Source organism: Pseudarthrobacter sp. rb, from assembly GCF_056389225.1.
Genome location: NZ_JBWJAR010000002.1, coordinates 105,109 through 156,338 on the forward strand (window position 1 = coordinate 105,109; position 51,230 = coordinate 156,338).

The following is a 51,230-nucleotide window of genomic DNA, read 5'->3' on the forward strand; positions in this document are numbered from 1 at the left end:
CGCCAACAAATGCCCGCCGGCCCGGCCTGCCCGGGCTCACCCCGGGGCCCCCCGCCACGGGGGGGCCCCACTGTGCTTTAACGCGCCTGCTGTGCTTTAGGAGCAATAGGGGCCTTACGCCCTGACCGCCGTCTGGACGGGTCCCCGCCTCCGCGCTAAAGGTCGACGACGGCGAGGACCGTCCCGTCGTCGTCGTGCGTCAGTGCCGCGCCTGCTGCCGTGAGCAGCCGCTGGGCGCCCAAGTTCCCGGACAGGGTACGCGCGGTGACGCGTTTCAGGCCCGCCCGGCGGGCCTCCGCCAGGACGAGGTCCAGGGCGGCACCGCCGATCCCCCGGGAACGGAAGCTCCGGCCAAGCCAGATGCCGGTTTCCGCAGAGGGGATTTCAGCCGCGGGGTCGCGCTTGAGCCTGATAGAGCCGGCGATGTGGGGACCCTTGAAGACAGCCCAGGACTTTTCCGCCGCAGGTCCGTCCAGTCCTGCGGCTGCAGCGCGGTGATAACCGTAGAACCAGGCCGTGCGCTCCAGGTTCCAGCCGGGGCCTCCCAGCGGGGGTGCCACTTCATCGGGGGAGGCGTCGCGCTTGGCCAATTGGAGCAGCCGGTCCGCCACGGCCTCGTCGACGTCCGCCAGGGTCACATCAGTCGAGGGGCTCATCAATCCATTCCGTTCCGCCGGGAGTGAGCCCGGCGGACCCTGCCGTCAGCTGCAGCAGGCGGTCGGACGCGGCGGCGATGGCGTCAGCATTGTCAGCCACCGCAATCCGCAGCACCGTGTGCCGGTCCTGGTAGCTGGTGTCCGCCATGACCATGCCTGCGGCGCGCAGATCGTTCTCAAGCCGCCCCGCTGCCGCGTGCGGCACCGCCGTGGAACAGATCCGCCGCCTGCTGCGCCGGACAAGGGGTGCCAGGTCAAGGGCTGCGGAGACTGATTCGGAATACGCGCGGACCAGGCCACCCGCGCCGAGCAGGACGCCGCCGAAATAGCGGACGACGACGGCACTGATGTCGCTGAGGTCAGTCACCCCGGGGGCCGTTTCTCTTTTCAGCAGGGCTTCGAGCATGGGGATGCCGGCAGTCCCGGCGGGTTCGCCGTCGTCGCTGGAACGCTGGACGGTCCGGTCCGGCCCGATGACGAACGCCGAGCAGTGGTGGCGGGCATCGTGGAATTCGCGGCGAAGGCCGGCCACGAGATCGCGGGCCGCGTCTTCCGTGCCGGCCCTCCGGAGAACCGTGATGAACCTGGAGCGCTTGATCTCAAGTTCATGCCGGAAGTCCCCGCCCGCTGCCAGCGTGCTGTAGGAGGTGGCCCGGCTCTGCGCCTCTGCTGCTGGTTCTGCCGGTTTCCGCACCGGTTCAGTCTAAGGGACCCGGGTATGGGGGCTTAGGACTCATGACAGTGGAGGGTGTGGCCCCGAGAATTGAGCCATGTCCATACCTGTAACCATGTCCAGGCGAGGGAAACCGCGGCGGCTTGCCCTGCCAGCGGTGGTGCTTGCGGGGGTGGTGGCCCCGGCTGTGTGGTTCCCGAGGTACTACCTGCGCTGGGGCGCGACGGATGCGGAGGCAAACGGTGGCCTGCCAGGCGACGATTTCCTCCCGGTTGCTGACCTGCAGTCAACGCGGGCGGTCACCATCAAAGCCCCGGCGCATCGGGTCTGGCCCTGGTTGGCGCAGATGGGCCAGGGCCGGGGCGGACTTTACAGTTACGACGTCCTGGACAACCTCGCCGGCCTCGATATACACAGCGCGGACCGGATTCATCCCGAGTGGCAGGACATCAAAGCCGGTGACCGGTTTCACCTGGCACCGGATCCGTCCGCCGACCTGGAGGTGGGCGCCGTAGACCTTGGAAGCTCATTCGTCCTTCGAGTCCCGCCGGGCTCACCCGGCCCCTTCGACTTCTCCTGGGCGTTCGTCCTGCGGCCGCAGCCCGACGGCACCACCCGGTTGCTGGTCCGTGAGCGATATGCCTACCGCAGATGGTGGACGCTGCTCATGGTCGAGGCCGTGGAGATCGCGAGCTTCGTGATGTCCCGCCGAATGCTCCAGGGGATCAGGGACCGCGCCGAGAGCAGAGTCTAAGCCCTTGCGGCGGTGTGTGGATTCCGGCCCCCTGTGCCGTGCACCTCGGGAGGAATTCAGATGGTCGACCTGCCCCCACCCCGTTCGTGGCACGTGCCCGGCGGCTGATGCCGAAAGTGGATGCTTTGACGATTCCCGGTGCCGAACACGATTTGCCTGTCTCGAAGCCGGAACCCGTGGATGAGCTCATCATGGAGTTCCTGGCTGATGGCCGGGACTGTCCGGCTTTTGGCCCTAATGTGGGGGTGTGCTGAAGATCGGGTTGACGGGCGGGATCGCCTCAGGGAAGTCGGTGGTTGCCGCGCGGCTGCAGGAACGCGGCGCCGTGTTGGTGGATGCGGATGCGCTGGCCAGGGAGGTGGTTGAGCCCGGGACCGAAGGGCTGGAGCGCATCGTGGGGGAGTTTGGCGAAGGAATGCTCGGCGACGGCGGACGGCTTGACCGCGCGCGTCTCGGGGCGGCGGTGTTCGGCAATCCTGAGCGCCTCGCCGCTTTGAACGCCATCGTCCATCCCCTGGTGCGCGCCCGCGCCGCCGCCATCACGGCAGCAGCCCCCGCTGACGCCGTGGTGGTCCAGGACATTCCCCTCCTGGTAGAGACCGGCCAGGGGTCCGCTTTCCACCTGGTGGTGGTGGTGGATGCGCCGGACGACGTGCGGCTGCAGCGCATGCTCGAGCACCGGGGAATGACCGCGGAAGCAGCGCGTGCCCGGATGGACGCCCAGGCCACGCGCCAGGACCGGCTGGCCGCTGCCGACGCGGTCCTGGACAACTCCGGTACCGTTCAGCACCTGCTGGACCAGGTGGACCGGCTTTGGGATGAGCGCCTGGTGCCCTTCGCCCGCAACCTGGTGGCGGGGAAACGCGCACCCCGGAACGGGGGACCGGTCCTGGAACCGTACCGGACGGACTGGGCGCAGCAGGCGGCCAGGATAGCGGCACGGCTGGTGGCGGCCGCACCCGGGCTCATCCTGGCCGTGGACCACATCGGCTCCACATCTGTTTCCGGCCTGGCGGCGAAGGACGTCATCGACCTGCAGGTGACGGTGCCTGACCTTGCGGTGGCGGCCACAATTGCACCGCTCCTGGCCGCAGCAGGCTTTCCGGCAGTACGGGACGTAGAATCCGACACTCCAAAGCCCAATGCTCCGGACCCGGCAGCATGGTTGAAGCGGTTCCATGCCAATGCGGACCCGTGCCGCGCCGTCAACGTCCACGTCCGGGCGGCCGGTTCGGCCGGATGGCGCTTCGCGCTGATGTTCCGCGACTGGCTGCGGAACGATCCCTCCGCGCTCCGGCTGTACGCAGCGCACAAGGCTGACCTCGCGGCCCGGCACGCCGGTGCGGGGACCACCAGGTCCTACGCGGAGGCGAAGGAACCGTGGTTCACGGATGTCGCGTGGCCCCTGATGGCTGCGTGGGCCGAGGCAACCGGGTGGGAACCGCCGTCGTACGCGTCCTGACACCGGTCCGCGCACCGGCCGATGTTCGCCGGTAACGGACGGGGCCGTCCAGTGTCGGTGCCCGGCTGTAAATTAGATCCATGAGCCTTGCGCAGGAAATCAACCGTGTTGTAGCGCCCTTCGAAGTCATCAGCGAATTCAAGCCCGCGGGAGACCAGCCGGCCGCCATTGCGGAGCTGACCGAGCGCATCAACAACGGTGAGAAGGACGTGGTGCTCCTCGGTGCCACGGGTACCGGTAAGAGCGCCACCACCGCATGGCTCATCGAACAGGTGCAGCGCCCCACCCTGGTGATGGTGCAGAACAAGACCCTCGCCGCCCAGCTGGCCAACGAGTTCCGGGAACTCCTGCCCAACAACGCGGTGGAGTACTTCGTTTCTTACTACGACTACTACCAGCCCGAAGCGTACGTGGCACAGACGGACACCTTCATCGAGAAGGATTCCTCCATCAACGAGGAAGTGGAACGCCTCCGCCACTCTGCCACCAACGCGCTGCTGACGCGCCGCGATGTGATCGTGGTGGCCACCGTGTCCTGCATCTACGGCCTGGGAACCCCCGAGGAATACATTTCCGGCATGGTCACCCTCCGAAAGGGTGCCGAAATGAACCGGGACGACCTCCTCCGCAAGTTCGTCTCCATGCAGTATGCCCGCAACGACATGGACTTCCACCGCGGCACCTTCCGGGTGCGCGGCGACACCGTGGAAATCATTCCGATGTACGAGGAACTGGCCATCAGGATCGAGTTTTTCGGCGACGAGATCGAGAACATCCACACGCTCCACCCGCTCACCGGCGAGGTCATACGCGACGAGGAAGAGATGTACGTCTTCCCGGCTTCCCACTATGTGGCCGGCCCGGAACGGATGGCGCGGGCCATCAAACGGATCGAGGATGAACTGGCAGACCGGCTGAAGGTGCTGGAAAGCCAGAACAAGCTGGTTGAAGCGCAGCGCCTGCGGATGCGCACCACGTACGACCTCGAAATGATGCAGCAGATGGGGTTCTGCAACGGCATCGAGAACTACTCGGCGCACATTGACGGCCGCGGGCCCGGCACCGCGCCGCACTGCCTGCTCGACTACTTCCCGGACGACTTCCTGCTGGTGGTAGACGAGTCCCACGTGACCATTCCCCAGATTGGCGCCATGTACGAAGGCGACATGTCCCGCAAACGGAACCTGGTGGACTTCGGCTTCCGGTTGCCTTCCGCCATGGACAACCGGCCGCTGAAGTGGGACGAGTTCCTGGAACGCGTGGGCCAGACCATCTACCTCTCCGCCACCCCCGGCAAGTATGAGCTGGGCAAAGCAGACGGCTTCGTTCAGCAGATCATCCGTCCCACCGGCCTGGTGGATCCTGAGGTGGTGGTCAAGCCCACCAAGGGGCAGATCGATGACCTCCTCGGCGAGATCAAGACCCGGGTGGAGAAGAATGAGCGCGTCCTGGTGACCACGCTGACCAAACGTATGGCGGAGGACCTCACCGACTACCTGCTGGGCCACGGCGTGAAAGTCGAATACCTGCACTCCGACGTCGACACCCTGCGGCGCGTGGAACTCCTGCGTGAACTCCGGTTGGGGTCTTTCGACGTCCTGGTGGGCATCAACCTTCTTCGTGAGGGCCTGGACCTTCCCGAGGTGTCCCTGGTCAGCATCCTGGATGCGGACAAGGAAGGCTTCCTGCGCTCCTCCACCTCGCTGATCCAGACCATCGGACGTGCCGCCCGCAACGTCTCCGGCCAGGTGCACATGTACGCAGACCGGATCACCGACTCCATGGCCAACGCCATTGATGAAACCAACCGGCGCCGCGCCATCCAGGTCGCGTACAACAAGGAACATGGCGTCGATCCCCAACCGCTGCGGAAGAAGATCGCCGACATCACGGACCAGTTGGCCAAGGAAGACGCCGATACCGATGCGCTGCTGGGCAGCTTCGACTACGGCAAGGGCAAGCGTGGCATCACAGGGGCAAACAAAGCCGGGGCCAAGAAGGGCGCGGCCCAGGTCCGTTCCGACGGGCTGGCGGCCGCACCGGCGGAGGACCTGGTGGGCCTGATCGAGCAGCTGACGGAACAGATGCATGGCGCGGCGGCCGAGCTGCAGTTCGAGGTGGCGGCGCGGATCCGCGACGAGGTCAGCGAGCTGAAGAAGGAGCTGCGGCAGATGCAGGCGGCAGGCCACGCCTAACGTCCGCGGCCGGGTACCCGGCTGGGGTACAGTTAAAGCACGTAGGGGAGTATCCCAAGCGCTACGATCGTCAACACGCAGGGCACAGCTGCCCCGCCGGGCGTAGCGGGCCGCCACATCAGCACCAAGTGCACAGGCAGGCCGGAGAGACTTACACCACTTTGTGTACCCTGCGAAAGGCTGCCCTGTGCTCGACTTGCCCGTATGGTTCGAGGTTGGCTCATTTGCCGTCCTCGGCCTGATTCTCCTGATCGATCTCCTCCTGGTGGTGCGGCGCCCGCACGAGCCGTCCATGAAGGAGGCCGGTCTGTGGGTGGCCTTCTACGTCACCCTTGCCCTGGCCTTCGCCGGCGCCATGTTCGCCTTCACCGGCCCCGAATTCGGCAGCCAGTTCGTTGCCGGCTGGGTCACGGAGTACAGCCTCAGCATCGACAACCTGTTCGTGTTCATCATCATCATGGCCAGGTTCTCCGTGCCGAGGAAGTACCAGCAGGAAGTCTTGATGGTGGGCATCATCATCGCGCTCATCCTGCGCGGCATCTTCATCATGCTGGGTGCCATTGTCATCGAGCAGTTCAGCTGGGTCTTCTACATCTTCGGCGCGTTCCTGCTGTGGACGGCCTGGAAGCAGGCCCAGGACGAGGGCGAAGAGGAAGAGGACCGCGAGAACCCGCTGATTGCGAAGATCCGCAAGGTCATCCCGATGTCGGAGAAGTTCGACGGCGGCAAGCTGCGTACCGTGGTCAACGGCAAGAAGGTCTTCACCCCCATGGTGATCGTCTTCATCACCATCGGCCTCACGGACCTGCTGTTCGCAGTTGACTCCATCCCCGCGATCTTCGGCCTGACCCAGAGCCCCTTCATTGTCTTCACCGCCAACCTGTTCGCCCTGATGGGCCTGCGGCAGCTGTACTTCCTGCTGGGTGGCCTGATGAACCGGCTCATCTACCTCAAGCACGCCCTGTCCTTCATCCTGGCGTTCATCGGCATCAAGCTTGTCCTGCACGCCATGCACGTCAACGAGCTTCCCTTCATCAACGGCGGACAGCACATCGAGTGGGCACCTGAGATCCCCACCTTCGTCTCACTCGCCGTGATTGTGGGCACCATCATCGTCGCCGTCGTCGCCAGCCTGCTCAGCTCCAAGGCCCAGGCTGCCAAGGTGGATCCGCGGCTTGAAGAGGACGCCCGGAAGAGCCACAGCGACGCCGAGTAGGCGCGCCCCGGCGCATTCCCCTCCGGTAATCCCGGCCGCCTGAGCGGCCGGGATTACCCCCTTTAAGCCTCCGCAGCACGGACGGTTTCCACACCTCCACCGTGCTCTGGGCGGTAACAGCTCCTGTTCCCCGGTCTTCGCCCGGATCCGCTGCTGCTGGCGCGCCGGCTTGCCGCGGCCAGCCGTCCTGGCCGCCGCCGTCGTCACCCGCACCTCCCTCACGCGGTCAGCGGCCGCCTGAGCGGGCCATGCCCAGGAGGCGGGCGAAGATCCTCTCGCCGTCGTCGGCGATCCCGTCATGGTGGAAGTCGGCAGTCTCCCAGACCTGCAGCCCGCGCACCGCAGCCGCCGTGCGCAGGGAAAGGTCCCGGTCAACGTAGATATCGTGCGAGTAGACCGCCGCTGCCACGGGAACGGTGTTGGCGGCCAGCACTTCCGGGTCGTACAGCGGCTTCCAGTCCTGCTTTGCGGCGAGCAGGTCGGCCACCTCCCGCAGCGGCTGGAGGGCCGGGTCCTGCTCGAAGTACCACGGGTACACCATTTCGCCGGTCAGCAGCAGCGGTTCGGCGTCGGGCCTGAACCAGGGGTTCTCCCGGAGCATGCGCCAGGCTGACCAGTCGGTGGCCTGCTCCTGGCCGTAAATGGATTCATGCATGAGGGCGTACAGCGGGTTTGAACGCCGCGAGACCACACCCTGGAGCTGCTCCAGGAAAGTGTCGGACAGCCTGGGGCCACCCGCGGTGTCCACGAATGCGTCCTCCAGCAGGTAATGCAGGCTGTCCACCCGGGTGTTGCCGCCCAGGAATGCGCCGGCCATCTGGAACCGCTCCACGGTGAGGGGGCTGCCGTCGGGCAGGAGTTCCGGTGTGCAGCGCAGGTGGCGGGCAATCCGCTCCACCGCATCCCGGTCCTCCGGATACCAGCCGAAGTATTCATCGTTCCGTGCCGCTACGCGCTGGAAGGTGGCCCGGTATACGTCGTCCGCGCTGCCCGTGAGAGGTGCCAGGCCGCCAGTGATGAGGGCTTCGCGCAGTCCTTCCGGTGCGAAGGACAGGTATGTCAGGGCGCAGAAGCCGCCATAGCTTTGGCCGTAGATGGTCCAGGCGGGTGATTCCAGGGCACGGCGTATCAGCTCCGCGTCCGCCACGATCGAATCGGCCCTGAAGTGCTCCAGGTAGGCCGCCTGTTCGGCAGCGGACCCGCGGGCGGGCAAGGTCCCGCGGTCGACGGGCGTCGAGAGCCCGGTGCCGCGCTGGTCCAGCATCAGGATGCGGAAGTCCTGCGCTGCGGCCTTGCTCCAGCCGCCCAGGGAGCCCCATCTGTTGCCGCGGCCGCCCGGGCCGCCCTGCAGGAAGAGGAGCCAGGGCAGCTGTGCGGCCGCCTCCGCGCTGTGCGCCGCCGAGACATACTCGCGGGCGAACACCGTGATGGTCTCTGCGGAGCCGTCGGGCGGTGCGGAATGGTCCAGGGGGACCGTGAAGTAGTGCTCCACGGTGCGCATGCCACGGAATTCGTGCGTTGCCCTGACCTCATGGCCCGCGGCGGGGACCGCTGCCCGGCGCACGTCAGCCCTGGGCATGGGCGGAAAGGGAGCCGCGGGAGGCCGCACTTCCAAACTGGTCCAGCGCCTCGCCGGTGAGCCGGAAAGTGGACCACCCGTCCATGGGGCGGGCACCAAGGCGGCGGTAGAAATTGATGGAGGGCTCGTTCCAGTCCAGCACGCTCCATTCCACGCGTGCGTAGCCGTTCTCCACGGCGATGGCGGCAAGGTGCTGCAGCAGGGCCTTGCCATGCCCTTCTCCCCGTGCCTCCGGGCTGACGTAAAGGTCTTCCAGGTAGATCCCGTGGACGCCTTCCCACGTGGAGTAGTTCAGGAACCACAACGCAAAGCCCTGCACGGTGCCTGCCGCGTCCTCTGCCATGGCAGCGAAGATCCGTGGGTTGTCGCCGAACAGGGCCTGCTCCAGCAATTCCGGTGTGTTCCGGACGGCGTCGGGTTCCTTCTCGTAATGCGCCAGTTCGTGGATCATGCGGAGGATGGCGGGAACATCGTGCCGGGTTGCGGGGCGGATTACACTCATTGTTCGAGCTTACCGCCGGGTCCGGCGGTACCGCCGCAGGCAGGGGAAGGGCCGGTCCGGGGCTAGAGCCGGTTCACATCCGTCACCCTCACCACGGCTGTTCCGGTGGCGTCGGAGTCCGCCAGGTCCACCTCCGCCGAGATGCCCCAGTCATGGTTGGCCGCCGGGTCGTCGAAGATCTGGCGGACCTTCCAGGTCCCCGGTTCTTCGGTGATGATGAGCAGGCCGGGACCCCGCGCATCCGGTCCCGTCCCGATGTCGTCGTGTTCGTCGAAGTAGTCGTCCAGCGCATCTTCCCAGCGCTCGGCACCCCAGCCGGAGCCGGCGTCGAGCTCTCCCAGCGCGGTGGCGTCCTCGTCGGCGAAAAGTTCCACGCGGCGGAACATCTCGTTGCGCACCATCACCCGGAACGCGCGGATGTTCGAGGTGAGCGACGGCGGCGGGGGCGGCGGCGCGTCGTGGGGCGTGGGCGCCGCACCGGACGTCAGCTCCTCCCACTCGTCCAGCAGGCTGGAGTCCACCTGCCGGACCAGCTCACCCAGCCAGGCCACAAGGTCTTCGAGGTCCTCCCGGAGCATGTCCTGGGGAACGGTTTGGCGCAGCGCTTTGAAGGCATCAGCGAGGTACCGCAGGACGATGCCTTCGGACCTGGCCAGGCCGTAGAACTGGACGAATTCGCCAAAGTTCATGGCGCGCTCGTACATGTCGCGGACCACGGACTTGGGGGCGAGCTCAAAGTCGCCCACCCACGGTGCGGCCTTCCGGTACACCTCGAACGCTTCGCCCAGGATATCGGCGAGCGGCTGGGGGTAGGTGACCTCGTCCAGCATGGCCATCCGCTGGTCATACTCGATGCCGTCGGCCTTCATGGCCGCCACTGCCTCGCCGCGGGCCTTCTTCTGCTGCGCCGACAGGATCTGCCGCGGCTTCTCCAGGGTCGCCTCGATGACGGACACCACGTCCAGGGCGTACGACGGCGACTCCGGGTCAAGGAGGTCCAGTGCGGCAAGTGCGAAGGGGGAGAGCGGCTGGTTCAGGGCAAAGTTGGGCTGCAGGTGCACGGTCAGGCGGACCGTGCGGCCATCTGGCCCCTGTTCCTCCGGCGGGATCCGTTCGATGACTTCGGCGGCGAGGAGTTCGCGGTAGATGCCCAGCGCCTTCTTCATGAGCCGCAGCTGGAAGGAGCGCGGCTCGTGGTTTTCCGTGAGCAGCCGCCTGGCCGCGGCGAAGGGGTCGCCGGGCCGTTCCATCAGGTTCATCAGCATGGCGTGCGTCACCGTGAAGCTTGACGTCAGGGGGTCGGGGACAGATTCCACCAGCCGCTTGAAGGTGGGCTCACCCCACGAAACAAAACCCTCGGGCGGCTTTTTCTTGACCACCTGGCGGAGTTTCTTCTGGTCGTCACCGAACTTGGCCGTGGCCTTCGCCATGGCCTTGACGTTCTCGACCACGTGCTCGGGTGCCTGCACCACCACCGTCCCGGCGGTGTCATAGCCCGCCCTGCCGGCCCGGCCCGCAATCTGGTGGAACTCACGTGAGTTGAGCAGGCGGGTGCGGACGCCGTCGTACTTGCTCAGGGCGGTGAGCAGCACGGTACGGATGGGGACGTTGATACCCACGCCCAGCGTGTCCGTCCCGCAGATCACCTTCAATAGTCCTGCCTGGGCCAGCTGCTCCACCAGCCGTCGGTACTTGGGCAGCATGCCGGCGTGGTGTACGCCGATTCCGTGCCGCACCAGCCGGTTCAGCGTCTTGCCAAACCCGGCGGCGAACCGGAAATTGGCAATGAGCTCTGCGATCCTGTCCTTTTCCTCCCGGGTGCACACGTTGATGCTCATCAGGTTCTGGGCACGGTCAATCGCCTCAAGCTGGCTGAAGTGCACCACATAGACCGGCACCTGCTTCGTGGAGAGCAGTTCCTCCAGCGTCTCGTGGACCGGGGTCTGGTGGTAGTAGTAGTGCAGCGGAATGGGCCGCTCGGCAGAACTCACCGTGGTGGTGGCCCGGCCCGTCAGCGCCGTCAGCCCCTCCTCGAAGCGGCTGACGTCACCCAGGGTGGCGGACATCAGCAGGAACTGTGCCTGCGGAAGCTCCAGGAGCGGGACCTGCCAGGCCCAGCCGCGCTGCGGGTCGGAGTAGAAATGGAACTCGTCCATGATCACTGCGCCGAGTTCCGCAGCAGCGCCCTCCCGCAATGCGATGTTCGCGAGGATCTCCGCGGTGCAGCAGATGATGGGTGCATCCTGGTTGACCCCGGAGTCACCGGTGATCATGCCCACGTTCTCCGCGCCGAAAATGTCGCAGAGCGCAAAGAACTTTTCGGACACCAGCGCCTTGATCGGGGCGGTGTAGTAGCTCCGCCGTCCCTGGGCCATGGCCTGGAAGTGCGCGGCGATCGCCACCAGCGACTTCCCGGACCCCGTGGGCGTGGCCAGGATGACGTTCGCGCCCGTTGCCAGCTCCATGATGGCTTCGTCCTGGGCCGGGTACAGCGACAGGCCGCGGGTTTCCGTCCACTCCACGAACCGGGTGTAAAGGGCGTCGGGGTCGACGGCGGCGGTGTTGGGGACGGACAGATCGCTCAGCTGGTCAACGAGTTTCATTGACTTAAACCTTAGTGCCACGTTACGGGCGGATCAGGCGGTCCGGCCGGGTTAGGCTACGCCTGGCCGCCGTGCATGCCAGAACCTGGAGAAAATCGTGAAATGGGACCCCGCAAAGTACGTCAAATTCGATGACCACCGGAACAGGCCGTTCTTCGACCTGACTGGCCGGATCCATGCTGACCGCCCCGGGCGGGTGGTCGACCTTGGCTGCGGGCCGGGGAACCTGACAGCTGCCCTGGCCGAACGCTGGCCCGGCGCCCACGTGGTTGGCCTGGATTCCTCCGCGGAGATGTTGGCAAAGGCCGCCCCGCTGGCGCAGGCAGTCCCCGCCCTGAGGTTCGAACATGCCGACATCGCCGAATGGATGCCCACTGGGGAGACGGACGTCGTGGTGAGCAACGCAGCCCTGCAGTGGGTGCCGGACCACCAGGATCTGATGCGCAGGTGGCTGAAGGCCCTCCGCCCGGGAGCCTGGTTCGCCATGCAGGTGCCGGGCAACTTCAACGCCCCCTCGCATTCCCTGATGCGGGAACTCGCGGCGTCCGACCGTTGGGCGGCCAAGCTGGGCGGCGTGCTGCGCGGCGGGGAGTCGGTGGGGGAGCCCGCGGACTACCTGGGCATCCTGCTCGACGCCGGCTGTGCGGCGGATGCCTGGGAAACGAGCTACCAGCAGGTCCTGCAGGGGCCCAACCCCGTGCTGGAGTGGGTCCGCGGCACGGCACTGCGGCCGGTTATGGCCGTCCTTCGCGACGACGACGCCAGGCATTTCGAAGCGGAGTACGCAGCCGCCCTCCGGGAGGCCTACCCCCAGGGGGCGCACGGCACCGTATTTCCATTCCGGCGGATCTTTGCCGTGGGCCGCAAGGAGGAGTAGGGCCCGGACGCCGTGTTTTCCAGCACGTCACAGGACATGACAGCGCCTGAAAGTGATCTGGCTTACAATGGCCACTGTGCTTTGGGGTCAAGCCGCTGGCCCCCTCTTCGGCCGTAGGCATCTGCAGGGGGTATTTTGCTGGTCGGACTCTTAAAGCGGCAGCTTGCCGGCAAACACGCGCAGTTGTGGGCGATCGTTGTGCTCCAGCTTGTCCAGGCAGGCGCGAACTTGTTGCTGCCTACCGTGAACGCGGCCATCATCGATGACGGGATCGTGGCGGGCAAGCCCGGCGTGATCTCACGGCTCGGCATGCTCATGGCCGCCATCGCCGTGGTCCAGGCAGCCTCCGCCATCGCGGCGGGCTACCTCGGAGCCGTCGTTGCCATGAGTATCGGGCACCGGCTGCGGGCAGAGGTGTTCAGCCGGATCCAGACGCTGTCCTCCCAGGACGTGGCCCTGTTCGGAACCCAAAGCCTGACCACCCGCGCCACGAACGATGTCCAGCAGATCCAGGCGTTCGCCCTGCTTGTCTTCACCATGCTCTTCGCGGGGCCGGCCATGGGCATCGGCGGGATAGTGCTGGCCGTCCAGCAGGACGTGGTGCTCTCCGTCGTCGTCATCGTCATCGTGCCCCTGCTGCTGCTGATCATGTATCTGATCGTCCGCCGGCTCATTCCGCTCTACCGGGAGGGCCAGGAACTGCTGGACCGGTCCGGCGGCATCCTGCGCGAACAGATCATCGGTGTGGATGTGATCCGCGCCTTTGTCCGCCAGGGCCATGAAGGGCGGCGTTTCGCGGCGGTCAACGCACGGTTGACCGCCAACAACCTCCGGTCGGCGCTCCTGGTGGCCGGGATGCTGCCGATGATCATGCTGGTGGTCAACACCAGTTCGGTTGCCGTGGTGTGGTTCGGGGGCCACCGTATCCAGTCAGGACTCATGAACCTCGGAGCGCTCACGGCGTTCATCGCCTACATCATGCAGATCCTGCTGGCAATCATGATGTCCATGTATGTGCTGATGACGGCGCCGCGGGCAGCCGTCTGCGCCGAACGTATCCAGGCGGTGCTGGACACCGAGCCCTCCGTCACCAGTCCGGCCGGGCCGCAGCAGTTCCGGCCCGACCTGTCACAGCCGGCAACCCTGGCCTTCCACGGCGTTGGCTTCTCCTACCCGGGAGCTGAAGCTCCCGTGCTTGCGGACATCAGCTTTACCGCGGCTCCCGGTACCACCACCGCAATCGTGGGCGCGACCGGGAGCGGCAAGACCACGCTGCTGAACCTGATTCCACGGTTCCTCGACCCCACTCAGGGCCGCATCTTGCTGGCCGGCCACGACATCAGGGACCTGCCCCTGGACCAGCTGCGCGCAGCGATGGCCATCGTGCCCCAGCATTCCCATCTGTTCACCGGCACTATCGCCGACAACCTGCGGATGGCCGCGCCTGGGGCCACGGACGGGGAACTGTGGGCGGCCCTGGAAACGGCGCAGACCATGCGGTTCATGGATGACCTCCCGCTGGGTCTTGCCACTCCCGTGGGCCAGGGAGGCGCCAGCCTGTCCGGCGGGCAGCGGCAAAGGCTGTGCATCGCCCGGGCGTTGTTGCGAAAGGCGCCCCTCTACCTGTTTGACGACAGCTTCTCCGCTCTCGACTACGACACGGACACCAGGCTGCGGCAGGCCCTGGAACAGGCGCTCGCCGCCGCGACGGTGGTCATCGTGGCCGAGCGCATTTCAGCCGTGGAGGACGCGGACCTCATCCTGGTGCTCGACGACGGCCGCCTCGTTGCGCAGGGAACGCACCGGGAGTTGCTGGAAACGTCCGCCACCTACCGCGAGATTGCCGAATCCCAGCTCGCGCTGGACGGCACGCTGTGACGGCTGGGGAAGAAGCCGGGGAAACGGCGTACAGGTTCTGGCCAACGGCCGGCAGGCTCCTCGGCCTCCTGCGCCCCTTCCGGCTCCAGATGCTCGGAGCGGTGGGATCCACCTGTGCCTTTGCCGTCCTCAACGTCGCGGCACCCAAGTACCTCGGTGATGCCACCGACGAGGTGGTGGAGGGCGTCCTCCAGGGCAGCCTGGACCAACGCCTCGGAGCCCTCCTGGCAGCCGTGGCGACGATGTACGTTTTTGCTTCCCTGTTCAACTGGGTCCAGGGCGCGTTGACCGCCCGGGCCGTGCAGGGGCTCATGTACCGCCTGCGCGCGTCGGTGGAGGACAAGCTGCACCGGCTGCCCTCCACCTACTTCCGCGAACGCTCCCGCGGTGACGTGCTGAGCCGTGCCACCAACGACATCGACAACATCGCCCAGGCCCTGAACCAGGTCCTGACCCAGCTCATCGTGTCGGTCCTGATGCTGTGCGGCTCGCTGGCCATGATGCTGTGGATCTCACCGCTGCTCGCGGCCATCGCCATTGCCACCGTCCCCGTCTCCACATTGATCACGGTCCTGGTGGCCAGGCGGTCCCAGGAGCATTTTGCCCGGCAGTGGAAGGAGACCGGGGAACTGAACAGCCACGTGGAGGAATTCATCAGTGGCCACGAAGTCATCAAGGCTTTCGGCCGGCAGGAACAGGCGGCGGACGTCTTCACCCGCAGCAATGGACGCCTGGCGCGGGCGGCAGCCAAGGCGCAGTACTCAGCCGGGGTGGTCCAGCCACTGATGGTGCTGATGTCCAACCTCAACTACATCGCGGTTGCCGTGGTGGGGGCCCTGCAGGTCATCGCAGGCGCCATGACCATCGGGGGAGTCCAGGCCTTCATCCAGTTCAGCCGGCTGTTCACCCAGCCGGTGGGCCAGATCGGCGGGCTGTTGAACGTCATGCAGTCGTGCGCGGCGTCGGCCGCCAGGGTATTCGTCCTCCTGGACGCCGGCGAAGACCCGCCGGAGCCGGGCGGGCAGGGTGCCGCCACCCCGGCCGGCGGCCGCATAACCTTCCATGACGTCACCTTCGGCTACCCCGGATCCGTGCCCGCCGTCCGCAACCTCACCTTCACCGTGGAGCCGGGGCAGGCAGTAGCCATCGTGGGACACACCGGCGCAGGCAAGAGCACCGTGGTGAATCTCCTCATGCGGTTCCTGGAACCCTCATCCGGCGTGATCACCATGGGCGGGCAGGACATTGCCGCAATTCCCCGGGACCAGTTGCGGGCGCAGTTCGGTGTGGTCCTCCAGGATTCCTGGCTCTTCGACGGCAGCATCCGCGAAAATATCGCCTACGGCCTGCCTGGCGCGCCGGATGCTGCCATCGTCGCTGCCGCTGAGGCCACCCACGCGGACCGCTTCATCAGGTCGCTGCCCCACGGATACGGAACGGTGCTGGAAAACGGCGGGGAGCCGCTCAGCCAGGGCCAGCGGCAACTGCTCACCATCGCCCGGGCGCAGCTTGCGGGGCGGGCCGTCCTGGTCCTGGACGAAGCAACCAGTTCCGTGGATTCCAGGACGGAATTGCTCATCCGCCAGGCGATGCAGAGGCTCCGCCACGGACGGACGAGCTTCATGATCGCCCACCGTTTGTCCACTATCCGCAACGCTGATCTAATTCTCGTCATGGACCACGGACGCATCGTTGAGCAGGGTACGCATGCAAGCCTGCTTGCCGCCAACAGTTACTACGCCAAGCTGTACAACGCCCAGTTTGCCGAACGGGACGGCAGGGCAGAGGTCCTGGAGAACGGCCTGTGAGCGCCGCCGGAGAGTTTCCCGGTTCCTGGCGGCCCAATCCGGCCAGCAGCGTGGCGCTGTTCGAACAGCTGCGGCTCCAGGTCATCCATCTGGCGGACAACGGCGCCCTGGCGCCGGGTACCAGGCTCCCTGCGGTGCGGGCCCTTGCAGAGAAACTCGACGTCGCCCCGCACACCGTGGCAAGGGCGTACAAGGAACTGGAGGCGGCCGGCATCGTTGCCACCCGGGGACGCAACGGGACCGTGGTCTCGGCACGTGACGAGAGGCTGGGTGGCCTGTCCGAGGCCGCTGCCGCCTATGCCGCCGTCGCCAAATCCCAGGGCGCCAGCTTCGCCGAGGCCGTGAAACTCCTGGCCGCCGCCTACGATGTTCCCTGAGGGCGGAACCGTCGATGTTCGAAAAAGTTTTCGATTAGCATTATGGGGTGCCTAAAGCCTTAGCTGAAGAAACCCCTGCCCCCGCCACCTCCCTCGCCGTCCCCCCTGCTGCCTCCCTGCAGCGTCCGGACCTCTCCCGCCTCGTGGTGAAGGGCGCGCGGGAGCACAACCTGCGCAACGTGGACCTCGACCTGCCGCGTGATGCCATGATCGTCTTCACCGGCCTCTCGGGCTCCGGGAAGTCCTCGCTGGCATTCGACACCATTTTCGCCGAAGGCCAGCGGCGCTACGTTGAATCCCTCTCCGCTTACGCACGCCAGTTCCTGGGCCAGGTGGACAAGCCTGACGTCGATTTCATCGAAGGCCTCTCCCCGGCGGTCTCCATCGACCAGAAATCCACCAGCAAGAACCCCCGGTCAACGGTGGGCACCATCACCGAAATCTACGACTACATGCGACTGTTGTGGGCGCGTGTTGGCAGGCCGCACTGCCCGGTCTGCGGCGAGCCGGTGTCCAAGCAGACCCCGCAGCAGATCGTGGACCAGCTCCTTGAACTCGACGAGGGCACACGCTTCCAGGTCCTGGCACCGGTGGTGCGCGGACGCAAGGGCGAGTTCGTGGACCTCTTCAAGGAACTGACGGCAAAGGGATATTCGCGGGCACGGGTGGACGGCAACCTGGTCCAGCTGAGCGATCCTCCCAAGCTCGGCAAGCAGTTCAAGCACACCATCGAAGTAGTAGTGGACCGCCTGGTGGTCAAGGAAGGCATCAGCCAACGGCTCACGGACTCCATCGAAACAGCCCTTGGGCTGTCCGAGGGCCGCGTCCTGGCCGAATTCGTGGACCTCGAAGCCGATGCGCCGGGACGGATCCGGGCGTTCTCCGAAAACCTTGCATGCCCCAACGAGCACCCGCTCGCCATCGATGAGATCGAGCCCCGCTCGTTCTCATTCAACAACCCGTTCGGCGCCTGCGCCGCCTGCAGTGGAATCGGCACCCGGCTTGAGGTTGATGAGGAACTCATCGTGCCCAACCCGGAGCTGTCCCTGTCGGAGGGCGCCATCGCACCATGGTCGCTGGGCACGGCCACCACCGAATACTGGAACCGGCTCCTGGAAGGCCTGGCCAAGGAAGTGGGCTTCTCCATGGCCACGCCGTGGGAGAAGCTGGGCAAGGATGTACGCCAGACCATCCTGCATGGCAAGGACCACAAGGTGGTGGTGCAGTACCGCAACCGCTTTGGCCGCGAACGCAAGTACAGCACCGGGTTCGAAGGCGCCATCCAGTACGTCCACCGCAAGCACGGCGAGACCGATTCGGACTGGGCCCGCGACCGCTACGAGGAATACATGCGGCAGGTTCCCTGCCCCGCCTGCAACGGCGCACGCCTCAACCCGGCATCCTTGTCGGTGCTGATCAACGGCAAGTCCATCGCCGAGGTGGCCGCGCTGCCCATGCGGGATTGCGCGGAGTTCCTGAACAACCTGGTGTTGACCGGGCGCGAAGCCCAGATCGCCCACCAGGTCCTCAAGGAGATCCAGGCCCGCCTGACGTTCCTCCTGGACGTTGGACTGGAGTACCTCAACCTCGAGCGTCCGTCCGCCACCCTCTCCGGCGGCGAAGCGCAGCGCATCAGGCTCGCCACCCAGATCGGGTCCGGCCTGGTGGGCGTCCTCTACGTCCTGGACGAACCCTCCATCGGCCTGCACCAGCGGGACAACCGCCGGCTGATCGAAACCCTCACCCGGCTCCGCGACATGGGAAACACCCTCATCGTCGTGGAGCACGACGAAGACACCATCCACGTTGCTGACTGGATCGTGGACATCGGACCCGGCGCCGGCGAGCACGGCGGCCAGGTTGTCCACTCCGGGACCTACAAGGAGCTGCTGGACAACAAGGAATCGCTGACCGGCGACTACCTGTCCGGCCGCAAGGCCATCGAGGTACCGAAGAAACGCCGTAAATACGACAAAAAGCGTGAGATCAAAGTGGTGGGCGCGCGGGAGAACAACCTCCTGAACGTCGACGCAGCCTTCCCGCTGGGACTCTTCACCGCGGTGACCGGCGTGAGTGGTTCGGGCAAATCCACGCTCGTCAACGAGATCCTCTACAAGGTGCTGGCGAACAAACTCAACGGGGCCAAGCAGGTGGCGGGCCGGCACAAGACCGTGCAGGGCCTGGAACACCTGGACAAGGTGGTCCACGTGGACCAGAGCCCCATCGGCCGTACCCCGCGGTCCAACCCGGCCACGTACACGGGCGTGTTCGACAACATCCGCAAGCTCTTCGCCGAGACCACCGAAGCAAAGGTGCGTGGCTACCTTCCCGGGCGGTTCTCCTTCAACGTCAAGGGCGGACGCTGCGAGGCATGCTCCGGTGACGGCACGCTGAAGATCGAGATGAACTTCCTGCCGGACGTCTACGTGCCGTGCGAGGTGTGCCACGGAGCCCGCTACAACCGGGAAACGCTGGAGGTGCACTACAAGGGCAAGACCATCGCCGACGTCCTCAACATGCCCATCGAGGAGGGCGCCGAGTTCTTCGCGGCGTTCTCACCCATCGCACGCCACCTGAACACCCTGGTGGACGTGGGATTGGGCTACGTCCGCCTGGGCCAGCCGGCCACCACCCTCTCGGGCGGCGAGGCGCAACGGGTCAAGCTCGCGGCGGAACTGCAGAAGCGGTCCAACGGCCGCAGCATCTACGTCCTGGATGAGCCCACCACGGGCCTGCACTTCGAGGACATCCGGAAGCTGCTCATGGTCCTGCAGGGGCTGGTGGACAAGGGCAATACGGTGATCACCATCGAACACAACCTCGACGTCATAAAGAGCGCCGACTGGCTGGTGGACCTCGGGCCGGACGGCGGTTCCGGCGGCGGACAGATCGTCGCGGCCGGAACGCCGGAGCAGGTGGCCAAGTCCAGCACCAGCCACACCGGAAAGTTCCTGGCCGAGATACTCGGCTGACCGAAGGAAACCGCGCGGAAGTATTCCTGGCCGGGAATGCGAGTTTCAGGCATTCCTGCTGTCGTGAGAAACTAACCCGGTGACTTCAACAACAGTGCCCGTGATCTTTGACCTGGACGGCACTCTTGTCGATCCGGCCGGTGGAATAACTGAAGGGATTGCCTCAGCCCTCCGCGGGCTGGGGCTCCCGGTTCCCGGCCAGGACCTGCTCGATTCGATGATTGGCCCCAAGCTGAGCGATTCCCTGCTCAACGTGGCAAACGTGCCCGCGGAACACCTGGAAGAGGTGGTCCACCGGTACCGCGAACACTACGTTGCCAGGGGAATTGCCCAGAGCCGGCTCTACCCCGGTATCCGGGAAATCCTGGAATCCTTCGCGGCGGCGGGGCGGCCCGTTGCTGTGGCAACCCAAAAGCCCCAGCGGCTGGCCCATAAAGTGCTGGCCCACCACGGCATCGACGGGCTCTTCCACGGCATCCACGGCTCTGCCGATGACGAAACTTTGGTGGAAGGCGTCCCCCTGGGCAAGACCCAGATCATCGCCGCCGCCCTGAGGGACCTCGACACCCAGCACGCCATCATGGTGGGCGACCGCGCCCAGGACGTCTCCGGTGCCATCGCCAACGGGCTGGACTGCATCGGAGTTGTCTGGGGATTCGCGCCGGACGGGGAGCTGGAGGAAGCAGGATCCGTGGCCGTCGTCAGCACAGGCGAGGAACTGGTAGCGGTCATCGAGCGGCTGCAGGCGGTCCACACCGCGGCCATGAGCGGGGTGGTCACCGATGGAAATGTTTGATGCCGTCCGCTGGACCACCCGCAACCTCATCGCCGGCACCTGCCGGCCCACCGTCGTCGGACTCGAAAACGTCCCCTCCGATGGCCCCTTTATCGTGGCCCCCAACCACCTGTCCTTCTTCGACAGCGTGATCGTCCAGGCCCTGATGCCGCGCCCGGTTGCCTTCTTTGCCAAGGCCGAGTACTTCACCACGGGCGGCGTCAAGGGCAAGGTCATGAAAGCCTTTTTCGAATCCGTCGGCTCCATCCCGGTGGAGCGTGGTGAGCAGGCAGCCAGCGTCCAGGCACTGAAAACCCTGCTGGACATCCTGGAGTCCGGCCGCGGCATCGGCATCTACCCCGAGGGCACGCGCTCCCGCGACGGCATCCTCTACCGGGGACGCACCGGCGTCGGCTGGCTGGCGCTCACTACTGGGGCGCCCGTGATCCCCGTCGGGCTGATCGGGACCGAGAAGCTTCAGCGTGCCGGAGAAAAAGGGGTCAAGCCGCAGCACTTCACCATGAAGGTGGGGGAGCCGCTGTACTTCGACAAGACGGGACCGGACCACTCACTGCCGGGCCGCCGCGAGGTCACGGACCGGATCATGGACGCAATCGCCGGACTCAGCGGCCAGGAGCGCTCCACCAGTTACAACCAGAGCAAGTCCGCCGAGTAACCGGAACCGCCGCAAGCGGACCCGGACCGGGTCCGGATGCTCAGGTTGGCATGGAGACCCGGCGCGACTCAGTAGACTTGATAGGTGGCAAATCCAGCAAGTTACCGGCCCAAAACCGGTGAAATCCCCACCAACCCGGGCGTCTACCGGTTCCGTGATCCGCACGGCCGGGTCATCTACGTGGGCAAAGCCAAAAGCCTCCGGTCCCGGCTGAACTCCTACTTCGCCAACCCGGCGGGGCTGCTGCCCAAGACCTATGCGATGGTCCACGCGGCCAGCAGCGTTGAGTGGACCGTGGTGGGCAGCGAACTCGAATCGCTGCAGCTGGAATACACCTGGATCAAGGAATTCAAGCCGCGCTTCAACGTGGTGTTCCGGGATGACAAGACGTATCCCTACCTGGCCGTGACCATGAGCGAAAAGTACCCGCGCGTGCAGGTCATGCGGGGCGACAAGCGCAAAGGGACCCGCTATTTCGGCCCCTACACCGCGGGCGCCATCCGGGAAACCATGGACACCCTGCTCCGGGTCTTCCCCGTCCGGAGCTGCAGCGCCGGCGTCTTCAAGCGGGCCGAGGCAAGCGGCCGGCCCTGCCTGCTCGGCTACATCGATAAATGCTCCGCGCCGTGCGTCGGGCGGATTTCGCCGGAGGACCACCGGGCACTGGCCGACGATTTCTGTGCCTTCATGGGCGGTGAAGCCAAGCGCTTCATCAACAAGCTGGAAAAGCAGATGGGCGACGCCGTGGCGAAGCTCGACTACGAGCACGCAGCCCGGCTGCGTGACGATATCACCGCGCTGCGGAAGGTATTCGAACGCAACGCCGTGGTGCTCTCCGAGGACACCGATGCCGACGTCTTCGCCCTGCATGAAGATGAGCTGGAAGCGGCCGTCCAGGTGTTCCACGTCCGCGGCGGCAGGATCCGCGGCCAGCGCGGCTGGGTGGTGGAAAAGGTGGAGGACTTCACCACCCCGGACCTGGTGGAACACCTGCTGCAGCAGGTCTACGGGGAGGACGGCGACACGCACGGCCGGCTGCCCCGCGAAGTCCTGGTGCCCGTGGCGCCCAGCAACCAGGAGGACCTGGCCAAATGGCTGGGCGGGATCCGCGGCGCCAAAGTGGACATCCGGGTGCCACAGCGCGGTGACAAGGCGGCACTGATGTCCACCGTGCGTGAGAACGCCGAACACGCGCTGAAGCTTCACAAGACACGGCGGGCAGGTGACATCACCGTCAGGTCGCAGGCCCTCCAGGAGCTGCAGGAAGCCCTGGACCTCCCGGTTCCCCTGCTCCGGATCGAATGCTTCGACGTCTCCCACGTCCAGGGCACCAACGTCGTGGCCTCCATGGTGGTGGTGGAGGACGGGCTGCCCAAGAAGTCCGACTACCGCAAGTTCTCCATCACCGGCCCCGCGGCCGCTGATGACACCGCTGCCATGCACGACGTCCTGACGCGCAGGTTCCGCCACTATCTCCAGGACAAGTCGGCGCAGGTGGACGAATCCCTGCTGGAAGCCGGCGGCCAGGAGGCGGCACCGGGTGCGGCGGTGCTCGACAGCACCACGCCGGCGCCAAAGGCCAAGTTCGCGTACCCGCCCAACCTGGTGGTGGTGGACGGCGGCCAGCCGCAGGTGAACGCCGCCGCCCGTGCACTCAAGGGCCTCGGGATCGACGACGTCTACGTCGTGGGGCTGGCCAAACGCCTGGAGGAAGTCTGGCTTCCGGACAGCGACTTCCCGGTGATCCTGCCCCGGACCTCGCAGGGGCTCTACCTGCTCCAGCGGATCCGCGACGAGGCCCACCGCTTTGCCATCACGTTCCACCGGCAGAAGCGCGGCAAGGCCATGACGGTGTCGGCATTGGACGCCGTACCGGGCCTGGGCGCCTCCAAGCGGAAAGCCCTGCTGGCGCACTTCGGATCCGTCAAGGGCGTGAAGGCCGCCACGGTGGAGGAGCTCGCAGAGGCGAAGGGCATTGGCCCTGCCTTGGCCGGAGCCATCGTGAACCACTTCGCGGCGGAGGGGACCGAGGCCGTGACCGTGCCCGCGATCAACATGACCACCGGCGAAATCATTGAAACTTAGCTAGGGTAAAGGACGGGGCAATGCCACAGCGGCGGCCCCGGGAACAACGAGGAAACGGGGCAGGCTTCATGGCAGACACGACCGCGGGATCCGGAGCGGGCCACGACGGGCTGGAGCCCGTCAAGCCGCTCGAAGCGGAACTGCTGGTGGTCACCGGGATGTCCGGCGCCGGACGGAGCACCGCCGCGGATGCGCTGGAGGACCACGGCTGGTACGTCGTGGAGAACCTGCCGCCGCAGATGCTGGGAACGCTCGCGGAGCTGGTCTCGCACGCCCCGCAGTCGATTCCCCGGCTGGCAGTGGTGATCGACGTCCGCAGCAAGGGCCTCTTCGCGGATATCCGTGCAGCCCTGGGGGCATTGGCCGCCAGCGGTGTGACCTTCCGCGTCCTGTTCCTCGACGCCAGCGACAACGTTCTGGTCCGGAGGTTCGAGCAGGGCAGGCGCCCGCACCCCCTGCAGGGCGGCGGGCGCATCCTTGACGGCATTGCCGCCGAACGTGAGCTGCTGCAGGAACTGCGCGACAGCTCCGACGTCGTCCTCGACACCTCCAACTACAACGTCCACGGGCTGGCCACGGCCATCACGGAACTGTTCAGTGAAACCGGCCCGGTGGCCCTGCGGCTCAACGTCATGAGCTTCGGCTTCAAGTACGGCCTGCCGGTCGATGCCAACTATGTGGCCGACGTCAGGTTCATCCCCAACCCCCACTGGGTGCCGCAGCTGCGCCCGCAGACCGGCCTGGACAAGGACGTCAGCGACTACGTCCTGGAGGCCGAGGGCGTCAAGAACTTCGTGGACCGCTACGTCCTGGCCCTGGAACCCGTCCTGGAGGGATACCGCCGGGAGAACAAGCACTACGCCACCATCGCCGTCGGCTGCACGGGCGGCAAGCACCGCTCCGTCGCCGTCGCGGTTGAACTCTCCAAGAAACTCGCCCAGTATCCGCGGGTCACGGTGACCACCGCGCACCGGGATCTGGGCCGCGAATAATGGCCCTGTTCACCGGAGCCCTGCCCCTGGTGCCGCCCGCCACCGGCAAGGGCTCGGGCCAGCAGGACAAGGGCCCCAACGTGGTGGCTTTGGGCGGCGGGCACGGCCTGGCGGCCTCGCTGTCCGCGCTGCGCCTGCTCACCTCCAAACTCACCGCGGTGGTCACGGTGGCGGACGACGGCGGCTCCTCCGGGCGTCTTCGCGAGGAGTACGGCGTCCTTCCGCCGGGAGACCTCCGGATGGCCCTGTCCGCGCTCTGCGATGACACCGACTGGGGCCGCACCTGGCGCGACGTCATGCAGCACCGGTTCCGTGCCGGGAAGGGGCCCGGCGGTTCGCTGGACGAGCACGCCATGGGCAACCTCCTGATCGTCACCCTGTGGGAGCTGCTGGGCGATACCGTTGCCGGGCTCAAATGGGCCGGCGCCCTGCTCGGCGCCCGCGGCCAGGTGCTGCCCATGTCCACGGTCCCGCTCACCATCGAAGGCGACGTCCGCGTCACCGCACCCGACGGTGGAACTGCCCTCCACACCATCCACGGCCAGGCACGCTGTGCCGTGGCCGGCTCGCTGGAGGAGGTCCGGCTCCTCCCCGAAGCTGCACCTGCCTGCACCGACGCACTGACGGCAATCGAACTGGCGGACTGGGTGGTCCTGGGCCCCGGCTCCTGGTACACGTCAGTCCTTCCGCACCTGCTCCTCCCGGAGATGCGGCAGGCACTGTGCAGCACCCCTGCCAAACGCTGCCTCACCATGAACCTCGCCACGGACACCAAGGAAACCAGCGGCATGTCGGCGGCCGACCACCTCCACGTCCTCCGGCGCTACGCCCCCGAGTTCAGCGTGGACGTGGTCCTGGCCGATCCCGCGTCGGTACCGGACCGGCAGGAGTTCGAGAAGGCCGCCGGCATGATCGGCGCGGAGGTGGTCTTGGGTAAAGTAGGGGCGTCGGGACGCCGCCCCGTCCATGAGCCGCTCCGGCTGGCCACGGCGTACCAGGACATTTTTGGGAACAGTTAGGAAGGTGCCATGGCACTGACAGCATCGGTCAAGGAAGAACTGTCCCGTCTGGACATCAAGAAGTCATCAGTGCGCAAGGCTGAAGTCTCCGCAATGCTCCGGTTCGCCGGGGGACTGCACATCATTTCGGGCAGGATCGTCATCGAGGCGGAAGTTGACCTCGCGTCCACTGCACGCCGGCTCCGCGCCGCCATCGCCGAGGTCTACGGACACCAGAGCGAAATCATCGTGGTCTCCGCCGGCGGGCTCCGCCGCGCCAGCCGCTACGTGGTCCGCGTGGTCCGCGACGGCGAGGCGCTGGCCCGCCAGACCGGACTGCTGGATGGCCGCGGCCGCCCCGTGCGCGGCCTGCCGTCCGCCGTCGTCAACGGCTCGGCCGCAGACGCCGAAGCCGTGTGGCGCGGGGCGTTCCTGGCGCATGGTTCGCTCACCGAACCCGGCCGGTCGTCTTCGCTGGAAGTCACCTGCCCGGGTCCGGAATCGGCCCTGGCCCTGGTGGGCGCCGCCCGCCGGCTGGACATTCAGGCCAAGGCCCGCGAGGTCAGGGGAGTGGACCGCGTCGTCATCCGCGACGGCGACACCATCGCCGCGCTCCTGACACGCATGGGCGCCCACGACGCACTGATGGTGTGGGAGGAACGCCGGATGCGCAAGGAAGTCAGGGCCACGGCCAACCGGCTCGCCAACTTCGATGACGCCAACCTGCGCCGCTCCGCCCAGGCGGCCGTGGCCGCCGGCGCACGCGTGGACCGGGCGCTGGAAATCCTGGGCGACGACGTCCCGGACCACCTGAAGTACGCCGGCGAGCTGCGCGTGGCCCACAAACAGGCGAGCCTTGACGAGCTGGGCCGGCTCGCCGACCCCGTGATGACCAAGGACGCAATTGCCGGCCGGATCCGCCGCCTGCTCGCCATGGCGGACAAGCGGGCGCTTGACCTGGGCATTCCCGGAACGGACGCCAATGTGACGCCTGAAATGCTGGACGAGTAGGCGCCCCATAGAATCAGAAATAATTCCGGGCACCAGCTGCCCGGATGCACAATCCAAGAGTTACCAACCGGGCCTTCCTGGTCCACGATATTGGAGGATTTTGTGACCGAGTACGTATTGCCGGAACTCAGCTACGACTACGCCGCCCTCGAACCGCACATCTCTGCGCGGATCATGGAGCTGCACCACAGCAAGCACCACGCCACCTACGTGGCAGGCGCCAACAACGCCCTGGCCCAGCTGGCCGAGGCCCGCGAGAAGGGCGACTTCGCCAACATCAACCGGCTCTCCAAGGACCTCGCGTTCCACACCGGCGGCCACATCAACCACTCCGTGTTCTGGAAGAACCTCTCCCCGGACGGCGGCGACAAGCCCGAGGGCGAACTGGCCGCAGCGATCGATGACGCCTTCGGCTCCTTCGACGCGTTCCGCGCCCAGTTCTCCGCCGCGGCCCTCGGCCTGCAGGGCTCGGGCTGGGGCTTCCTGGCCTACGAGCCCATCGGCGGGAACCTGGTCATCGAGCAGCTCTACGACCAGCAGGGCAACGTTGCGCTGGGCACCACCCCGCTGCTGATGCTGGACATGTGGGAGCACGCCTTCTACCTGGACTACGTCAACGTCAAGGCCGACTACGTCAAGGCGTTCTGGAACATCGTCAACTGGGCCGACGTCGCCCAGCGCTTCGAGGCAGCACGCACCAACGCCACGGGACTTATCACTCTCCCGTAGTGACGTGCGATATACATCGCTGTAACAAACTTCACATTCTGACTTAAACGGGCCGGGATGTGGACCGTCCGCCCCCGCACTTGCGGGGGCGGACCCAGTTAAACGTAAGATAGGTCACGGAAGGCGGTTAGCCTTCAGCAATGAGGCTGGTCGCCCTCCGTGTAAATCATCTCTGCCCAATGGCGTGCGGGATCTGTTAGTTGGCTTCAACGCCCGCTCAACTAGTAGTGCTTTTCAAAGCACCAAGGAGACTGTAAAAGTGACGACCCGTATTGGTATCAACGGCTTTGGCCGCATCGGCCGCAACTACTTCCGCGCAGCGCTTGCCCAAGGCGCAGATCTCGAGATCGTTGCCGTCAACGACCTCACCAGCCCCGAAGCCCTGGCCCACCTGTTCAAGTACGACTCTGTCGGCGGCCGGCTGAAGGAAACCATCGAGGTCAAGGACGGCAACATCGTCGTCAACGGCAACGTGGTCAAGGTCCTGGCCGAACGCGATCCCGCCAACCTCCCCTGGGGCGAACTGGGCGTTGACATCGTGATCGAATCCACCGGCTTCTTCACCAAGGCTGCCGACGCCAAGAAGCACATCGATGCCGGCGCCAAGAAGGTCCTGATCTCCGCTCCCGCCTCGGACGAAGACATCACGATCGTCATGGGTGTTAACCACAACCTCTACGACAACGCCAAGCACAACATCATTTCCAACGCGTCCTGCACCACCAACTGCCTCGGCCCGCTGGCAAAGGTCGTCAACGACGAGTTCGGCATCGAGCGCGGCCTCATGACCACCGTGCACGCCTACACCGCCGACCAGAACCTCCAGGACGGCCCGCACAAGGACCTGCGCCGTGCACGCGCCGCAGCCATCAACATGGTTCCCACCTCCACCGGTGCCGCCAAGGCCATCGGCCTGGTCCTGCCTGAGCTCAAGGGCAAGCTGGACGGCTACGCCATCCGCGTTCCCGTGCCCACCGGCTCCGCCACCGACCTCACCGTCACCGTCTCCCGCGAAACCACCGTCGAGGAAGTCAACGCAGCCCTCAAGCGTGCCTCCGAGTCCGACGAGCTGCAGGGCTTCCTGACCTACACGGAAGAGCCGATCGTGTCCTCCGACATCGTTGGCGACCCCGCTTCGTCCATCTTCGACGCCGGCCTGACCAAGGTCATCGGCAACCAGGTCAAGGTTGTTTCCTGGTATGACAACGAATGGGGCTACTCCAACCGCCTCGTCGACCTCACGGAGCTTGTAGCAGCCAAGCTGGGCTAGGGTTAGACACATGACATCACACACCCTCAACGAACTGATCGCTGAAGGTGTCCGCGGGCGGTACATTCTGGTTCGAAGTGACCTGAATGTGCCGCTCGACGGCTCTACAGTCACTGACGACGGCCGCATCAAGGCCTCACTCCCAGTGCTGGCAAAGCTCACGGACGCCGGTGCCCGCGTGCTGGTAACAGCCCACCTCGGACGCCCCAAGGGCGCCCCGGAGGACAAGTACTCCCTTCGCCCCGCAGTGGACCGCCTCGCCGAGCTGGCGGGCTTCAAGGTAACCCTGGCCGCAGATACCGTCGGCGACGCCGCCAAGGCTGCCGCTGCATCCCTGCAGGACGGTGAAGCACTCGTTCTGGAGAACGTTCGCTTCGATGCCCGGGAGACCAGCAAGGACGACGCCGAACGGGGCGCCTTCGCCGACGAGCTGGTGGCACTCACCGGCAGCAATGGCGCGTACGTGGATGACGCCTTCGGTGCCGTCCACCGCAAGCACGCCAGCGTCTACGACGTCGCCACCCGGCTCCCGTCGTACCAGGGCGACCTGGTGCACACCGAGGTCGAGGTCCTGCGGAAGCTGACCGCCGACACCCAGCGCCCCTACGTGGTGGTTCTGGGCGGGTCCAAGGTCTCGGACAAGCTCGCGGTGATCAACAACCTGATCGGCAAGGCGGACACCATCCTGGTGGGCGGCGGCATGCTCTTCACCTTCCTGGCGGCACAGGGCCACAAGGTTGCCTCAAGCCTCCTTGAAGAGGACCAGATCCCGGTGGTCCAGGACTACCTGAAGCGCGCAGCGGACGCCGGCACTGAGTTCGTGGTTCCCACGGACGTGGTGGTGGCAGAGAAGTTCGCTGCCGACGCTGCGCACGAAACGGTTGCAGCCGACGCCATTGAGGGCAGCAGCTTTGGTGCCCAGGGCATCGGCCTGGACATTGGTCCCGATACCGCTGCCGCCTTCGCGGAGCGGATCAAGGGAGCCCGGACGGTCTTCTGGAACGGCCCGATGGGCGTCTTCGAATTCGAGACCTTCTCTGCAGGCACCCGCGCCATTGCACAGGCCCTGACCGGCACCGAGGGGTTCACCGTGGTGGGCGGCGGAGATTCAGCCGCGGCAGTACGCACCCTGGGATTCAGCGATGACCAGTTTGGCCATATTTCCACCGGCGGCGGCGCCAGCCTGGAGTACCTCGAAGGCAAGGAACTCCCCGGCCTCAGCGTCCTGGACCGCTAGAACCAGACCGGTAAAGCGGGACTGCAGAACCACCGCTGCTGTCCGCCAGAAACGGACTTCGCAGTCCTCCGGCCGGCAGGTTGCCCATGGCAGCCTGCCGGCCGAACACATATCAAGAACTTTTTGGAGATTACGTGACTACGTCAACGAACGGCGCTTTCGACCGCAAGCCCTTCATCGCGGGCAACTGGAAAATGAACATGGACCACGTGCAGGGGATCACCCTCCTGCAGAAACTCGCCTGGACGCTGTCCGACGCGAAGCATGACTACAGCCGCGTCGAGGTGGCCGTCTTCCCGCCGTTCACCGACCTCCGCGGGGTCCAGACCCTGGTGCAGGGCGACGACCTGCAGGTCGCGTACGGCGGCCAGGACCTCTCGCAGTTCGACTCAGGCGCCTACACCGGCGACATCTCCGGGCAGTTCCTGAACAAGCTCGGCTGCAAGTACGTGCTGGTGGGCCACAGCGAACGCCGGACCATCCACAACGAGTCCGACGACGTCCTCAACGCCAAGGTCAAGGCAGCGTTCAAGCACGGCGTCACCCCCGTCCTTTGCGTGGGGGAAGGACTGGAAATCCGCCAGGCCGGAACCCACGTCGAGCACACGCTCCAGCAGCTCCGTGCCGGAGTGGCTGGCCTTAGCAACGAGCAGGCAGCCGAACTGGTGGTCGCGTACGAGCCCGTCTGGGCCATCGGCACCGGTGAAGTTGCCGGACCGGAGGACGCCCAGGAGATGTGCGCCGCCATCCGCGCAGAACTCGAGAGCCTTTTCGGCGCCGACGTGGCAGCCAAGACCCGGCTGCTGTACGGCGGCTCGGTCAAGGCCAACAACGCTGCCGCCATCCTGAAGGAGCGCGATGTGGACGGCCTCCTGGTGGGCGGCGCCAGCCTTGACCCGGCTGAGTTTGCTAATATTGTCAGGTTCGAGAGCCACCTGGTCACGGACTAGTCCGTAGCCAGCGCATACTCCCGCAATTCCAACTTCCGAAAGGCCGTCGTGGACGTTCTTCATGTCATTCTGCAGATCCTCCTGGGTATCACCAGCCTCCTGCTGACGCTGCTGATCCTCCTGCACAAGGGACGCGGCGGCGGACTGTCAGATATGTTCGGCGGCGGCATGAGCTCAGGCCTCAGCTCCTCGGGCGTGGCAGAACGCAACCTCAACCGCTTCACCATCATCCTGGGCGTCACCTGGGGCGTGGTGATCATCGGGCTTGGTCTGATCATGCGCTTCAGCGGCGCCGGCGACTCCTAAAGGGTCCGCTGGATAGGGTCCTGCGGCACTCCCGCCGCCCGGCCCGGGCATCTAAACTGTGGCTGTCGGTTTACCCGGCAGCCACAGTTTTTGTTTAAGCTGCAGGGCTCCGGTGTCCGCGTCGAGGCAGGAGTTTCCATGGTCCATCCAGCATCAGGCTTTCGAGGCACCCGTGCCGGGGTTGTCGCAGGCTCCGGATCGAGCCTGCAGTCCAACGACTCGTCCTCCCGGCCCCTCCCGCGCATCCGGGTGTCCTACTGGTGCGCGAGGGGCCACGAGACCCAGCCGGTGTTCCTGAAAATGCCTGACGACCAGATTCCGCAGACGTGGGACTGCCGGCGGTGCGGCGCGACCGCTTCCCGGGACGGCCAGGCGGCGGCGCCGGATGACCCATTCGACGACGGCTACAAGAGCCACCTGGAATACGTTAAAGAACGGCGCTCCGGCCAGGACGCCGAAGACGTCCTGGCCGGAGCGCTGGAAAAGCTACGCGCCCGCGGCGTCCTTCCGGACCAGCTGCTCGGGGACGCGTGACGCTGCGTTCTCGTCGATAAGCCACAGGGTCCGGGACGTTCCCCGCGGGCCGGACGCAGGAACCTGCACCGGGTTGGCCCCGGCCAAAGCGAGTCCCACGGCTCCAGCCTTGTCCTCGCCGGCCACAACCATCCAAACCTCCGCCGCCGTGTTGATGGCAGGCAGGGTCAGGGAGATCCGCAGCGGGGGCGGCTTGGGGGAGTTCCGCACACCAACCACTGTGCGCTCTTTCTCGCGGACTCCGGCCTGCTCCGGGAACAGCGAAGCAATGTGGGCGTCAGGACCCACACCCAGCAGCACCACGTCCAGGCGGGGGAGCGCGGACGGTTCATCGGGCCTGTCGTCGGACATGTCCGCCGCGTGCTCGGCCGCCGCGGCATCCCGCAACTGGCGGGCGTAGTCCTCAGCCGCTTCCTCGGGGGTATCGAACTCATCGGAAGAACCCGGCGAGTGGACGCGCTCCGGGTCCACTGAAATGTGGGACAGCAGCGCGTCGAATGCCTGCTTGGTGTTCCGTTCCGGATCTGCGGAAGCGAGGAAGCGTTCGTCACCCCACCAGAAGTTGACCTTGGACCAGTCGACGGCGGGCGCCGCCGGGGAGTCCGCCACAGCCTTCAGCGTGCCGATTCCCACGGTTCCCCCGGTGAGCACCACCGTGGCTTCGCCGTACTTGTCCTGGACATCAACGAGCTTGGTGATCAGGCGTGCCGCTATGGCGGCCATGAGGACGGACGAATCAGGATGGATGCTTACTCGTGGGTCAACGCTCACTGGGTCGGACGCTCCTTAGATTGGTACGTGGCAGTCCAATAGTAATCACTTCGCCAAATACTTCGTCGGGGTCCAGACGGCGCAGTTCTTCGGCGAGGCAGTCACGGAGGCTGCGGCGCGGGAGGGAGATCCGCTGGGCGGGCTGGCCCGGCTGGGTAAGTTCGGCGATGGAAAGTCCCGGCCGGAAGAGCTGGACGTCGCCGCCGGGGCGGGTCAGCCGCACACGTCGGATGCCGGTCCCGGCGGGGTCCGCGACGATGGTGACGGGGGCGTCCAGCGTCAGGGTGAGCCAGGCTGCCAGCAGGATGGTGGAGGGTGAGTCCGAGGCCCCTTCAACCGCTACCGCGGTCACGGGCGAGGAGTCCACCTCGTCCAGGGCGGCTGCAAGCTGGATGCGCCAGTTGGTCAGGCGCGTCCAGGCGAGGTCGGTATCACCGGCTTTGTAGGTCCGGTGGATCCGTTCCAGTGCGGCCTGCGGATCGGGTTCGTTCGCGGAGTCGGTGATCCTGCGGTGGGCGATCGCACCGATGGACGTTTCGCAGGCGTTCTCGGGGGCGCCGTGCGGCCACCAGGCCACGATCGGCGCGTCCGGGAGCAACAGCGCCGCGACCAGGGACTCACTTTCGTGGGCGAGCTGGCCGTAGCCGCGCAGCACGATGACTTCGGAGGCACCGGCGTCCCCGCCGACCCGGATCTGGGCGTCGAGCCGGTCCTCGTTGTCCTTCCCGGCATCGGCGAGCACGATGATCCGGCAGGGGTGTTCCCGGCTGGCGTCGTTGGCGGCCTCGATCGCTTCTTCCTCAAGCCCTGACTTGGTCACGACCACGAGGGTCAGGACGCGGCCCAGAGCGATCACGCCGCCCTGCTCGCGCAGGGACATGAGTTTCTTGGACACCTTTGAGGTGGTGGTGTCGGGCAGGTTTACGATCATGGCCTTCTCCAGGTTCGTCCGTCGCGGGCCAGCAACTCATCAGCAGAGGCCGGGCCCCAGGAGCCGGGTGCGTAGGGTTCGGGCTGCTCATCCAGGGACGCCCAGTAGTCCTCGAACGGGTCAAGGATCTTCCAGGAGAGCTCCACTTCCTCATGACGGGGGAACAGCGGCGGCTCACCCAGCAGCACGTCCAGAATCAGCCGCTCGTAGGCTTCCGGGGAAGACTCGGTGAATGAGTGCCCGTAGCCGAAGTCCATGGTCACATCCCGCACTTCCATCTGCGTGCCGGGGACCTTGGACCCGAACCGGATGGTCACACCCTCGTCCGGCTGGACACGGATGACCACAGCGTTCTGCCCGAAATCGTCCTCACCATGGTCGCGGAACAGCAGGTTTGGGGCGCGTTTGAACACCACCGCGATCTCCGTCACCCGCCGGCCCAGGCGCTTGCCCGCGCGCAGGTAGAACGGCACCCCGGACCAGCGGCGGGTGTGGATGTCCACCCGGACCGCGGCATAGGTTTCCGTGGTGGAATCGGCGGGAATGCCTTCTTCCTCCAGGTAGCCCAGGACCTGCTCGCCGCCCTGCCATCCGCCGGTGAACTGCCCCCGCGCCGAATGCGTCGACAAATCCTCCGGGAGCTTGACCGCTGCCAGGACCTTTTCCTTCTCCGCCCGCAGGTCATCGGCGTTGAACGAGATGGGTTCCTCCATCGCGGTGAGCGCCAGCAGCTGCAGCAGGTGGTTCTGGATCACGTCGCGGGCCGCGCCCACGCCGTCGTAATACCCCGCCCGGCCACCGGTGCCGATGTCCTCGGCCATGGTGATCTGGACATGGTCCACATAGTTGGCGTTCCACAGCGGCTCGAACAACTGGTTCGCGAAGCGCAGCGCCAGGATGTTCTGCACCGTTTCCTTGCCCAGGTAATGGTCAATCCGGAACACCGCGTCCGGCGGGAACACCGACTCCACAATGTCATTGAGCTGCCGCGCCGATTCCAGGTCATGGCCGAACGGCTTCTCGATCACCACCCGCCGCCACTTATCGCCATCGGCCTGCGCCAGGCCATGCTTGGAGAGTTGCCGGCAGACCTGCTCGAACGCCTTCGGCGGGATCGACAGGTAGAACGCGTGGTTGCCCCGGGTGCCCCGGACATCGTCGAGTTCCTTGATCGTCTCGCCCAGACGCTCAAACGCAGCGTCGTCGTCGAACTCGCCCTGCACGAACCTGATGCCCTCGGAGAGCTGGTTCCACACCGCCTCATCAAACGGCGTGCGGGCATGCGCCTGCACCGAGGCCTTCACCTCGGCGGCGAAATCCTCCTTGTCCCACTCCCGGCGGGCGAAGCCCACTAACGCGAAACTCGGCGGCAGCAACCCACGGTTGGCCAGGTCATACACCGCCGGCATCAGCTTCTTCCGGGCAAGATCGCCCGTCACCCCAAAAAGGACCAACGACGACGGACCGGCGATCCGGTTCAAACGGCGGTCACGCGGATCACGCAACGGATTACGCCCGCGGCCCGCGCCCTTCCTGCCGTATTCAGTTTCTGGCATGGTTACTTTTGCGCCTTAGCTTTCGGTTGCGGATGCGCGGGTGGACAGTGCAGCGACGACGTCCTGCAGCTGGGCCACGCCGGCGGCACGGTCGGTGAGGTGGAGGCGCAGCACGGGACGGCCATGCTCACCCAGGACCTGGGCGTCGCCTGCAGCCTGGGCAGCGATGAGCTCACCAAAGGTGAACGGCCGGTCCGGAATGCCCAGGTCCTCCGCCGGGGCGGCAGTGACCTGGAGGAACACGCCGATGGCAGGGCCACCCTTGTGGAACTGTCCGGTGGAGTGCAGGAAGCGCGGGCCCCAGCCGAACGTCACCGGACGGCCGGTGGCAGCAGCCAGTTCATCACGGATACCTTCGAGCCCGGCGAAAGCCAACCGGTCGAAGTACGCCTGGACGCTCAGGTAACTGTCGGAGGACAAGGTGCCCAGCAGGGCCTTGACGGCACCCTCTGCGGTAGCGGCCTCGCCAAGCCAGTCGCCGCCGCGCACCTCGATGGCGCCGTCAACGAATGCGGCCGGCGTAGGCTCCGGCTGGGCGTCCAGCAGTCCGCGTGCCGCTACCTTGGCGGCCTCGACGTCGGGCTGGTCGAAGGGGTTGATCCCCAGCAGGCGGCCGGCAACGGCGGTGGCGAACTCCCACACCATCATTTGGGTGGCAAGGCCGCCGGCGATGGCCACCTGGTTGTCGCCGAGTTCGATGTCGGCATCAGCGGCCACAAGCCGCACCACCAGCACGTCAGCCGCGCCGGAAGTGACTTCCGGGGACTGCGGGCCTGCGACGACCGGCAGGATGCCCGTGCCCAGCTTGCCGGTGGATTCGGCGATGAGCTGTTCAGCCCAGTCAGCAAATCCAACAATGCCGGACCCGTCCTCGGCGATGACAATCTTGTTCCGCAGCGGGTTGGTCCCGCCCAGCGCAGTACCCAGGGCGAGCCCGATGTTTTCCGGTGCATCGTCGTTGAGGATTTCGGCAGCTTCTTCTGCCTCGTCCAGGAACGCCTGGATGTCCACCCCGGCCAGGCCGGAGGGTACAAGGCCGAACGCGGTCAGCGCCGAGTAGCGGCCGCCGACGTTGGGATCGGCATTGAAGACTGCGCGGTAGCCGGCTTCGCGTGAGGCCTTGTCCAGGGGTGAGCCGGGGTCGGTCACGATGATGATCCGGCTCTTGGCGTCCACGCCTGCCTCGGTGAAGGCCTGCTCGAAGATCCGCCGCTGGGAATCCGTTTCCAGGGTGGAACCGGACTTGGACGAGACCACGATGGCGGTGGCGGCCAGCCGGTCTGCGAGGGCAGCACGGACCTGGTCCGGGTCCGTGCTGTCCAGCACTGTCAGCTCGACGCCGGCCGTGCCGGCGATGACCTCGGGGGCCAGCGATGATCCGCCCATGCCGCAGAGGACGATCCTGCTGACGCCTTCGGCGCGCAGGGCGTCACGGAGTTCCAGGATGTCCTTGACCAGGGGCTGTGAGACGGTGGCGGCCTCCACCCAGCCCAGGCGGATTGCGGACTCGGATTCGGCGTCCGGACCCCACAATGTGTGGTCCTTGGCGAAGATCCGGGTGGCGATCCGGTCCTCGACGAGGGCGGGGAGGTGCTGTTCAAGCGCCTCCTGGGCAGCGCCGGTGGCGTCGTAGCTGAGAGTGCTCATAGGTGTTAGGAAGCCTTTCGTGCAGAGGCGAGGGCGCCTTCGACGTCGGCCAGCAGTTCCTTCCAGCTGGCCACGAACTTGTCCAGGCCTTCGCTTTCAAGGAGCGCGACGACCTCGTTGTAGGAGATACCGAGCTTCTCCAGGGCGTCGAGGGTTGCGTTCGCCTCATCATAGGTGCCGGTGACGGTGTCGCCGGTGACCACGCCGTGGTCGAAGGTGGCGTCCAGCGTCTTCTCCGGCATGGTATTCACGACCCCGGGGGCCACGAGTTCGGTGACGTACAGGGTGTCCGGGTACGCCGGGTCCTTCACACCGGTGGAGGCCCACAGGGGGCGCTGGGGGAGTGCACCGGCGTCGGCCAGCAGGGCCCAGCGCTCGGTGGAGAAGAGTTCCTCGTAGACCTGGTAGGCCAGGCGGGCGTTGGCCAGGCCGGCCTTGCCCTTGAGGGCCTTGGCCTCGTCGGTGCCGATCTTGTCGAGGCGCTTGTCGATCTCGGTGTCCACGCGGGAAACGAAGAAGGACGCAACGGAGTGGATCTTCGAAAGGTCGTGGCCGTTTTCCTTGGCCCGCTCCAGGCCGGACTGGAAGGCGTTGATGACGGCGCGGTAGCGCTCCAGGGAGAAGATCAGGGTCACGTTGACGCTGATGCCCTCGGCCAGGGTTGCCGTGATGGCTTCGAGGCCTTCGAGCGTGGCCGGGATCTTGATGTGGACGTTGTCCTTGTTGACGCGCTGGTAGAGGTGCTTGGCCTCGGCGATGGTTCCTGCGGTGTCCCAGGCAAGGCGCGGGTCGACTTCGATGGAGACGCGGCCGTCGACGCCCCTCGTGGCGGCAGCGACCGGGGCGAACAGGTCGCAGGCATCGGCAACGTCGGTGGTGGTGATCTCAAAGATCGTGTCCTCCACGCTGGCGCCCTCCGCTGCCTTGCCGGCGATGATGTGGTCGTAGTCGGTACCGGAGGTGATGGCGGCGTGGAAGATGGACGGGTTGGTGGTCACACCAACCACGTTCTTCTCTTCGATGAGCTTGCGGAGGGTGCCGGTTTCCAGGCGTCCGCGGGAAAGGTCGTCGAGCCAGATGGAGACGCCGGCATCGGAAAGCTGCTGGGTGGGAGTAGTCATTGTTATATCTCCTAAAAGATGAGGTTTCAGGCCTGCAGGCTGGATAGGGAGTCCTTGGCGGCGGCGGCGACAGCTTCTGCCGTGATGCCGAACTCCTGGAAGAGGCGCTTGTAGTCAGCGGAAGCGCCGTAGTGTTCAAGGCTGACGGAGCGGCCGGCGTCGCCGACGAATTCGCGCCAGCCCAGGGCCAGTCCGGCCTCGACCGAGACACGTGCCTTGACGGCTGCGGGCAGCACGGATTCGCGGTAGGCAGCGTCCTGCTTCTTGAACCACTCAACGCAGGGCATGGACACCACGCGGGCGGCGATGCCGTCGGCCTGGAGGGCTTCGCGGGCCTGGACGGCCAGCTGGACCTCGGAGCCGGTGGCGATCAGGATCACGTCAGCCGGAACCGTGGCGCCGTCCTTCGAAGCCTCGGCCAGGACGTAGCCGCCCTTTGCCACGCCTGCCGTGGACGCGAAAGTATCGCCGTCGGCGTCGCCCGTGCCGCGTTCCCAGGTGGGAATGTTCTGGCGGGTCAGGACGATGCCTGCCGGGTTGGCGTGGTTCTCCAGCATCGTCTTCCAGGCTGCTGCCACCTCGTTCGCGTCACCGGGGCGGACGACGTCCAGGCCCACGATGGCGCGCAGCGAAGCGAGCTGTTCCACGGGCTGGTGGGTGGGGCCGTCCTCACCCAGGCCGATGGAGTCGTGCGTCCAGACGTACAGCGACGGGACACCCATGAGGGCGCCGAGGCGGATGGCGGGGCGCTGGTAGTCGCTGAAGATCAGGAAGGTTCCGGAGAAGGCACGGGTGTTGCCCGCAAGGCTGATGCCGTTCACGATCGACGCTGCAGCGTGCTCGCGGATGCCGAAGTGCAGGACCCGGCCGTACGGGTTGCCGGACCAGGCGCCGGTCTGCTTGGAGGCAGGCACGAAGGACGGGGAACCTTCAATGGTGGTGTTGTTGGACTCAGCAAGGTCGGCGGAGCCACCCCACAGTTCGGGGAGGACCGGGCCCAGGGCGTTCAGGACCTTGCCGGATGCCGCGCGGGTGGAGACGTCCTTGCCGGCCGGGAAGACGGGAAGGGCTGCGTCGAGGCCTTCGGGAAGCTCCTGTGCCTCGATGCGCTCGAGGAGTGCGGCGCCTTCCGGGTTGGCTTCGCGCCAGGCATTGAAGGATTCTTCCCAGGCCTTGTGTTCTGCCGCGCCGCGTTCCACCACTGCGCGTGCGTGGTCCAGGACTTCCTGGTCCACCTCGAAGGACTTGGCCGGGTCGAAGCCCAGCACCTCCTTCAGTGCGGCCACCTCTTCGGCGCCGAGGGCCGAGCCGTGGATCTTTCCGGTGTTCTGCTTCTTGGGGGCGGGGTAGCCGATGATGGTGCGCAGCGAGATGATGGAGGGCTTGGACGTTTCGGCCTTGGCGGCGAGCAGGGCGCTGTAGAGCTCCTGGACGTCTTCCTTGTATTCGCCGGTCCGGGTCCAGTCCACGCGCTGGGTGTGCCAGCCGTAGGCCTCGTAACGCTTCAGGACATCCTCGGTGAAGGCAATGTCGGTGTCGTCTTCGATGGAGATGTGGTTCTCGTCGTAGATCACCACGAGGTTGCCCAGTTCCTGGTGTCCGGCCAGCGAGGACGCCTCGGCGGTGACACCTTCCTGGAGGTCGCCGTCTGAGGCGATGACCCAGATGGTGTGGTCAAAGGGCGACTCGCCGGCGGGAGCATCGGCGTCGAACAGGCCACGCTGGCGGCGCTGGGAGTAGGCGAAGCCCACCGAGGACGCCAGGCCCTGGCCCAGCGGGCCGGTGGTGATTTCCACGCCGGCGGTGTGCTTGTACTCGGGGTGCCCCGGGGTCAGTGAACCCCAGGTGCGCAGGGCCTCCAGGTCCTTGAGTTCCAGCCCGTAGCCGGAAAGGAAAAGCTGGATGTAAAGCGTCAGGGACGTGTGGCCCGGGGAAAGAACGAACCGGTCCCGGCCGAGCCACTGCGGATCGCGCGGGTCATGGCGCATCAGCTTCTGGAAGAGAAGGTATGCGGCCGGGGCCAGGCTCATGGCAGTTCCGGGGTGGCCGTTGCCCACCTTCTCCACGGCATCCGCGGCCAGGACGCGGATGGTGTCCACGGCGCGCTGGTCCAAGCTGGTCCATGACAGTTCTTGCTCTTCCAAATGTGGCACGAAAACCGGGCCCCTCTCTGTGCTGATGGCGGCGGTACACCGGATCCGGCCAAGGGCGCGCTGTTCGGCGCCCGCTGCGGTGTGTACCAGCCGTTCACCATCGAAACGTTGATCCTTGCATTCAGTCACGAACAGCAAGCGGGAATGCGTTTTCCACCGCTTTCTTGCTGCGTGCTGATCTGGGGACAGCTTAGCTCTTATCCATACTGCGGGCGGCGCAAATCTCACGTTTTGGACGCAATTTCCCCTTTTGTGAATCACCTTTTCGGAGGGTTGAGTTAATCTGCTCGAATGGGCCCGCGACCAATCAATTGCGCATATTGGAGGGCGGGGGCAGGGCCGGCGGCGCGGTATGATAATCGGAGGCCAACTCCGGGCGCATCCCTAACGCCGCCCGGGGTGTCCCGGCTGTTGCACGCACGTGAAGTGTTTCCTTCCTTAAGTGCCGTGCCCGGGTCCGGGCCGCACGACCGGAGCTGCCTGCCAGCCTCAACTGCCACACAGAACGGGTGACTGCCACCGTGAGCACAACAGATACGCCGCTGAACGCATCCCGGGCCTCCGGCATCGGGTTTGCCCGTAAGGCCAAGGCGTATCTCGCCCTCACCAAGCCGCGCGTGATCGAGCTGCTCCTGGTGAGCACTCTGCCCACCATGATCTACGCCGAGCGGGGCTTTCCGTCCATCGGACTGATCCTTGCCACGCTGGTGGGCGGCGCCTTTGCTGCCGGCAGCGCCGGAGCCTTCAACTGCTACATCGACCGGGACATCGACAAGCTGATGCACCGGACGGAAAACCGGCCGTTGGTCACAGGGGAAGTCACCCCGAGGGAAGCCCTCGTCTTTTCCTGGCTGCTGGGAGCGGCTGCCATCGTGATCCTATGGTTCGGCGCCAATCCGCTCTCTGCCTGGCTGGGCCTGGGCGCCATCTTCTTCTACGTGGTCATCTACACGATGATCCTCAAGCGCCGCACTGCGCAGAACATTGTTTGGGGCGGCGCCGCCGGCTGCTTCCCGGTGTTGATCGCGTGGGCTGCCGTGACCAACTCCGTGGAGTGGCCCGCCATCATCCTGTTCCTGGTGATCTTCCTGTGGACGCCGCCGCACTACTGGCCCCTGTCCATGCGCTACGGCGAGGACTACCGAAATGCCAATGTCCCCATGCTTGGGGCCATTGCCGGGGCCAAGGTCGTCTCTGTCCAGGTGGTGCTGTACGCCTGGGCCATGGTGGCCTCCTCCTTGCTCATGATCCCGGCCGGCGGGGCAGGCTGGGTGTATACAGCGACGGCGGTCGTCGCAGGCGCCTGGTTCCTCTACGAATCGCACGCGCTCTACTCGCGCGCCCACCGCGAGGATATTTCCGACAAGCGCGCCATGAAGGTGTTCCACGGTTCCATCAGCTACCTGACGCTGCTGTTCATCGCCCTCGCGGTGGACCCCTTCGTTGGAAGTGCTGTCATGCCGGGCTAGGCACTTCGATTTGGCCCACGGCGGCTCCTGCTTCAGGCGGGAGCCGCCGTTGTTCTTTAACCCAACGGCAGACGAATATGACAGATTTGTCATATCCGTCACTTTAACTGTCATTGCCACTGACGGGATGCTTACGGTAGAGCGGACCCCTCCCGCGACCAAAGGAATCCCCATGGAAGCCCATCCCTCTGCCGTCCCCGCCCCCAGCCACAGCCCGCCCGGAGGAGGCGGCGGAGGCCGCCGCCGCTTCCTGTCCCGCCCTCCGTTCTTCGCCCACCTTGGCGCCGACGTGCCGGCATCGCTGGTGGTGTTCCTGGTGGCACTCCCGCTCTCGCTCGGGATTGCAGCGGCCTCCGGGGCGCCGATCATGGCGGGACTTATCGCCGCCACCATTGGGGGATCGTGGCTGGAAGCCTCGGCGGCTCACCCCTCCAGGTGAGTGGACCGGCGGCCGGACTGACCGTCGTCGTGGCCGGCCTCGTCCAGGAATTCGGCTGGCAGGTGACCTGCGCCATCACCACGGCCGCCGGCGTCGTCCAGCTTTTGTTGGGCTTCAGCCGGGTGGGCAGGGCCGCCCTGGCGGTGTCGCCGGTAGTGGTCAAGGCCATGCTGGCCGGCATCGGCGTCACCATCATCCTGCAGCAACTGCACGTGATTCTCGGCTCCCGGCCCGCCGGATCCGCCCTGGAGAACCTCGCCGGACTGCCGGCGGCCATTACCAACCTCGAACTGCACGCGGCACTGCTGGGGCTGGCCGTCGTGGCGATCCTGCTGTGCTGGAAGTTCCTGCCCACCGCTGTCCGGCGGATTCCCGGGCCCTTGGCCGCCGTCGCGGCAGGAACCGCTCTGGCCGTGGCCTTTGCGCCCGGCGTTGAACGCATCTCCCTGGACGGGTCCATCTTCGACGCCATCGCCCTGCCGCAGCTCCCTGACGGAAACTGGCGCGCCTTCGCGTTCGCCGTCATGACCATGGCGCTGATCGCCAGTATCGAGTCCCTCCTGTCCGCGGTGGCCGTGGACAAGATGCAAACCGGTCCGCGGACCAACCTCAACCGGGAGCTTATTGGGCAGGGCACGGCCAACATCCTCTCCGGGTCGCTGGGCGGCCTGCCGGTGACGGGTGTGATCGTGCGCAGCGCCACCAACGTGGAAGCGGGCGCGGCCACGCGCACGTCCGCGGTGCTGCATGGGGTGTGGATCCTCGCGTTCTCGGCCCTCTTCGCCGGCCTGATCCAGCTGATTCCGTTGGCTGTCCTGGCCGGCCTGCTGGTGGTGATCGGTGCCCGCCTGATCAAAGTGGCGGATATCCGCACCAGCCTGCGGACGGGGGATCTTCCGATCTATGCGGTAACCCTGGTCTGCGTGGTGTTCCTGAACCTGCTCGAGGGCGTCATGATCGGCCTTGCCCTCGCCGCCGCCAACGTCCTCTGGCGTGTCCTGCGGGCACAGATCCAGTCCCACCCGCCGGCCGCCCCGTCGTCGCCCTGGCGCGTGACCATCGCCGGTTCCTGCAGCTTCTTCGCGCTGCCAAAGCTCAACCCCGTCCTCCAGGCTGTACCGGCCGGCAAGAACGTGGTGGTGGAGCTGAACGCGGACTACGTCGACCACTCTTTCCGTGAAGCCCTGCTTGCCTGGCAGCTGCAGCACCAGGCCACCGGCGGAGCCGTGCGCCTTGAGGAGCACGGCAACACCGTCTTCCAGGATGCCGGTCACCAGGCACCCAGGCGCGAGGAAGCCACCGAACTGCCGCTCCCGCCGCGGAAGGAACCCCTGCTGGTGGGGGTCAACAAGTACCACCGCCGGTTTGCCCACCAGGTCCGTCCGCTGGTCCATGACCTGACGGAAGGCCAGAACCCTGACAGCCTGTTCGTGGCCTGCGTCGATTCCCGCGTCAACCCGAACCTGATCACCAGCAGCGGCCCCGGCGACCTGCTCACGCTGCGGAACATCGGCAACGTGGTGTGCAGCCACGGGCGGGACGCCTCGATTGATTCGGCCCTGTCCTTTGCCGTCAACGGCCTGCGGGTGCAGTCCCTGGTCATCTGCGGGCACTCCAACTGCGGCGCCATGAAGGCGCTCCTTTCGGAAGCCGACGGCGGAGACAACAGTTCCCTGGGCCCGGCGTTCAACCAGTGGCTGGACCATGCCCGCCCCAGCTATGCGGCACTGCTGGCAGGGCACCCGGTGGGCAGGCAGGCCGCCGCAGCGGGCTACGGGACCGTTGACCAGCTCTCGATGGTCAACGTGGCCGTGCAGCTGGCAAAGCTGCAGGACCATCCAGTGGCAGGCCCCGCACTGGCCGTTGGGACGGTCCAGGCCACGGGACTTTTCTATGACATTGCCACGGCCCGGGTCCTCCAGGTCTCCGCCGACCGCATCAAGAACCTGGACCCTGACTTCGACGCCGACCGCCAGGGCAACGTCGCCGCAGCAGGCCGCTAGCCAGCGGCCTTAAAAGCAGGCGCCCCGGTCCTGAAGCGGACCGGGGCGCCAGGCGCCAGCTGCGCTGGGGGCTATTTCACCTTGCTGGACCGCGCGATGTCCCAGGCATTGGTCGAGGCTGCCATGAGCAGCGCCGCGCCGAGCATGTGCGCTGCCACCAGCAACGCCGGGATGCCGTTGTAGTACTGCGTGAACCCGATGATGGCCTGCAGCACGGTGACGCCCAGGAGCATCAGGACAGCCGTCCGGAAGGGGCCTGTAATGCGGCGGCGGATGACCAGCACAAAGGCCACCACGGTGCCGGCGGTGACCAGATACGCCGGGACTGCGTGGATGTGGGAGAACAGGTCCCAGTCGAGGTCGTTACGGGGAGCGTCGGCGTCACCTGCGTGGGGACCTGCACCCGTAACCACCACGCCGAGCATGACGGCAACGGCAGAGAAAAGGGCGACGGCGGCCGTTACCGGGCGCAGCACGGCAGGGAGTTCCGCGGGGCGGCCTGCGGGGAAGCGGCCGGTCCGGCCGAAGGCGCGGTTCACCAGCAGGGTGGAGAACACCACGAGGGCCATCGACACCAGGAAGTGCAGGCCCACCACCCACGGGTTGAGGTTGGTGAGCACGGTGACGCCGCCGATGACGGCCTGTGCGGGGATGCTGGCGAGCAGTCCGAGGGCCAGCAGGAAGAGGTCCTTGCGTTCCTTCCGCAGGTTCCACAAGTAGACCAGCATGAGCGCGGCCACGGCGGCCAGCGCGAAGGTCAGGAGCCGGTTGCCGAACTCGATGAAGCCGTGGATGCCCATTTCCGGGGTATTCACCAGGGAATCCGACGTGCAGCGGGGCCAGGTGGGGCAGCCAAGGCCTGAGGCCGTGAGGCGGACAGCTCCGCCCGTGACCACCAGAAGCGTCTGGCCGATCAGGGATGCGACGGCGAGGCGGCGGATGCGGACGTCCACCGTGCGGGGGAGCCGCGACGCCAGGCGGCCGGCAAGCTGGGGAAGGCGTGAAGCCGTGGTCACGATTATCTCAATTCCACTTGAACCAACGGATGGCTGCGGCACCGGCAATGACTGTCCAGAGCAGCAGGATAAGGGCGGCGCCGCCGTTCACGGCTCCGCCCAGGAAAGCGGCGCGCATCGATTCACCGAGGGCGCCGGAAGGCAGGAAATGGACTACGGCCTGCGCCGCGGCGGGCAGCCGTTCGGCCGGGATGACGATCCCGCCCATGGCTCCGAGGAGGATCCACAGCAGGTTGGTGATCGCCAGCGTCGCTTCCGGCCGGACGGTTCCGGCCACCAGCAGCCCCAGCGCGGTGAAAGCCGCTGCGCCCAGTGCCAGCAGCGCCAGCCCGGGGAGCCAGCCGGCCGCCATCGGCTGCCACCCCAGCGCCAGGGCAACAAGGCCCACCACCACCACCTGGAGGCACAGGACGGCCAGGACCGAGAGAACCTTGCCGGCGATCAGGCCGCCGCGCCCCAGGGGGGTCGTGGACAGGAACCGGAGTACACCGTAGCGGCGGTCGAAGCCGGTGGCGATGCCCTGGCCGGTGAAAGCCGTGGACATGGCGCACAGGGCCAGGATCCCCGGAACGGCCACGTTGATGCGGCTGGAGCCCATTCCGTCCAGGAAAGGCGTCACCGTCAGGCCAACCAGTGCCAGCAGCGGCAGCACCACGGCCAGGATCAGCTGTTCGCCGTTCCGCAGCATTGTCAGTGCCTCGTATTTGCCCTGCAGGAGGACGCGGCGCAGCAGGGACGCGGGCTGCTGCGTCTCCCGGATCGCTGCGGTACTCATCGGATGTCCTTTCCCGAGATATCCAAAAAGACGTCTTCAAGGCTACGCGCCTGGAGGCTCATCGACGCCGGCATGATGTCCTTTGCTTCCCACCACTGGGCAAGCGCGGAGAGGTGCCGGGGTGTGAGGGCGCCGGTGACGGCGTAGCTCCCGGCGCGGGTTTCGGAGACGTCGACGCCGTCGGGCAGCACGGCAGCCAGGTCCAGCCCGGCGGGTGCTTCGAACACCAGGGTCCGGACGTGCTCGCCGGCGTGGTCCGCCACCGGGCTGCGCTGCAGCAGCTCATGGACGGTTCCTTCGGCGACGTTGCGGCCGCCGTCAATGATGTACACATAGTCCGCAAGGCGCTGGGCGTCGTCCATGAGGTGCGTGGTCAGGATGATTCCCATGCCGCCGTCGCGCAGTTCGGCAATCAAGTCGAACACCAGCTGGCGGGACTGCGGGTCCAGGCCGGCGCTGGGCTCGTCCAGGAACAGGACTTCGGGCCTGCCGATCAGGGCTGCCGCGAGTGCCAGGCGCTGCTTCTGGCCGCCGGACAGCCGGCGGACGCTGGTGCGGCTGAAAGTATCGATGCCGAGCCGGCCCACCAGGTCCTCCAACGGCCAGGGGCGGGCGTAGAGCCCGCCGATATGCCGCAGCAGCGGCAGTGGCCTGGCCGACGGCGGGAGCCCGCCGTCCTGCAGCATCACACCGACGCGGGAGCGCAGGTCGGCGCCTGCCGTGGCGGGGTCCTGGCCCAGCAGCGAGATGCTGCCGCCGCTGCGCTTCTGGAGGCCCTGGGCGCACTCAAGGGTTGTCGTCTTTCCGGCGCCGTTCGCGCCCAGCAGGGCGGTGACCTGCCCGCGCTCCGCCGTGAGGGAGACGCCGCTGACAACCCTGAGCATCTTTCCGTCCAGGCTGGAAAGGGGGCCTACGTCCTTGATGAGCCCATGGATGGACAGGACGGGAGACTGGGGGGATCGCACCACAGTATTCTACGGGATGTAGTATATGGAGCCGTCCGTCAGGAAGGTCCCCTATCCTTGGAGTTTTGCGCGCAGCCGGCCAAGGTCAGCCTGCCCTTACTGGAGCCCGGGACTAAATTACGACATGATTGTGTTGTGTATTCCATGACCAACGCTACCGCTGTGCCTGTGGCCGGGCCGGGTCCCGCCCCGTCCGGTCCTGTGGCGGACGCCGACGAGCGCACCCGGGACCGGGTCCTTGCTGCCGTCCTGGAACACGGGCCCGTCAGTGCGGCCGAGCTGGGGGACATGCTGGGGTTCACCCCGGCCGCTGTCCGGCGCCACCTCGACCACCTCTCCCGGGCCGGCATCATCGAGGTCAAGCGGGTTGCCAAGCCGGGAGCAGGTGCCGGCCGGCCCGCACGCCGCTACGTCCTCAGCTCCCAGGGCCAGTCCAGCCTGGGCAATGACTACCTTGACATTGCAGCCCTTGCGCTCCAGCAGCTGCAGAAGGTGGCCGGCCCTGACGCCGTACGGGCGTTCGCCGAGGAGCGGTTCGCGGACATGGAACGGCGCTACGCGCCCGAAATGGAAAAAGCCGGGCCGGACATCAGGGACCGCGCCACCGCCCTGTCGGCCGCCCTGAGCCGCGACAACTTTGTGGCGTCGGCCGCCTCCATCGAGGCCAAGGCACCCCTGCCCGCGGCGCTTTCCAGCGTGCAGCTCTGCCAGGGCCACTGCCCCATCCAGCAGCTCGCCGCCCGCTTCCCGGTATTCTGCGACGTTGAAACGGAAGTCTTCTCAAGGCTGGTGGGAGTGGACGTACGCCGGCTTTCCACCCTGGCCCGTGGTGGCCACGTCTGCACCACCCACATTCCCACAGGCAGGCTGTCTGCCGGGCCGGCCAAAGTGCCGGCGGCAGCCCCCGCCCGCCTGGACGAAGTAACCAACCATCAGCAAGAAAGGCCGTGATGACGGACCAACTATCAGAGAAAGCAGTAGCCGAAAACACTGTGATCTCAGAGATTCTGGAGAAGAATCCCGAGCTCCACGGCATCGGCAACTACGAGTACGGCTGGGCCGACAAGAATGACGTCGGCGCCAATGCACGGCGTGGTCTCGATGAAGAGGTTGTCCGGGACATCTCGTCCAAGAAGAGCGAGCCGGAATGGATGCTCGACCTCCGCCTCAAGGGCCTGAAGTACTTCGACCGCAAGCCCATGCCCACCTGGGGTGCAGACCTCTCCGGCATCGACTTCGATAACATCAAGTACTTTGTCCGCTCCACCGAGAAGCAGGCTGCCACCTGGGAAGACCTCCCGGAGGACATCCGCAACACGTACGAGAAGCTGGGCATTCCGGAAGCCGAGCGCAGCCGCCTGGTTTCCGGCGTTGCCGCCCAGTACGAGTCCGAGGTGGTGTACCACCAGATCCGTGAGGACCTCGAGGCCCAGGGCGTCATCTTCCTGGACACCGACACCGCTTTGAAGGAACACCCGGAGATCTTCCAGGAGTACTTCGGCACCGTGATCCCGGTGGGCGATAACAAGTTCGCCTCGCTGAACACCGCAGTGTGGTCCGGCGGCTCCTTCGTGTACGTGCCCAAGGGCGTCCACGTGGACATCCCGCTGCAGGCGTACTTCCGCATCAACACCGAGAACATGGGCCAGTTCGAGCGGACGCTGATCATCGCCGACGAGGACTCCTACGTCCACTACATCGAAGGCTGCACCGCGCCGATCTACACCTCGGACTCGCTGCACTCCGCCGTGGTGGAGATCATCGTGAAGAAGGGCGCCCGCGTCCGATACACCACCATCCAGAACTGGTCCAACAACGTGTACAACCTGGTGACCAAGCGCGCGGTCTGCGAAGCCGGCGCCACCATGGAATGGGTGGACGGCAACATCGGTTCCAAGGTGACCATGAAGTACCCGGCCGTGTATCTGGTGGGCGAGCACGCCAAGGGCGAGACCCTGTCCATCGCGTTCGCCGGCGAGGGCCAGCACCAGGACACCGGTTCCAAGATGGTGCATATTGCCCCGAACACCAAGAGTTCCATCATCTCCAAGTCGGTGGCCCGCGGCGGCGGCCGTGCCGCCTACCGCGGCCTGGTGCAGGTCCGCGAAGGCGCCAAGCACTCCGCCAATACCGTGCGCTGCGACGCGCTCCTGGTGGACACCATTTCCCGCTCGGACACCTACCCGTACATCGACATCCGTGAGGACGATGTGCAGCTGGGGCACGAGGCCACCGTTTCCCGCGTCAGCGAGGAACAGCTGTTTTACCTCATGTCCCGCGGCATGCCCGAGGACGAGGCCATGGCCATGATCGTGCGCGGCTTCATTGAGCCGATCGCCCGCGAACTGCCCATGGAATACGCCCTTGAGCTGAACCGCCTCATCGAACTCCAGATGGAAGGATCCGTCGGTTAATGACTGCCGAAGCAACTACCGAAAAGGCGCGCATCGGCGCACCGTCGATCTCCGGTTTCACCGAGGAAGGCGAGCACCTGGTCGCCTCCAAGGTTGACCGCCACCACAGCCACGGCACCCAGGTCATGGCCTCCCGCGCCGAGCGGCTCACCAGCCATGACGTGGCCGACTTCGCCCTGCCCAACGGCCGGGAAGAGGAATGGCGCTTCACCCCGGTGCGTGAACTGGCCAACCTCCTGTCCGACTCCCCGTCGGAGGAGGGCGCACTCGGCGTTTCCATCGAGGCGCCCGCCGCCGTGGCGCAGCGGAGCCTCCGCGCCGGTGAGGCCCCCCGTGGTGCCACCCTGGTCCCGGCCGACCGTGCCGCCGTCGTGGCTTCCGCCAACACGGAGGAAGCCCAGCTGATCTCCATCCCAGCCAACGCAGAGCTGGACGCACCCGTGCGCCTTGTCCTCACCGGCAACGGGGCGGGCCGCCGCACCAATTCCCACGTCGTGATCGAAGCCGGGCCCAACAGCCGCGGCGTCGTGATCATCGAGCATGACGGCACCGCCGACCACAACGGCAACGTTGAGGTCCTGGTCCGCGAAGGTGCCCACCTCACGGTGGTTTCCGTGCAGCTGTGGGGAGATGACGCCAAGCACCTGGCACAGCATGACGCCGAGGTCGCCAAGGACGCCGTGTACAAGCACATCGCCGTAACCCTCGGTGGCAAGATTGTCCGCCTGAACTCCAACGTCCGGTTCGCCGGGGAAGGGGCCGAGGCCGAACTCCTGGGCCTCTACTTCGCCGACGCCGGACAGCACCTGGAACACCGCTCCTTCGTGGACCACAACGTGGGCAACTGCAAGTCCAACGTCCTGTACAAGGGCGCACTTCAAGGCAAGGGCGCACACACCGTCTGGGTCGGCGACGTCCTGATCCAGAAGCAGGCCGAAGGCACCGACTCCTACGAGAAGAACCAGAACCTGGTCCTCACTGACGGCTGCCGCGCAGACTCCGTGCCCAACCTCGAAATCGAGACCGGCCTGATCGAGGGTGCCGGCCACGCCAGCGCCACCGGCCGGTTCGATGACGAGCACCTGTTCTACCTGATGGCCCGCGGCATCCCCGAGGATGTTGCCCGCCGACTGGTGGTCCGCGGCTTCCTGAACGAGATCATCCAGCAGATCAAGGTCCCGGCCCTCGAAGAGCGCCTGACCGAGGCTGTGGAACGCGAACTCGCAGCAACCGAGAACTAAAGGCAGGCAGGAACGTATGAGCGGCACACCCAAGGGCGAGCTGGTTTGCAGCGCCAATGACATCCAGGTCAAGCAGGCGCTGCGGATCCTGATCGACGGCTACCCCGTAGCCGTCGTCCGGGATTCAATGGGGGAGATTCACGCCATTGGAGACACCTGCTCGCACGCGGACATTTCCCTGTCCGAAGGCGACGTGGAAGGCTGCGCCATCGAGTGCTGGGGCCACGGCTCCCAGTTCGACCTGCGGAGCGGCCAACCATTGCAGCTTCCCGCCTACGATCCTGTTCCGGTGTTCGCCGTCGAACTCGACGGCGACGACGTCTACGTGGACGTCACCAACGTTTTGAACGGCGCAGCAGTAAACAACTGAGCGCCTGCAGCACCAGACTTACGAGCAAAGAGAAAGAAGAGCATGTCAACTCTTGAGATCAAGGACCTGCACGTCAGCATTGACACGGAGCAGGGCACCAAGGAGATCCTGAAGGGCGTCAGCCTGACCATCAGGACCGGCGAGACGCACGCCATCATGGGCCCCAACGGCTCCGGCAAGTCCACGCTGGCGTCCACCATCGCCGGACATCCCCGCTACACCGTCACCAGCGGCACCATCACCTTGGACGGCGAAGATGTCCTGGCGATGAGCGTTGACGAGCGCGCCCGGGCCGGCCTCTTCCTGGCCATGCAGTACCCGGTGGAAGTCCCCGGCGTCACCATGACCAACTTCCTGCGCACCGCCAAGACCGCCATCGACGGCGAAGCACCCAAGCTGCGTACCTGGACCAAGGACGTCAAGGACGCCATGGAGAAGCTGCGCATCGACGCCGACTTCGCCCAGCGCAACGTCAACGAAGGCTTCTCCGGCGGCGAGAAGAAGCGTGTGGAGATCCTCCAGCTGGAGCTCTTCAAGCCCAAGTTCGCCGTGCTCGACGAGACCGACTCCGGCCTTGACGTCGACGCGCTGAAGATTGTCTCCGAGGGCGTTAACCGCGCACACTCCGAGGGCAACATGGGCACGCTGCTCATCACCCACTACACGCGTATCCTGCGCTACATCAAGCCTGAATTCGTCCACGTGTTCGTGGATGGCCAGGTTGTCGAGGAGGGCGGCCCCGAGCTGGCCGACCGTCTCGAGGAAGAAGGCTACGACCGTTACGCAAAGGGCGCCGGCGCAGCTACCATCGCGGCCGAGGCCGCAGTACAGGCCTAGTTAGGACTTGTCATGACCGAAATCAAGCCGGGCCGTACGGCCCTGGAGGACGTCGAAGAGGCGCTCAAGGACGTCATCGATCCTGAGCTTGGCGTTAACGTGGTGGACCTCGGGCTGCTGTACGGCCTGAAGTACTCCGATGAGGACGGCGCGCTCCTGATCGACATGACCCTCACCACCGCCGCCTGCCCGCTCACCGACGTGCTCGAGGAGCAGGTGGGCCAGGCCCTGGACGGCGTCGTGGACGACTGGCGCCTGAACTGGGTATGGATGCCGCCATGGGGTCCCGAGCGGATCACCGATGACGGCAAGGACCAGATGCGGGCCCTCGGCTTCAACATCTGACAAACCCGAAGTACGACGACGGCCCGGGCACGTCACAGCCAAAGTGACCCGGCGGAGTCGTC

At 66.2% G+C, this 51,230-nt stretch carries 42 protein-coding genes and 1 pseudogene; 29 read left to right on the forward strand and 14 right to left on the reverse strand.

Annotated features, from left to right (window positions below; all coding sequences use genetic code 11):
- Positions 1–155 precede the first annotated feature (155 nt).
- Both ACWRN3_RS03165 and ACWRN3_RS03170 read right to left on the reverse strand, forming a co-directional pair.
- Positions 156–656: a GNAT family N-acetyltransferase gene (locus ACWRN3_RS03165; RefSeq protein WP_255175509.1), complete on the reverse strand. Its 501-nt coding sequence runs from the start codon at positions 654–656 to the stop codon at positions 156–158.
- On the reverse strand, positions 640–1,350 hold the full coding sequence (locus ACWRN3_RS03170) for an IMPACT family protein (RefSeq protein ID WP_476739855.1): 711 nt from the start codon (positions 1,348–1,350) through the stop codon (positions 640–642). Before ACWRN3_RS03170 ends, ACWRN3_RS03165 begins: the two co-directional genes overlap by 17 nt.
- A gap of 76 nt (positions 1,351–1,426) precedes the next feature.
- Here ACWRN3_RS03170 and ACWRN3_RS03175 point away from each other — a divergent pair, with 76 nt between their 5' ends.
- From ACWRN3_RS03175 to ACWRN3_RS03190, 4 genes are all read left to right on the forward strand, one after another.
- On the forward strand, positions 1,427–2,083 hold the full coding sequence (locus ACWRN3_RS03175) for an SRPBCC family protein (protein ID WP_255175511.1): 657 nt from the start codon (positions 1,427–1,429) through the stop codon (positions 2,081–2,083).
- A gap of 247 nt (positions 2,084–2,330) precedes the next feature.
- Positions 2,331–3,545, forward strand: coding sequence for a dephospho-CoA kinase (gene coaE, locus ACWRN3_RS03180; RefSeq protein ID WP_255175512.1), 1,215 nt, complete (start codon positions 2,331–2,333; stop codon positions 3,543–3,545).
- Positions 3,546–3,625: 80 nt separating this feature from the next.
- A complete protein-coding gene (uvrB, locus tag ACWRN3_RS03185) occupies positions 3,626–5,740 on the forward strand; it encodes an excinuclease ABC subunit UvrB (protein ID WP_476739856.1) in 2,115 nt (704 codons plus the stop codon).
- Positions 5,741–5,927: 187 nt separating this feature from the next.
- A complete protein-coding gene (locus tag ACWRN3_RS03190) occupies positions 5,928–6,956 on the forward strand; it encodes a TerC family protein (protein ID WP_255175514.1) in 1,029 nt (342 codons plus the stop codon).
- A 226-nt stretch (positions 6,957–7,182) separates the two neighbouring features.
- Here the strand turns inward: ACWRN3_RS03190 and ACWRN3_RS03195 are convergent, their stop codons facing one another.
- From ACWRN3_RS03195 to ACWRN3_RS03205, 3 genes are all read right to left on the reverse strand, one after another.
- Entirely contained in the window at positions 7,183–8,535 is a 1,353-nt protein-coding gene (locus ACWRN3_RS03195) for an alpha/beta fold hydrolase (protein ID WP_476739857.1), read from the reverse strand.
- Positions 8,522–9,037, reverse strand: coding sequence for an N-acetyltransferase family protein (locus ACWRN3_RS03200; protein ID WP_476739858.1), 516 nt, complete (start codon positions 9,035–9,037; stop codon positions 8,522–8,524). Before ACWRN3_RS03200 ends, ACWRN3_RS03195 begins: the two co-directional genes overlap by 14 nt.
- A 62-nt stretch (positions 9,038–9,099) precedes the next feature.
- Positions 9,100–11,640, reverse strand: coding sequence for a DEAD/DEAH box helicase (locus tag ACWRN3_RS03205; RefSeq protein ID WP_476739859.1), 2,541 nt, complete (start codon positions 11,638–11,640; stop codon positions 9,100–9,102).
- 97 nt (positions 11,641–11,737) lie between these two features.
- Between ACWRN3_RS03205 and ACWRN3_RS03210 the strand changes: the two genes are divergently transcribed.
- The 17 genes from ACWRN3_RS03210 (at position 11,738) to ACWRN3_RS03290 (ending at position 31,115) form a co-directional block, all read left to right on the forward strand.
- Positions 11,738–12,517, forward strand: coding sequence for a trans-aconitate 2-methyltransferase (locus tag ACWRN3_RS03210; RefSeq protein ID WP_476739860.1), 780 nt, complete (start codon positions 11,738–11,740; stop codon positions 12,515–12,517).
- 135 nt (positions 12,518–12,652) lie between these two features.
- The gene (locus tag ACWRN3_RS03215) at positions 12,653–14,395 is read left to right on the forward strand and encodes an ABC transporter ATP-binding protein (RefSeq protein ID WP_476739861.1); all 1,743 of its coding nucleotides are present in this window, start codon (positions 12,653–12,655) and stop codon (positions 14,393–14,395) included.
- Positions 14,392–16,203: an ABC transporter ATP-binding protein gene (locus tag ACWRN3_RS03220; RefSeq protein WP_476739862.1), complete on the forward strand. Its 1,812-nt coding sequence runs from the start codon at positions 14,392–14,394 to the stop codon at positions 16,201–16,203. Before ACWRN3_RS03215 ends, ACWRN3_RS03220 begins: the two co-directional genes overlap by 4 nt.
- Positions 16,200–16,580, forward strand: coding sequence for a GntR family transcriptional regulator (locus ACWRN3_RS03225; RefSeq protein ID WP_255172157.1), 381 nt, complete (start codon positions 16,200–16,202; stop codon positions 16,578–16,580). Before ACWRN3_RS03220 ends, ACWRN3_RS03225 begins: the two co-directional genes overlap by 4 nt.
- Positions 16,581–16,627: 47 nt before the next feature.
- A complete protein-coding gene (uvrA, locus tag ACWRN3_RS03230; protein WP_324645199.1) occupies positions 16,628–19,552 on the forward strand; it encodes an excinuclease ABC subunit UvrA in 2,925 nt (974 codons plus the stop codon).
- Positions 19,553–19,631: 79 nt separating this feature from the next.
- Positions 19,632–20,348 carry an HAD hydrolase-like protein gene (locus ACWRN3_RS03235; RefSeq protein WP_476739863.1) on the forward strand — a complete coding sequence of 239 codons (717 nt, stop codon included), beginning with the start codon at positions 19,632–19,634 and terminating at the stop codon, positions 20,346–20,348.
- Positions 20,335–21,003: a lysophospholipid acyltransferase family protein gene (locus ACWRN3_RS03240; RefSeq protein ID WP_476739864.1), complete on the forward strand. Its 669-nt coding sequence runs from the start codon at positions 20,335–20,337 to the stop codon at positions 21,001–21,003. Before ACWRN3_RS03235 ends, ACWRN3_RS03240 begins: the two co-directional genes overlap by 14 nt.
- 84 nt (positions 21,004–21,087) lie before the next feature.
- Positions 21,088–23,088 carry an excinuclease ABC subunit UvrC gene (gene uvrC / locus ACWRN3_RS03245; protein ID WP_476739865.1) on the forward strand — a complete coding sequence of 667 codons (2,001 nt, stop codon included), beginning with the start codon at positions 21,088–21,090 and terminating at the stop codon, positions 23,086–23,088.
- Between the two features lie 68 nt (positions 23,089–23,156).
- Positions 23,157–24,080 carry an RNase adapter RapZ gene (rapZ, locus tag ACWRN3_RS03250; RefSeq protein ID WP_159632064.1) on the forward strand — a complete coding sequence of 308 codons (924 nt, stop codon included), beginning with the start codon at positions 23,157–23,159 and terminating at the stop codon, positions 24,078–24,080.
- Positions 24,080–25,099: a gluconeogenesis factor YvcK family protein gene (locus ACWRN3_RS03255; RefSeq protein WP_476739866.1), complete on the forward strand. Its 1,020-nt coding sequence runs from the start codon at positions 24,080–24,082 to the stop codon at positions 25,097–25,099. Before rapZ ends, ACWRN3_RS03255 begins: the two co-directional genes overlap by 1 nt.
- A 9-nt stretch (positions 25,100–25,108) precedes the next feature.
- Complete coding sequence (whiA, locus tag ACWRN3_RS03260) at positions 25,109–26,089, forward strand: DNA-binding protein WhiA (RefSeq protein WP_015937022.1); 981 nt, start codon at positions 25,109–25,111, stop codon at positions 26,087–26,089.
- A gap of 102 nt (positions 26,090–26,191) precedes the next feature.
- Positions 26,192–26,818: a superoxide dismutase gene (locus ACWRN3_RS03265; protein ID WP_159632062.1), complete on the forward strand. Its 627-nt coding sequence runs from the start codon at positions 26,192–26,194 to the stop codon at positions 26,816–26,818.
- A gap of 259 nt (positions 26,819–27,077) precedes the next feature.
- Positions 27,078–28,088 carry a type I glyceraldehyde-3-phosphate dehydrogenase gene (gene gap, locus ACWRN3_RS03270; RefSeq protein ID WP_224026039.1) on the forward strand — a complete coding sequence of 337 codons (1,011 nt, stop codon included), beginning with the start codon at positions 27,078–27,080 and terminating at the stop codon, positions 28,086–28,088.
- A 10-nt stretch (positions 28,089–28,098) separates the two neighbouring features.
- Positions 28,099–29,325: a phosphoglycerate kinase gene (locus ACWRN3_RS03275; RefSeq protein ID WP_476739867.1), complete on the forward strand. Its 1,227-nt coding sequence runs from the start codon at positions 28,099–28,101 to the stop codon at positions 29,323–29,325.
- Positions 29,326–29,459: 134 nt separating this feature from the next.
- Positions 29,460–30,275 (forward strand): triose-phosphate isomerase, encoded by an 816-nt coding sequence (gene tpiA, locus ACWRN3_RS03280; RefSeq protein ID WP_255172166.1) that lies wholly within the window; start codon positions 29,460–29,462, stop codon positions 30,273–30,275.
- A gap of 48 nt (positions 30,276–30,323) precedes the next feature.
- Complete coding sequence (gene secG, locus ACWRN3_RS03285; protein WP_159632058.1) at positions 30,324–30,581, forward strand: preprotein translocase subunit SecG; 258 nt, start codon at positions 30,324–30,326, stop codon at positions 30,579–30,581.
- Positions 30,582–30,719: 138 nt separating this feature from the next.
- Positions 30,720–31,115 (forward strand): RNA polymerase-binding protein RbpA, encoded by a 396-nt coding sequence (locus ACWRN3_RS03290; RefSeq protein ID WP_255172167.1) that lies wholly within the window; start codon positions 30,720–30,722, stop codon positions 31,113–31,115.
- Here ACWRN3_RS03290 and pgl read toward each other — a convergent pair.
- The 6 genes from pgl to tkt are packed head-to-tail and all read right to left on the reverse strand — an operon-like array spanning position 31,068 to position 39,285.
- Complete coding sequence (gene pgl / locus ACWRN3_RS03295) at positions 31,068–31,886, reverse strand: 6-phosphogluconolactonase (protein WP_324641906.1); 819 nt, start codon at positions 31,884–31,886, stop codon at positions 31,068–31,070. The two genes, ACWRN3_RS03290 and pgl, sit on opposite strands and share 48 nt — an antisense overlap.
- Complete coding sequence (locus tag ACWRN3_RS03300; protein ID WP_255172168.1) at positions 31,876–32,817, reverse strand: glucose-6-phosphate dehydrogenase assembly protein OpcA; 942 nt, start codon at positions 32,815–32,817, stop codon at positions 31,876–31,878. Before ACWRN3_RS03300 ends, pgl begins: the two co-directional genes overlap by 11 nt.
- On the reverse strand, positions 32,814–34,373 hold the full coding sequence (zwf, locus tag ACWRN3_RS03305; protein WP_324641908.1) for a glucose-6-phosphate dehydrogenase: 1,560 nt from the start codon (positions 34,371–34,373) through the stop codon (positions 32,814–32,816). The genes ACWRN3_RS03300 and zwf overlap by 4 nt, the downstream gene beginning before the upstream one ends.
- Positions 34,374–34,388: 15 nt before the next feature.
- Positions 34,389–36,020: a glucose-6-phosphate isomerase gene (locus tag ACWRN3_RS03310; RefSeq protein WP_324641909.1), complete on the reverse strand. Its 1,632-nt coding sequence runs from the start codon at positions 36,018–36,020 to the stop codon at positions 34,389–34,391.
- Between the two features lie 5 nt (positions 36,021–36,025).
- Positions 36,026–37,141 carry a transaldolase gene (gene tal / locus ACWRN3_RS03315; RefSeq protein WP_476739868.1) on the reverse strand — a complete coding sequence of 372 codons (1,116 nt, stop codon included), beginning with the start codon at positions 37,139–37,141 and terminating at the stop codon, positions 36,026–36,028.
- Positions 37,142–37,167: 26 nt separating this feature from the next.
- Positions 37,168–39,285 carry a transketolase gene (gene tkt, locus ACWRN3_RS03320; protein WP_324641910.1) on the reverse strand — a complete coding sequence of 706 codons (2,118 nt, stop codon included), beginning with the start codon at positions 39,283–39,285 and terminating at the stop codon, positions 37,168–37,170.
- A 518-nt stretch (positions 39,286–39,803) separates the two neighbouring features.
- On the opposite strand from tkt, the gene ACWRN3_RS03325 reads away from it, so the two are divergent.
- Positions 39,804–40,763, forward strand: coding sequence for a heme o synthase (locus tag ACWRN3_RS03325; RefSeq protein ID WP_324641911.1), 960 nt, complete (start codon positions 39,804–39,806; stop codon positions 40,761–40,763).
- A gap of 172 nt (positions 40,764–40,935) precedes the next feature.
- Positions 40,936–43,205 (forward strand): annotated as a pseudogene (locus ACWRN3_RS03330) (SulP family inorganic anion transporter).
- A gap of 71 nt (positions 43,206–43,276) precedes the next feature.
- Here ACWRN3_RS03330 and ACWRN3_RS03335 read toward each other — a convergent pair.
- The 3 genes from ACWRN3_RS03335 to ACWRN3_RS03345 are packed head-to-tail and all read right to left on the reverse strand — an operon-like array spanning position 43,277 to position 45,961.
- Positions 43,277–44,221 (reverse strand): COX15/CtaA family protein, encoded by a 945-nt coding sequence (locus ACWRN3_RS03335; protein WP_476739869.1) that lies wholly within the window; start codon positions 44,219–44,221, stop codon positions 43,277–43,279.
- A 7-nt stretch (positions 44,222–44,228) separates the two neighbouring features.
- The gene (locus tag ACWRN3_RS03340) at positions 44,229–44,996 is read right to left on the reverse strand and encodes an ABC transporter permease (protein ID WP_324641914.1); all 768 of its coding nucleotides are present in this window, start codon (positions 44,994–44,996) and stop codon (positions 44,229–44,231) included.
- On the reverse strand, positions 44,993–45,961 hold the full coding sequence (locus ACWRN3_RS03345) for an ABC transporter ATP-binding protein (protein WP_255172177.1): 969 nt from the start codon (positions 45,959–45,961) through the stop codon (positions 44,993–44,995). Before ACWRN3_RS03345 ends, ACWRN3_RS03340 begins: the two co-directional genes overlap by 4 nt.
- Positions 45,962–46,105: 144 nt before the next feature.
- Between ACWRN3_RS03345 and ACWRN3_RS03350 the strand changes: the two genes are divergently transcribed.
- Genes ACWRN3_RS03350 through ACWRN3_RS03375 form a run of 6 tightly spaced genes read left to right on the forward strand, consistent with a single transcriptional unit; the run spans position 46,106 to position 51,168 of the window.
- Positions 46,106–46,912 (forward strand): helix-turn-helix transcriptional regulator, encoded by an 807-nt coding sequence (locus tag ACWRN3_RS03350; RefSeq protein ID WP_324641916.1) that lies wholly within the window; start codon positions 46,106–46,108, stop codon positions 46,910–46,912.
- Complete coding sequence (sufB, locus tag ACWRN3_RS03355) at positions 46,912–48,375, forward strand: Fe-S cluster assembly protein SufB (RefSeq protein ID WP_255172179.1); 1,464 nt, start codon at positions 46,912–46,914, stop codon at positions 48,373–48,375. Before ACWRN3_RS03350 ends, sufB begins: the two co-directional genes overlap by 1 nt.
- Positions 48,375–49,616: a Fe-S cluster assembly protein SufD gene (gene sufD / locus ACWRN3_RS03360; protein ID WP_255172180.1), complete on the forward strand. Its 1,242-nt coding sequence runs from the start codon at positions 48,375–48,377 to the stop codon at positions 49,614–49,616. Before sufB ends, sufD begins: the two co-directional genes overlap by 1 nt.
- 16 nt (positions 49,617–49,632) lie before the next feature.
- Positions 49,633–49,986: a non-heme iron oxygenase ferredoxin subunit gene (locus tag ACWRN3_RS03365; protein ID WP_307427140.1), complete on the forward strand. Its 354-nt coding sequence runs from the start codon at positions 49,633–49,635 to the stop codon at positions 49,984–49,986.
- A gap of 42 nt (positions 49,987–50,028) precedes the next feature.
- Positions 50,029–50,823, forward strand: a complete 795-nt coding sequence (gene sufC / locus ACWRN3_RS03370; RefSeq protein WP_324641918.1) for a Fe-S cluster assembly ATPase SufC — start codon at positions 50,029–50,031, stop codon at positions 50,821–50,823.
- A gap of 12 nt (positions 50,824–50,835) precedes the next feature.
- Positions 50,836–51,168, forward strand: coding sequence for a metal-sulfur cluster assembly factor (locus tag ACWRN3_RS03375; protein ID WP_110543073.1), 333 nt, complete (start codon positions 50,836–50,838; stop codon positions 51,166–51,168).
- Positions 51,169–51,230: the final 62 nt, after the last annotated feature.

Coding starts and splice junctions, on each gene's coding strand:
- ACWRN3_RS03165 (WP_255175509.1), bottom strand. CDS start 656: ATGAGCCCCTCGACTGATGTGACCCTGGCGGACGTCGACGAGGCCGTG.
- ACWRN3_RS03175 (WP_255175511.1), top strand. CDS start 1,427: ATGTCCATACCTGTAACCATGTCCAGGCGAGGGAAACCGCGGCGGCTT.
- uvrB (WP_476739856.1), top strand. CDS start 3,626: ATGAGCCTTGCGCAGGAAATCAACCGTGTTGTAGCGCCCTTCGAAGTC.
- ACWRN3_RS03195 (WP_476739857.1), bottom strand. CDS start 8,535: ATGCCCAGGGCTGACGTGCGCCGGGCAGCGGTCCCCGCCGCGGGCCAT.
- ACWRN3_RS03200 (WP_476739858.1), bottom strand. CDS start 9,037: ATGAGTGTAATCCGCCCCGCAACCCGGCACGATGTTCCCGCCATCCTC.
- ACWRN3_RS03205 (WP_476739859.1), bottom strand. CDS start 11,640: ATGAAACTCGTTGACCAGCTGAGCGATCTGTCCGTCCCCAACACCGCC.
- ACWRN3_RS03240 (WP_476739864.1), top strand. CDS start 20,335: ATGGAAATGTTTGATGCCGTCCGCTGGACCACCCGCAACCTCATCGCC.
- rapZ (WP_159632064.1), top strand. CDS start 23,157: ATGGCAGACACGACCGCGGGATCCGGAGCGGGCCACGACGGGCTGGAG.
- ACWRN3_RS03255 (WP_476739866.1), top strand. CDS start 24,080: ATGGCCCTGTTCACCGGAGCCCTGCCCCTGGTGCCGCCCGCCACCGGC.
- whiA (WP_015937022.1), top strand. CDS start 25,109: ATGGCACTGACAGCATCGGTCAAGGAAGAACTGTCCCGTCTGGACATC.
- ACWRN3_RS03275 (WP_476739867.1), top strand. CDS start 28,099: ATGACATCACACACCCTCAACGAACTGATCGCTGAAGGTGTCCGCGGG.
- ACWRN3_RS03290 (WP_255172167.1), top strand. CDS start 30,720: ATGGTCCATCCAGCATCAGGCTTTCGAGGCACCCGTGCCGGGGTTGTC.
- ACWRN3_RS03300 (WP_255172168.1), bottom strand. CDS start 32,817: ATGATCGTAAACCTGCCCGACACCACCACCTCAAAGGTGTCCAAGAAA.
- zwf (WP_324641908.1), bottom strand. CDS start 34,373: ATGCCAGAAACTGAATACGGCAGGAAGGGCGCGGGCCGCGGGCGTAAT.
- ACWRN3_RS03310 (WP_324641909.1), bottom strand. CDS start 36,020: ATGAGCACTCTCAGCTACGACGCCACCGGCGCTGCCCAGGAGGCGCTT.
- tal (WP_476739868.1), bottom strand. CDS start 37,141: ATGACTACTCCCACCCAGCAGCTTTCCGATGCCGGCGTCTCCATCTGG.
- ACWRN3_RS03340 (WP_324641914.1), bottom strand. CDS start 44,996: ATGAGTACCGCAGCGATCCGGGAGACGCAGCAGCCCGCGTCCCTGCTG.
- ACWRN3_RS03350 (WP_324641916.1), top strand. CDS start 46,106: ATGACCAACGCTACCGCTGTGCCTGTGGCCGGGCCGGGTCCCGCCCCG.
- sufB (WP_255172179.1), top strand. CDS start 46,912: ATGACGGACCAACTATCAGAGAAAGCAGTAGCCGAAAACACTGTGATC.
- sufD (WP_255172180.1), top strand. CDS start 48,375: ATGACTGCCGAAGCAACTACCGAAAAGGCGCGCATCGGCGCACCGTCG.
- ACWRN3_RS03365 (WP_307427140.1), top strand. CDS start 49,633: ATGAGCGGCACACCCAAGGGCGAGCTGGTTTGCAGCGCCAATGACATC.
- sufC (WP_324641918.1), top strand. CDS start 50,029: ATGTCAACTCTTGAGATCAAGGACCTGCACGTCAGCATTGACACGGAG.
- ACWRN3_RS03375 (WP_110543073.1), top strand. CDS start 50,836: ATGACCGAAATCAAGCCGGGCCGTACGGCCCTGGAGGACGTCGAAGAG.